Source organism: Paenibacillus sp. S-12 (assembly GCF_030363895.1).
Taxonomy (GTDB): domain Bacteria; phylum Bacillota; class Bacilli; order Paenibacillales; family Paenibacillaceae; genus Paenibacillus_B; species Paenibacillus_B alvei.
Genome location: NZ_JASIUF010000016.1, coordinates 230,685 through 281,717, shown reverse-complemented (window position 1 = coordinate 281,717; position 51,033 = coordinate 230,685). Strand labels below are relative to the sequence as shown.

At 46.3% G+C, this 51,033-nt stretch carries 48 protein-coding genes, 2 tRNA genes, 4 pseudogenes and 1 other annotated feature (1 of these 55 cut by a window edge); of the genes and pseudogenes, 40 read left to right on the top strand and 14 right to left on the bottom strand.

Annotated features, from left to right (window positions below; genetic code table 11):
• The 3 genes from NO352_RS16720 to NO352_RS16710 all read left to right on the top strand — a co-directional run.
• On the top strand, positions 1–2,977 hold a 2,977-nt coding region (locus NO352_RS16720; protein WP_289356180.1), incomplete at its 5' end, for an RHS repeat-associated core domain-containing protein.
• 22 nt (positions 2,978–2,999) lie between these two features.
• Positions 3,000–3,626: a hypothetical protein gene (locus NO352_RS16715; protein WP_289356179.1), complete on the top strand. Its 627-nt coding sequence runs from the start codon at positions 3,000–3,002 to the stop codon at positions 3,624–3,626.
• 592 nt (positions 3,627–4,218) lie between these two features.
• The gene (locus tag NO352_RS16710; RefSeq protein ID WP_289356178.1) at positions 4,219–4,971 is read left to right on the top strand and encodes a replication initiation factor family protein; all 753 of its coding nucleotides are present in this window, start codon (positions 4,219–4,221) and stop codon (positions 4,969–4,971) included.
• A 98-nt stretch (positions 4,972–5,069) separates the two neighbouring features.
• Here NO352_RS16710 and NO352_RS16705 read toward each other — a convergent pair whose 3' ends face one another.
• Positions 5,070–5,273 (bottom strand): helix-turn-helix domain-containing protein, encoded by a 204-nt coding sequence (locus tag NO352_RS16705; protein WP_289356177.1) that lies wholly within the window; start codon positions 5,271–5,273, stop codon positions 5,070–5,072.
• Between the two features lie 158 nt (positions 5,274–5,431).
• Here NO352_RS16705 and NO352_RS16700 point away from each other — a divergent pair, with 158 nt between their 5' ends.
• The 9 genes and pseudogenes from NO352_RS16700 (at position 5,432) to pepF (ending at position 13,574) form a co-directional block, all read left to right on the top strand.
• The gene (locus NO352_RS16700; RefSeq protein ID WP_289356176.1) at positions 5,432–6,208 is read left to right on the top strand and encodes a recombinase family protein; all 777 of its coding nucleotides are present in this window, start codon (positions 5,432–5,434) and stop codon (positions 6,206–6,208) included.
• A gap of 234 nt (positions 6,209–6,442) precedes the next feature.
• Positions 6,443–7,677: pseudogene (locus NO352_RS16695) on the top strand (IS110 family RNA-guided transposase).
• Positions 7,678–7,736: 59 nt separating this feature from the next.
• A pseudogene (locus NO352_RS25315) lies at positions 7,737–7,847 on the top strand (RHS repeat-associated core domain-containing protein); the annotation flags it as partial.
• Complete coding sequence (locus NO352_RS16690) at positions 7,821–8,537, top strand: hypothetical protein (RefSeq protein ID WP_289356175.1); 717 nt, start codon at positions 7,821–7,823, stop codon at positions 8,535–8,537. The pseudogene NO352_RS25315 and the gene NO352_RS16690, both read left to right, overlap by 27 nt.
• A 16-nt stretch (positions 8,538–8,553) precedes the next feature.
• Positions 8,554–8,739 (top strand): hypothetical protein, encoded by a 186-nt coding sequence (locus NO352_RS16685; protein WP_289356174.1) that lies wholly within the window; start codon positions 8,554–8,556, stop codon positions 8,737–8,739.
• A gap of 267 nt (positions 8,740–9,006) precedes the next feature.
• Positions 9,007–10,275: pseudogene (locus NO352_RS16680) on the top strand (polymorphic toxin-type HINT domain-containing protein); the annotation flags it as partial.
• A gap of 7 nt (positions 10,276–10,282) precedes the next feature.
• Positions 10,283–10,639, top strand: a complete 357-nt coding sequence (locus NO352_RS16675; RefSeq protein ID WP_163977801.1) for a hypothetical protein — start codon at positions 10,283–10,285, stop codon at positions 10,637–10,639.
• A gap of 618 nt (positions 10,640–11,257) precedes the next feature.
• Positions 11,258–11,459: pseudogene (locus tag NO352_RS16670) on the top strand (transposase); the annotation flags it as partial.
• Positions 11,460–11,759: 300 nt separating this feature from the next.
• Complete coding sequence (gene pepF / locus NO352_RS16665; RefSeq protein WP_289356173.1) at positions 11,760–13,574, top strand: oligoendopeptidase F; 1,815 nt, start codon at positions 11,760–11,762, stop codon at positions 13,572–13,574.
• A 188-nt stretch (positions 13,575–13,762) separates the two neighbouring features.
• Here pepF and NO352_RS16660 read toward each other — a convergent pair whose 3' ends face one another.
• The 3 genes from NO352_RS16660 to NO352_RS16650 all read right to left on the bottom strand — a co-directional run bounded on the left by NO352_RS16660 (position 13,763) and on the right by NO352_RS16650 (position 16,352).
• Positions 13,763–13,918, bottom strand: a complete 156-nt coding sequence (locus tag NO352_RS16660) for a hypothetical protein (RefSeq protein WP_262866680.1) — start codon at positions 13,916–13,918, stop codon at positions 13,763–13,765.
• Between the two features lie 119 nt (positions 13,919–14,037).
• A complete protein-coding gene (gene feoB, locus NO352_RS16655) occupies positions 14,038–16,092 on the bottom strand; it encodes a ferrous iron transport protein B (RefSeq protein WP_289356172.1) in 2,055 nt (684 codons plus the stop codon).
• The gene (locus NO352_RS16650) at positions 16,089–16,352 is read right to left on the bottom strand and encodes a FeoA family protein (RefSeq protein ID WP_005548579.1); all 264 of its coding nucleotides are present in this window, start codon (positions 16,350–16,352) and stop codon (positions 16,089–16,091) included. Before NO352_RS16650 ends, feoB begins: the two co-directional genes overlap by 4 nt.
• A 275-nt stretch (positions 16,353–16,627) precedes the next feature.
• Between NO352_RS16650 and NO352_RS16645 the strand changes: the two genes are divergently transcribed.
• Positions 16,628–17,593, top strand: a complete 966-nt coding sequence (locus tag NO352_RS16645) for an aldolase catalytic domain-containing protein (RefSeq protein ID WP_005548578.1) — start codon at positions 16,628–16,630, stop codon at positions 17,591–17,593.
• A gap of 91 nt (positions 17,594–17,684) precedes the next feature.
• Here the strand turns inward: NO352_RS16645 and NO352_RS16640 are convergent, their stop codons facing one another.
• On the bottom strand, positions 17,685–17,948 hold the full coding sequence (locus NO352_RS16640) for a hypothetical protein (protein WP_005548577.1): 264 nt from the start codon (positions 17,946–17,948) through the stop codon (positions 17,685–17,687).
• The gene (locus NO352_RS16635; RefSeq protein ID WP_005548576.1) at positions 17,948–18,274 is read right to left on the bottom strand and encodes a YbjQ family protein; all 327 of its coding nucleotides are present in this window, start codon (positions 18,272–18,274) and stop codon (positions 17,948–17,950) included. Before NO352_RS16635 ends, NO352_RS16640 begins: the two co-directional genes overlap by 1 nt.
• A 267-nt stretch (positions 18,275–18,541) precedes the next feature.
• Between NO352_RS16635 and NO352_RS16630 the strand changes: the two genes are divergently transcribed.
• The 6 genes from NO352_RS16630 to NO352_RS16605 all read left to right on the top strand — a co-directional run bounded on the left by NO352_RS16630 (position 18,542) and on the right by NO352_RS16605 (position 22,584).
• A complete protein-coding gene (locus NO352_RS16630) occupies positions 18,542–19,543 on the top strand; it encodes a LacI family DNA-binding transcriptional regulator (protein WP_268620758.1) in 1,002 nt (333 codons plus the stop codon).
• 104 nt (positions 19,544–19,647) lie between these two features.
• On the top strand, positions 19,648–20,487 hold the full coding sequence (locus tag NO352_RS16625; protein ID WP_040736119.1) for a sensor histidine kinase: 840 nt from the start codon (positions 19,648–19,650) through the stop codon (positions 20,485–20,487).
• Between the two features lie 28 nt (positions 20,488–20,515).
• Positions 20,516–21,190, top strand: coding sequence for a response regulator (locus NO352_RS16620; RefSeq protein WP_005548572.1), 675 nt, complete (start codon positions 20,516–20,518; stop codon positions 21,188–21,190).
• Between the two features lie 124 nt (positions 21,191–21,314).
• Positions 21,315–21,391, top strand: a tRNA-Pro gene (locus NO352_RS16615).
• A gap of 50 nt (positions 21,392–21,441) precedes the next feature.
• Positions 21,442–21,515 (top strand) — tRNA-Gly (locus NO352_RS16610).
• 436 nt (positions 21,516–21,951) lie between these two features.
• Complete coding sequence (locus tag NO352_RS16605; protein WP_262866636.1) at positions 21,952–22,584, top strand: sterol desaturase family protein; 633 nt, start codon at positions 21,952–21,954, stop codon at positions 22,582–22,584.
• 336 nt (positions 22,585–22,920) lie between these two features.
• Here NO352_RS16605 and NO352_RS16600 read toward each other — a convergent pair whose 3' ends face one another.
• From NO352_RS16600 to NO352_RS16585, 4 genes are all read right to left on the bottom strand, one after another.
• On the bottom strand, positions 22,921–23,160 hold the full coding sequence (locus NO352_RS16600; protein ID WP_005548570.1) for a DUF4318 domain-containing protein: 240 nt from the start codon (positions 23,158–23,160) through the stop codon (positions 22,921–22,923).
• A 152-nt stretch (positions 23,161–23,312) separates the two neighbouring features.
• Positions 23,313–24,263, bottom strand: coding sequence for a GDP-mannose 4,6-dehydratase (locus NO352_RS16595; RefSeq protein WP_005548569.1), 951 nt, complete (start codon positions 24,261–24,263; stop codon positions 23,313–23,315).
• 101 nt (positions 24,264–24,364) lie between these two features.
• Entirely contained in the window at positions 24,365–24,799 is a 435-nt protein-coding gene (locus NO352_RS16590) for an ImmA/IrrE family metallo-endopeptidase (RefSeq protein WP_005548568.1), read from the bottom strand.
• 39 nt (positions 24,800–24,838) lie between these two features.
• Positions 24,839–25,273, bottom strand: a complete 435-nt coding sequence (locus tag NO352_RS16585) for a helix-turn-helix domain-containing protein (protein ID WP_005548567.1) — start codon at positions 25,271–25,273, stop codon at positions 24,839–24,841.
• A 262-nt stretch (positions 25,274–25,535) separates the two neighbouring features.
• On the opposite strand from NO352_RS16585, the gene NO352_RS16580 reads away from it, so the two are divergent.
• The 6 genes from NO352_RS16580 to NO352_RS16555 all read left to right on the top strand — a co-directional run bounded on the left by NO352_RS16580 (position 25,536) and on the right by NO352_RS16555 (position 29,044).
• On the top strand, positions 25,536–25,958 hold the full coding sequence (locus NO352_RS16580; RefSeq protein WP_005548565.1) for an ArpU family phage packaging/lysis transcriptional regulator: 423 nt from the start codon (positions 25,536–25,538) through the stop codon (positions 25,956–25,958).
• Between the two features lie 213 nt (positions 25,959–26,171).
• The gene (locus NO352_RS16575) at positions 26,172–26,591 is read left to right on the top strand and encodes a phage tail terminator family protein (RefSeq protein WP_157266944.1); all 420 of its coding nucleotides are present in this window, start codon (positions 26,172–26,174) and stop codon (positions 26,589–26,591) included.
• The gene (locus tag NO352_RS16570; RefSeq protein WP_268620751.1) at positions 26,584–26,796 is read left to right on the top strand and encodes a hypothetical protein; all 213 of its coding nucleotides are present in this window, start codon (positions 26,584–26,586) and stop codon (positions 26,794–26,796) included. Before NO352_RS16575 ends, NO352_RS16570 begins: the two co-directional genes overlap by 8 nt.
• The gene (locus NO352_RS16565) at positions 26,796–28,112 is read left to right on the top strand and encodes a phage tail sheath family protein (RefSeq protein WP_289356171.1); all 1,317 of its coding nucleotides are present in this window, start codon (positions 26,796–26,798) and stop codon (positions 28,110–28,112) included. Before NO352_RS16570 ends, NO352_RS16565 begins: the two co-directional genes overlap by 1 nt.
• Before the next feature lies 1 nt (position 28,113).
• Positions 28,114–28,575: a phage tail tube protein gene (locus NO352_RS16560; RefSeq protein ID WP_005548556.1), complete on the top strand. Its 462-nt coding sequence runs from the start codon at positions 28,114–28,116 to the stop codon at positions 28,573–28,575.
• A gap of 46 nt (positions 28,576–28,621) precedes the next feature.
• Positions 28,622–29,044, top strand: coding sequence for a phage tail assembly chaperone (locus NO352_RS16555; protein WP_005548554.1), 423 nt, complete (start codon positions 28,622–28,624; stop codon positions 29,042–29,044).
• On the opposite strand, the gene NO352_RS16550 is transcribed toward NO352_RS16555, so the two are convergent.
• Complete coding sequence (locus NO352_RS16550) at positions 29,041–29,235, bottom strand: hypothetical protein (RefSeq protein WP_040736116.1); 195 nt, start codon at positions 29,233–29,235, stop codon at positions 29,041–29,043. The two genes, NO352_RS16555 and NO352_RS16550, sit on opposite strands and share 4 nt — an antisense overlap.
• Positions 29,236–29,353: 118 nt before the next feature.
• Between NO352_RS16550 and NO352_RS16545 the strand changes: the two genes are divergently transcribed.
• The 11 genes from NO352_RS16545 to NO352_RS16495 are packed head-to-tail and all read left to right on the top strand — an operon-like array spanning position 29,354 to position 39,942.
• Positions 29,354–31,687, top strand: coding sequence for a phage tail family protein (locus NO352_RS16545; protein WP_289356169.1), 2,334 nt, complete (start codon positions 29,354–29,356; stop codon positions 31,685–31,687).
• Positions 31,684–32,367, top strand: coding sequence for a LysM peptidoglycan-binding domain-containing protein (locus tag NO352_RS16540; protein WP_268620744.1), 684 nt, complete (start codon positions 31,684–31,686; stop codon positions 32,365–32,367). The genes NO352_RS16545 and NO352_RS16540 overlap by 4 nt, the downstream gene beginning before the upstream one ends.
• A 31-nt stretch (positions 32,368–32,398) precedes the next feature.
• A complete protein-coding gene (locus NO352_RS16535; RefSeq protein ID WP_289356168.1) occupies positions 32,399–33,373 on the top strand; it encodes an XkdQ/YqbQ family protein in 975 nt (324 codons plus the stop codon).
• Positions 33,374–33,375: 2 nt separating this feature from the next.
• A complete protein-coding gene (locus NO352_RS16530; protein WP_171415808.1) occupies positions 33,376–33,678 on the top strand; it encodes a DUF2577 domain-containing protein in 303 nt (100 codons plus the stop codon).
• Complete coding sequence (locus NO352_RS16525; protein ID WP_289356167.1) at positions 33,675–34,097, top strand: DUF2634 domain-containing protein; 423 nt, start codon at positions 33,675–33,677, stop codon at positions 34,095–34,097. The genes NO352_RS16530 and NO352_RS16525 overlap by 4 nt, the downstream gene beginning before the upstream one ends.
• On the top strand, positions 34,090–35,190 hold the full coding sequence (locus tag NO352_RS16520; RefSeq protein ID WP_163977782.1) for a baseplate J/gp47 family protein: 1,101 nt from the start codon (positions 34,090–34,092) through the stop codon (positions 35,188–35,190). The genes NO352_RS16525 and NO352_RS16520 overlap by 8 nt, the downstream gene beginning before the upstream one ends.
• Entirely contained in the window at positions 35,183–35,770 is a 588-nt protein-coding gene (locus NO352_RS16515; protein ID WP_005548544.1) for a putative phage tail protein, read from the top strand. The genes NO352_RS16520 and NO352_RS16515 overlap by 8 nt, the downstream gene beginning before the upstream one ends.
• On the top strand, positions 35,767–36,051 hold the full coding sequence (locus tag NO352_RS16510; RefSeq protein ID WP_289356166.1) for a ketopantoate hydroxymethyltransferase: 285 nt from the start codon (positions 35,767–35,769) through the stop codon (positions 36,049–36,051). Before NO352_RS16515 ends, NO352_RS16510 begins: the two co-directional genes overlap by 4 nt.
• Positions 36,051–39,407, top strand: a complete 3,357-nt coding sequence (locus tag NO352_RS16505) for a pyocin knob domain-containing protein (protein WP_289356165.1) — start codon at positions 36,051–36,053, stop codon at positions 39,405–39,407. Before NO352_RS16510 ends, NO352_RS16505 begins: the two co-directional genes overlap by 1 nt.
• A 12-nt stretch (positions 39,408–39,419) precedes the next feature.
• Positions 39,420–39,785, top strand: coding sequence for a hypothetical protein (locus NO352_RS16500; protein WP_289356164.1), 366 nt, complete (start codon positions 39,420–39,422; stop codon positions 39,783–39,785).
• Position 39,786: 1 nt separating this feature from the next.
• On the top strand, positions 39,787–39,942 hold the full coding sequence (locus tag NO352_RS16495; protein WP_005548537.1) for an XkdX family protein: 156 nt from the start codon (positions 39,787–39,789) through the stop codon (positions 39,940–39,942).
• Between the two features lie 85 nt (positions 39,943–40,027).
• On the opposite strand, the gene NO352_RS16490 is transcribed toward NO352_RS16495, so the two are convergent.
• Positions 40,028–41,353: an NCS2 family permease gene (locus NO352_RS16490; RefSeq protein WP_289356163.1), complete on the bottom strand. Its 1,326-nt coding sequence runs from the start codon at positions 41,351–41,353 to the stop codon at positions 40,028–40,030.
• A 316-nt stretch (positions 41,354–41,669) separates the two neighbouring features.
• Positions 41,670–41,951, top strand: a binding site (T-box leader).
• A gap of 50 nt (positions 41,952–42,001) precedes the next feature.
• Between NO352_RS16490 and pheS the strand changes: the two genes are divergently transcribed.
• The 4 genes from pheS to NO352_RS16465 all read left to right on the top strand — a co-directional run bounded on the left by pheS (position 42,002) and on the right by NO352_RS16465 (position 50,227).
• Positions 42,002–43,036, top strand: coding sequence for a phenylalanine--tRNA ligase subunit alpha (gene pheS / locus NO352_RS16480; RefSeq protein ID WP_005548532.1), 1,035 nt, complete (start codon positions 42,002–42,004; stop codon positions 43,034–43,036).
• Between the two features lie 286 nt (positions 43,037–43,322).
• Entirely contained in the window at positions 43,323–45,767 is a 2,445-nt protein-coding gene (pheT, locus tag NO352_RS16475) for a phenylalanine--tRNA ligase subunit beta (RefSeq protein ID WP_289356162.1), read from the top strand.
• A gap of 397 nt (positions 45,768–46,164) precedes the next feature.
• Positions 46,165–49,569, top strand: coding sequence for a cell division protein ZapA (gene zapA, locus NO352_RS16470; RefSeq protein ID WP_289356161.1), 3,405 nt, complete (start codon positions 46,165–46,167; stop codon positions 49,567–49,569).
• Positions 49,570–49,615: 46 nt separating this feature from the next.
• Entirely contained in the window at positions 49,616–50,227 is a 612-nt protein-coding gene (locus NO352_RS16465) for a CvpA family protein (RefSeq protein WP_005548526.1), read from the top strand.
• A 102-nt stretch (positions 50,228–50,329) separates the two neighbouring features.
• On the opposite strand, the gene NO352_RS16460 is transcribed toward NO352_RS16465, so the two are convergent.
• Together NO352_RS16460 and NO352_RS16455 are read right to left on the bottom strand one after the other, a co-directional pair.
• Positions 50,330–50,707, bottom strand: a complete 378-nt coding sequence (locus tag NO352_RS16460; protein ID WP_005548524.1) for a cupredoxin domain-containing protein — start codon at positions 50,705–50,707, stop codon at positions 50,330–50,332.
• Positions 50,708–50,851: 144 nt separating this feature from the next.
• On the bottom strand, positions 50,852–51,033 hold the 3' portion of the coding sequence (locus NO352_RS16455) for a phage holin family protein (protein ID WP_005548522.1). The gene runs 175 nt beyond the window's last position; 182 of the gene's 357 nt are visible here — the last part of the coding sequence; the start codon falls outside the window, past its right edge; it ends in the stop codon at positions 50,852–50,854.

The window sequence follows — 51,033 nt, the reverse complement described above, 5'->3', positions numbered from 1 at the left end:
GAAGGGGCTTATCCGCAGCGTTGTCCCTACAGGGCAAAGCATGAACTTGAATACGGAATATCAGTATGATCGAAGTACTGGCGGACTGCTGCAAGTTCAATCCAAGAGTGATCAAGGAACTATCGTGCAGCAGTTGAATTATGAATATGATTCGATGGGGAACCCGATAACCATACGGATCAAAGGCGACTCCCGGGATACTGTTGTCCAGCAAGAATATGGAAGAATGTTTTTGAACAAGCAATCGGTGAATGTTACAAATGTCGACGGAGCATCGGACAGCCTCGTATCCCGAATGGAGTATAACACATTGACAGGAGATCCGACGAAATACATCGATGGCAACGGAAATGAAACGACGTATACGCATGATAAGCTGGGACGGATGATTGCGGAAATCTATGCGGACGGCACACAGACCGCCGTAGCATACGATGATGCAGCAAACAAAATAACGATTACGTACCCGAACGGACAGCAAATCGAAAAATGGTTCGACCCATTGGGAAATTTAATCAAAGAAACAAATGGCCGTGGCGGGGTAGCCAATCATACCTATGATCGCTATGGTCATATGATTCGAAAAGGAACCTTTGACGGCAATTGGATGGAATATGAATATGATGCTTGGGGACGCGTAACGAAAGAAAACTTCATCTATGGTCAAAACAGAATCGTATACGACGATGCCGCCAACACGAAGACGACTTACGATGGCAGCAATAATGGAATACGCGAGACGTACGATGTAATGGATCGCTTGATTGCCAAAGAAGAAATCAAACCGTCTGGTCAAGCCGTGGTAGCCGCACGGTACGAATATGACTTGGCGGGGAATGTTCAGACTGCCTACGACGGTAATCACAATGCGACAAAATACGAGTATGATGTACTAGGCCGCCTGATCGCCGTTACAGATGCCGAAGGAAAGACGACGCGCTATCGGTATAACCTATCGGGAGATATGGTCGAGATCAAGTATGCGGACGGAAATACGGTTGAGAAACGGTATGACGAAATCGGCCGACTGCTGCAGCAGATCGATCCGAACAAGCAAAGTAAACGCTTCTACTATGATGCTAATAGTAATGTCGTAAAAAGCATAGACAGAAAAGGCCAAATCCAACAGTTCGAGTACAATAACCGCAATTTCCTGACTGCCGTCGTTGCTCCAGACGAGAGAATTTCGTATAGCTACGACTCAACGGGCAAGCGGACGGCAATGACGGATCAGACGGGCACGACAGCTTATGCCTACTATCCAACAGGTGAACTGGCATCGATTATCTATCCGGATCAGACCAGAATCAATTACGATTACGAAGTCAGGGGACTGCGCACGGAACAGACCGTTGCGGCCGGGGGCTATAAGATCACGCAGCGAATAAGCCATACTAACATCCTGCCGAACCCAACAAGTATGGCCGTCTTAGATGGCAGCAGCTCGCAGCTCACGCAATTTGAATACAAGTACGACGGCTCGTATAATCGCTTGACGGAGTTGAAATCGGCGCAAGGATTCTTGGAGAACTATGCGTATGATGGCTTGAATCTAGCAGGCATTCAGCAGAAGCAAGGAGATGCGCCGCTTGGAGGCTACAGCTACACCTATGATAACAATCGCAATATTGTAGCGAAGAACGACAACGGAGCAGCGTATCAATTCAGCTACGATCCATTGAACCGGATCAAGACCTCAAGCCAGTTCAATGAAGCATATGCATACGATCAGCGAGACAACCGCAGCACGCTGCAAAGCGATCAGGTACCGAACATCAAGGGAGCAAGCTATGCGTACGATAGCCGCAATCGTCTGACCCAAGTAACGACGGAAGAGGGCAAAGGCGTTAGCTACCGCTACAACGGCGATAACCTGATGGTAGAACGCACCGAAGGCGGCGTAACGACCCGTTACTACTATGACGACAGAGCGAAGATCGTAGCAGAAGGAAAAGTAGAAGGAAACGGCAGCATCACCATTACCGCATCCTATGTCCATGATTCGAACGGCAAGCTATTGGCTCGTCAGGTTCCAGGACAGGTTATGCAGTACTACGTATCCAACGGGCACGGCGACATTACCGAAATCCGGGATGCGCAAGGCAATGTACTGAACCGCTATACGTACGACATCTGGGGCAATCCATTGGTACAAGAGGAGCAGGTTCCGAACATTTTCCGCTACTCGGGCGAATATTGGGATGCGACAACGAATCTGCAATATTTGCGCGCAAGATGGTATGATCCAAGTATCGGGCGGTTTGTTAATGAGGATACGTATGAAGGGGACATCAAGAATCCGCTGAGTCAGAATGGATATACGTATGTGCATAATAATCCGTTGAGGTACACTGATCCAAGTGGTCATAAGGTTTGGCTAATTCATGGCACATTTGCAAATCCTGAAAAGACAGGTGAGGAGACTTGGACAAATGATTTTGTTGACTATGCCGAAGCCTTATTTAATGAAACAAGTGAGAAGCTTAATTGGTCGGGCGATAATTCCAAAGGTGCTCGTTTAGATGCGGCTGAAGCTTTTGCAAACAATGTATATAAATGGCATAAGGATAATCCTAATGAACCTATTAGATTAGTGGGGCATAGTCATGGGGGAAATGTAGCAATTTTGTTGGCAAATCTGTTGGCTGAGAAAGGAATGAAAGTGGAAACATTAATTTCTATTGCTACTCCAGTAAGGGAATATCAACTCGAATCAGAGGTAGGACAACATATTCAGATGTATAATAATAGAGACATGGTACAAATGGATTTGGGAGGGTACGACTTTGGATGGGATTGGTGGAAATTGTGGAATGTGGGTCCCGGTTCTACAACAACACGCAAATTTAAGAACGCTGAAAATGTACGTGCCAAAGATGCTGAGAAGAAGGGGACTAAGATTCAGGCTCATTCAGCAATGCACAGCAATGTAGACATTTGGAAAAAATATATTGAACCGGTCTTAAAGTTGAAATAATTTAATCCAAAGGGGGGCGACTATGCAAGCATGGTTACGGTTTCTATTGGTACTAGTAATTTTATTTAGTGCTACATCATTTTTTTGGTTTCTTTTAGGTGCAACAGCTTTTTTTCAGCGAGGAATGGATATTATAGGAACTACCTATTTTTTTGGGGCAGCTATACCAGTTCTATTGTTCGCTATTGTGTTTACTATAATACTCATTAAGGGATGGGCTCCCACGAGTGGAATAGACTATGTTGGAATTGGTATAGGACTAGTTTTAGCAACACTTATCTCTGCCGCTTTGATTCAAAGCGTTAACACCCACGGTTGGGCGAATGAAAAGATAGAAAGTGATTCAATAAAGGTTACGATAGATGGACAATATGAATATCGTATTGATTTAATTAATTTATTTCAAAGAAACAGCCATGCAAGGCTCTACTTAAAGGATTTAAGCTTGGGAAAGGAAACCATTATCCCTGTCGATATTCAGACAAGCAAAATTGTAGGACTTGGGGTAAAAAAGGTAAATCATTGGGTCATGCTTGAACCGACGAACACTGCATCTGAATATATTCTGTACACAACAGAAGAACTTGGTATACCAGAAGAAAAATTTGAAATCGACATTAGGGCAGGAAAGTCAATTAGACTCAAGTAGTAATAATTTTGTTAAACCACAATGCGACTAACCATCGTATTGTGGTTTTTTTCCTTTTGCGGATGCCCCACCCAGTGCCGAATGAATCGGGCGGCATGTCTAGAAAGAACCTAACCCTCATCAACCCCGTATGATATTTTTCTTATACGGTTGTGCGTACATATAATGTGATTAATAGTATCCCCCTTTATGATAAACCTCCTTCATTGTCATAACTCTAAAATCACCAGATACCACCGTGTTTTGATGCAAATACCTTACCTTCGCTTTCTCACGGTTTTTCCGAAGTAAATTGAGATTGCAAATTAAATCAAAACGAACAGTCCTTTCAAGCTGATAGAGAGGGCGAGAAAGGGAATATCGCAACTTTGAAGATACATAGTCCGACTACTAGGGTGTGGAGTAACAACAAAAAAATATCATTTTGCTTCACAAACAATCAATCTGGACATATGTAGCGATGTTTATTCTGTAAGAACAATTTGGTAACGTGCCAGTTAACATAGAACAGGTAAGGCAATGTGAAGGCTAGCCACCTTGCCCTCTAATATAGTCCGAAATTCGTTAAAAAATTTCGGGTTGGGGGCTGAGTATGGAAGACATACAAGTTTCAATTGATCGAATTGTAGTAGATTTTACGGATGTATTTTGGGATTTCTTTAACCAATTTAACTTAACTTTACATACTCATTTTAATACTAGGTTCTATTTGCAGGAGAAAGGGTTTAAATATCATTTACATGTGAAGGATGGAAGTCATTACTTACACATTTCTTATCAACTTGCTTTTGTTCCTAAGTCAAGAAAAAACGTATTAAGAATTGAATGTCATCCTGAAAGTTTAGTTCATTTCAAGTCATGGTTGTTGCCTTTGAGAAAAGTATGCCGTGATGTTTTGTTTGTTAGATGCGATGTAGGATTCGATATTCCGTTACCTATAACTGAATTGTTTACATTATCTCTCACAGGGCGGAATATGCACATTTGGAAGGGGACTCGATATTCCAATCAGAGGCATCAACGGCAAGTCGCAGGATATTGTAGAGTTTACGATAAGAAATTAGAGAAAGCAGAGAAGCAAGGGAAGAAAATATCGGGAGAATTAACAAGGTTTGAAATTGTTTACGCTCCTACGGAGAAGATACCGCTCCACATGTTGGTTCAGTATCCTCCCTCGTTTAACAAGTACTATTTGTGCTCTCATCTGGTTTCACTTGAGAAGCTTAAACCCAAATTACTCGAAAGAATTAATGGAATAATGAACGGTGACCTTGAGCAACGACAAGTCACTGGATATTATCGTAGGGAAATCGAAAAAGAAATGAGGACACGTCCTAGACTTTGATAGCGTCGCGGCGGAGCAATGGGAAAATGCGATTGCAATACCATGTGCAATACTAGTTGGTGTTGTGAGTAAAGTACCAGTAGCGTAATCCAATTGGATCAATCCTCCATGACAATTAATTCATGAAGTTGTATATCGAGTGTCTTACAGATAACTTCAAAAGTGCTTAGATGAACTCTGTCAACTTCATTTGAACATAAATGGCTAATCGTGTTAGGTCTTAGCCCTGTAAGTCTGGCTAGTTCACGCTGTGACATGTTCCTTTCTGCAAGGATATTTTTTAGCTTAACAACTACAGGCATGTTTAACCTTCTTTCTTCGGAAAATCTTCTTTTATTATACGAAGAAATAAACGATGATGAAAGTTATTGAATGTATCGCTTAGTAGATATATAATGTGATTGTATCTACTAAGCGTTACAATAATCTCAATTATCGTAACGGGCGAGGAGGAAACATCATGAATGTCATTGGTTACGTCAGGGTTTCAACAAGCGGACAAGCCAAGGATGGCTACAGTTTAACGTACCAACAAGATGAAATCCGCTCTTATTGTCAGGAGCAAGGATTGAACTTGCAGGACTTATTTACAGATGAAGGTATCAGTGGGGCGAAGGTGGATGAGGATGCTCTTGAAGTGGACAGAATTGGCTTTCAGAACATGTTATCTGCTTTAGCCTCCCAAACCTATGACGCTGTGGTTGTCCTAAATACAAGCCGTTTATGGCGGTCTGACATTGTAAAAGTGTTGGTTCATCGGGAGTTCAAGAAGTTTGGCGTAGATGTGAAGAGCATTGAGCAGCCGACTTATTCTATACATAAGAAAGATCCAAATGATTTTCTGATAAATGGATTAATGGAATTACTTGACCAATATCAACGACTTGAAATAGCTCTAAAGCTAAGCAGAGGACGTAATAAGAAAGCACAGCAAGGAGGATATGCAGGAGGACGGGCGGCATATGGATACAAAGCCCGTAAAGGACATAAAAGCATAGAAGTACATGACAAGCAGGCTCAAGTTGTTAGAAGGCTCTTCGACTTGCGAGAGCAGTATGACTCTTGGTCACTGTCTGAATTAGCATCACAATTGAATTTAGAAGGCTACACCACGCAACAAGGTAAATGTTTTACGAAAGTACAAGTGAAGCGGATATTAGACCGCAAGGAATTGTATCAAGGTTTGTACCGTTACGGAGATATTGAAGCTGTAGGGTTGCACCAAGCAATTATTTAACCGAAGCATAGAAGGAATCAGAATTCGCTAGCGTATCTTTGCGGCTTGTCCGCTCGAACTGAGGATGCGACCTGATTTACAGACATGCTATAAGCCATCCAAATTGGGTGGTTACGTATGGGTTGGAACTTTGTGCATACGATTCTCTATGTATTGCTTACTTGGTCATATGCAGTTCTAACCTATCTGTAACCATTCAATATAATTCAATTGATATAAGGAGCGAACAGAGTAATGATACAGCCAGATAAGCTTGTTTATGTGGGCGTAGACCTGCATAAACAGCATCACACAGCGGTTATCATCGATTGTTGGAATCAGAAGCTAGATGAAATCAAGTTTGATAACAAGCCTTCCGCATATTCGCAGCTTGAGAAGAAATTGAAAAAATATACGAAGAAGGGGCTATCCGTTGTATATGGTTTGGAAGATGTGGGCGGATACGGCAGAGCGTTAGCTGTTTACCTGAATGAGAAAGGGTGTTGGGTGAAAGAGGTCAATGCCAAACTAGCAAATGCTAGGCGTAAGAGCCATGTCACTGTTCAGAAGTCTGATTCATGGGATGCGGAATGTGTGGCTAAGGTATTAAGAGATGAACTTCCGAATTTACCAGATGCCAAGCCCGTAGACTTGTATTGGGCAATAAGTCAGCTAGTTACTCAGCGTAAATGGCAAGCTAAAAACCTGTCAGGAATAGTGAAACGTCTTCATCAGCAGCTTGGATACCATTACCCAAGTTATAAGAAGTTCTTTTCTGAGATAGATGGAAAGACAGCATTAGCTTTCTGGTACAAGTACCCCTCGTCAAGGCATTTATCAGGTGTCGGGGCGGAGGAATTGGCGAAGTACCTTCGAAAGTTAAGCAACAATGGACTATCGATCAAGAAAGCAGAGCAAATACTCCATCTTATTGCTGAGGATGGCGATACATATCGGGATTTTCAAGATAAACGGGATTTCATTGTGAAACGACTGGTACGGAATATACGTTTCTATAAGAAAGAGTTGACTCGGATCGAACAAGAATTGAAGACGTTATGAAGGAACTGGGTTTTCAATTGGAATCAATGACAGGGATAGATGTTGTAACAGCGGCAGAATTGGTGGCTGAGATAGGTGATATTCATCGTTTCTCTAATCCAGACAAACTTGCGCGATTCGCGGGGGTTGCACCGATTTCAGTTGGATCAGGGGACAAGCATCGGAACTATAAGAGCAAGCAAGGCAATCGTGAACTTCATGATATCATTAAAGCTCTTGCTATTCGACAGATAGCAGTCACACGTGGGAAACGTGAACCGCGTAATCCTTACTTCTACTTTTACTATGAGCAGAAAATGGCGGCAGGAAAGACTAAGCAGCAAGCCATTGTGTGCATTATGCGTAAACTGGTTAACGTCATCTATTGCTTAATGAAGACCAAAGCAGTTTACACGATTCCAGAAGTACCCATTAAACAAGCAAGTTGATATACTAATATTGGGCGGTGATTGGAAAACGGTCACTGTCCTTTTTATTGGATATAGTACGCTTTATTAACTAGGATACGTATGAAGGGGATATCAAGAATCCGCTGAGTTTGAATTTGTATATGTATGTGGAGAATAATCCGTTGAGATGGCTTGATCCAAGTGGACATATAAAAGATAGTTTTGGGGCGACATTACCGATGCCGAGAGATGCAGAGGAAGCAGCAAAGCTAATTTCACAAGCAAAAACAAACTGGGCATATGCTCAACAACAGATTTCTTCAATAAAATCAGGAAAAGGAACGGGAATGTTATGTAAGGGGTGTAACAGTGTAGATACATGGAAAAGTTATCAGAGCAGTATGCACTCATGGGCAGAACGAATAAGGAAAACTCAGTTTGTCGGTATTTCTGCATTTGTTAAAGCAGAAGCAGGAGCATCTCTTATTATTGGAGGAAAACTAGGTGCAGAAATCAAAGATGACAAAATGAAATTATATTATCTCGCAACTTATGGTCAAGGGGGAGCAAATATATCCTTAACAGGGGGGATTTCCCAAACTAATGATTTAATGGGGAAAATGAGCAGTTGGACAGCAAATGGTGGTGCTTCATATGGGGTCTTTTATCTTGGTGAGGCAAGCATTAAATCGGATTCGAAGTATATGGAATTTTCCATTGGAGGTGGAATTGGAGCGGCCGCTGAAATTTATCTCCTACCAATATCAGGAGAAAAAGAATATTCAATAACTTGGGACTTACCATTCAATCTCGGTAAAAAAGCTGCTATATTACCATCATATGTGGGTGCGCCTAATGCCCAAGAGTGGTTAGATATGATTGGAGGAAAAGGGTGGTAGAAGAAAGGGGTGCTCAATGAGTCCATTATTATTAATTGGGGTTGTAGCTGTGATTTATTCACTGCTTCAAATTGCTATTCCGGATATAATTTTGAGTATGAAACCATTCGGTGTTAAGACACGAGAAGCAGTTAGAGTTGGAGGATTTATAACATTACCAATAGGTATACTAATAATTATAGCTGACTTGGTAATGAATTAAGTTGAACAAGTAAGGTGCATGATGAAATAAAGACCTTGTTGGGATTTTTGGGACTGACCCCATAACGTGAGACAAATCAAAACACCTTCAAGAGGAACATCCTTACATCGTAAGATAAGGGAGACAATCTTGGAGGTGTTTTTTACGTTGACAACTAGAGTGAGATACCCAGTGGAAGTGAAATTGAAAGCAATCGAAATGAGATTAGCTGGTATTCCTGTGAAAGAAGTAATTAAGGAGCTAACATCAAAAATGTGACTCAATTAATTCTACATATCCAACGGACACGGCGACATTACGGAAGTCCGGGATGCGCAAGGAAATGTGCTGAACCGCTATACGTATGATATCTGGGGCAATCCATTGGTGCAAGAGGAGCAGGTTCCAAACATTTTCCGCTACTCGGGCGAATACTGGGATGAAGCAACGAATCTGCAATATTTGCGCGCAAGATGGTATGATCCAAGTGTAGGACGGTTTATCAATGAGGATACGTATGAAGGGGAAATCAAGAATCCGCTGAGCTTGAACTTGTATACGTATGTTTACAATAACCCATTAATTCATTTAGACCCTACGGGTAATTTTGTTTACCCAATTTCTCCGTCTTTAACATGTGCGGTCGATATGGGAAATTGTAAATCTAATTTGGAAGCACAAGTTAAGGCAGGTAAGGAGATAGCAGTTGAAGGAGCAAATTTCTTAATACTTGATGATGTAAACACCCTTTTAAATCCTGATGGCTCTCTGAATGAAAAAGCCCTGACGGTAGCTTCTTTTCTGCCTTGGGGAAAAGTAATAAAAGCAGGTAAAGTTGGATCTAAGGTTAGTAAAGCAGCGAAATCACTTGCAAAGTGTAATTGTTTTACAGCAGGGACAAAGGTATTAACAGACGAAGGGGAGAGAAATATCGAAGACATTGAGGTCGGAGATACGGTTCTTGCCAAGTCTGACGAAACAGGAGAAGTGGCGTATAAAGAGGTCGTGGGGTTGTTCCAAAAACAGGCTAATGAAATCTATAAGGTTTACATTGATGATGAAGTCATTGAGGCTACGGCAGAACATCCTTTCTGGCTGGATGGTAAGGGATGGACAGAAGTGAAAGACCTGAAAATTGGAGACTTGCTTGTTACGAGTGATGGCTCTAAACTGGCTATAGATAAGATTAGGAAAGAGCCACTGAAAGCAAGGGTTTATAATTTTGAGGTTAAGGACTATAATTCTTATTTTGTATCTAACCTTGGGATTTGGGTACATAATTGCTCTATCTTTGGATTTAAATTGGCTGACGTACCTAATATGAACAAATCACAGCTTTTGAGTAATCTTCCTGATGGATGGAAGTATACAGATAATAATGGGTTTGTTCATGTTAAGGATGCTAATGGATTAATCCGAATGAGAATTGATCCTCCCGATAAGGTTACGAAATTTGACCATGTTCATCTTTATGATGAAAAAGGAAATCCATTAGATATCAATGGTAAAATTGTTGATCGGAAGAGTCCTGATGCTCATATCCGATATAAAAAGTGAGGTTGAAATGGAATCTAAATTGCTTCTGAAAAAGATTGAAGAAATGCATTATTGGGATGCTAGGGTTATTAGTTTGTCTACTAATTTTTTTGGTGACGAGCTTGTCTTAGTATATGAGGATTCTGATGGTGATGTAGTTTATAGGTTTTCGAATTGCTATCAGATTAACTACAAACATGCATTAGATTATGACAAAGAGAAACCAATTAGTGAATTTACAAGAGCGGAACTTCCGTACTTTTTACAGAATGTTGAACTTGAAGATTATATTAACAAGGGAGTGAAGTATTTAAAGTGTACAATCACCATGCCTCCGCTAGAGCTTGACATCCTATGTAAAAGATTCGATTGTTTTAGAAAATAACAATTCTTGACCTTGGGGTATTCCTCAAGGTCTTCTTTTTACCCCCACCCAGTGCCGAATGAATCGGGCGGCATGTCCCAAAAGAACCTAACCCTCACCAGTCCCGTATAATATTTTCCTTAAATGGCGGTACGAACGAAAGAGGTTAACAATTATACCCTAAATAACGTTATGCCGTTACAATGTTCAGATTGATTATGGTCAGATACCACCATGATTGACCTGGTTTTTGTTATCTTTGTTTACTTGCGGTTTTGTAAAAATAATTGCGACAATGTATGTACATAAAACGATATATAGGGTGTTGGACGGTCAAAAAATATCCACCACAACAAAATGAAGTGTAATCTCGATTACTAATTGTGTAAGGGTCAAAGATTAATCTGGTAACGTTCCAGTTTACATAGAAGCAGGTAAGGAACGTTTTAGGCTAGCCAACTTGCCCTCAAATATAGTCCGAAATTTATTTCAACTGTCTACCGCAAGGGAGCATATCACAACTCCATGCGGTTTTCTTTTTTTATAATAGGCTGGCTTACGAAGCAAAGTGACCCACAACAGCAAGCGAAAACATACTATTACGATGGCAACAGCAATGTTGTGAAACGAACAGCCAAAGAGCGTTTAAACGAGGAAGTACGACGCCGTGAGCGTATCATTCGTATCTTTCCTAACTGTGGCATACCGGTTACTTGGAGCTTTGTTGATGGAGATTGATGAGAAGTGGAGCAACGGTTGCATATATTTGGATATGACGGATTATTTGGAATGGCGTAAAACGCATGCAAAGACTTCTTATAAGGTCGTGCGTTTAGGGTAGAGCAACTGATTTCGCTTGAGGGAATTTACACACAATTATGGACTTGACCTCGCCAGTGGCTAGTCTCAGAACATATTTATTCAATAAAACAACCCCATTTCAAGCCTATTAATTATCCAATTAGTTTAATACTTTGCTGCAATATTGGACATAAGCGGCTTTTGAAATAGGGTAAATCGAATGGTTTGATCAATATTAGACGCTTTGTATTTCGTTTGAAAAAGAATGCTTCAATATGCAGGTTCTTTGTCTATTCATATGTTATGATAACCGAGTACTCAGAAGAGAGGAGATGGAAGAATGGCAGCGCAAGCAGTGCGAATGAAACGATCAGAAGTCCCACTGGAAGCAACATGGAGATTGGAGGATTTGTTCGAATCGGAAGCGAAATGGCTTGAGGAATTGCAAGCGATTACATCTGATTTGGGCTCGGTTACTCGATTCACAGGCAAATTGCATGAAGATGCCGGAACTCTGCTGGCTTGTCTGGAAGCAATGGAGGTCATTTGGAAACGTGAGCAGTTATGCGGCAGTTATGCGCATTTACGATGGACGGAAGACAGCACGAATCCAGTGAATCAAGGGAATAACAGCCGTGCGCAGGATATGCTGGCTGAAGTGTCAGTTGCTCTATCCTTCTTCGAGTCTGAAGTTAGTGACATGGGGGACGAGGTATTGTCCGCTTTTTATGAAGAAGAGCCTAAGCTGCTGGAATTCAAGCCTTATTTGGATCAAATTGCAAGCAAGAAGCCGTATCGGCTGAGCAGTGAGACCGAATCGACGCTTGCAGCACTTGGCAGTGTCTTACGAGCACCGTACAAAATTTATAATCAAATCAAGCTTTCGGACATGTCGTTCGAATCTGTTACCGATCAGGAGGGTACGACATACCCGCTATCTTTTGCCTTATTTGAGAGTCGATATGTGGGCTCCCCAAATACATACTTGCGCAGAGAAGCATTCCGATCATTTTCCGAAACCCTGTATGCCCACCGCAACGGGATTGCGGCTGCGTATGCGACAGAAGTGAAGAAGCAGGTCGTGCTGGCAAAGCTTCGCGGATATGATCATGTAACAGATATGCTGCTGCATAATCAACAAGTGACGAAGCAAATGTACAACGCCATATTAGATACGATACAAACCGAGCTTGCTCCGCATATGCGAAGATGGGCAAATCTTAAGAAGCGTGTTCTTGAGCTGGATGAGCTTCGCTTTAGTGATTTGCATGCGCCGTTCGATCCTGAATATAATCCGGAAATTTCGTTCGAGGCCGCAGCGAGGCAGGTGGAAGAGGCGCTGCAGGTGATGGGGCCAGAATACGCAGCAATTATCGGGGAAGCCATTCAGAATCGTTGGATTGACTATGCGGACAATGTAGGCAAATCGACAGGGGCATTCTGTTCATCGATCTATGACGCCCATTCCTACATTTTGATGACATGGACCGGAAGCATGCGAGGGGCATTCACCTTGGCTCATGAGCTTGGCCATGCTGGACATTTTATGCTGGCTCATAAACATCAGCGAATAACGAACACGCGTCCATCGCTTTATTTTATTGAGGCACCATCCACGATGAACGAGATGCTGCTGGCTGACCACTTATTCCGTCAGTCGAACGATCCTCGAATGAGACGCTGGATTATTACACAACTGTTGAGTACGTACTATCATAATTTTGTAACGCATCTGCTGGAAGGCGAAATGCAGCGCCGGGTGTATGAGCTTGCTTCACAGGGAGAGCCTATTACGGCCGATCTTTTGTCGCAATTGAAGGGGCAGGTTCAGAGCGATTTCTGGGGAGACGCCGTTGTGATGGATCCAGGTTCAGAACTGACTTGGATGCGTCAGCCGCATTATTACATGTCCTTATATCCATATACATACTCTGCAGGACTAACGGCCTCGACAGCAGCCGCAAAGCGAATCCGCGAAGAAGGCCAGCCTGCCGTGGAGCGCTGGTTAACGGCGCTGAAGGCAGGAGGCTCCTTGCCGCCATTGGAGCTGATGAAGCTGGCGGGCGTGGATATGTCCGATACGAATACAATTCGGGAAGCTGTGTCTTATGTAGGCGAGCTTGTGGATGAGCTTGTTCGTTTGTATGAGCAATGAGCGGGTAGAAACAAGGCAGCTCGCCATGCTGTACGATGCTGATATGATCAAGACGCCTATAACGGGGAAGCATGGTTCTGGAATGTAAGATCGCTTGATGGGAAAGTGTAAAAGCAAAAGAACAGTAGAACGAGATTCGTTATCCCGCCTACTGTTCTTTTTATTGTGTCATGAAATGAATCGCCATTTTAGTGAAGCCGATAGCGGCTCACGAATGCAACGCGATATGCGATTTCGATTGTACAACTGCTTGTTACCTCTTGAGCTGATCTCCATGCTGAGAAGCAGGAGCCGCATGTGGATGAGCAGCGCACCCGGACGAGCATGAGCGGTTTAATGCGCATGCAGCACAAGCTCCTTGCTTTGTCTTGCGTACATGGCGAACAACCATCCACAGTGCATAAGCAAATATGATCATTACGATTCCGATTTCCGGCCACGACATGCGATTCACCTCTTCGTTTCAGGAATAACCGAGCAATTTGCCGATTCCCGTAATGATAAGCGCGACAACATAGGCAATGATCAAGGAATAGCCTATGGAGAACCACGTCCAGCGCCAGGATGCGGTTTCTTTTTTGATAATGCCTACCGTCGCGAGACAAGGGACATACAATAGCACAAATGCACAGAATGCATACGCAGACAACGGTGTAAATGCGCCGGCAATTTGGGATTCGAGCATGGCCGTATCCGGTGCGTGATAGATGATATTCATCGTGGATACGACAACTTCCTTTGCCAGAAAACCGGTAATTAAGGATGCACCCGCTTGCCATGTCGCAAATCCAAGCGGAGCGAACAATGGTGCCAGCACGCCGCCAATCATCGCTAGGAAGGAGTCATCCATTTCAACTCCAAAACCGCCTGGCCCAGCATATGTCATCAGCCAGATCAGCACGGAGCCTCCAAGAATGAAGGTACCGGCTTTGCGGACGAATCCCTTGCCTTTTTCCCATGTACTGCGGAACAAGGTTTGCCATTGCGGCATCCGATAAGGCGGAAGCTCGACGACGAATATGCTCTGTTCCTCCTTCATCATCCGCTTGGTGAACAGCTTGGCCAGCAGCAGGGAGAGCACAATGCCCATGACGTATAGAGACAGTACAACGAGTGCTTGGTGACTCTTGAAAAATACACCTGCAAACAAGGCGTACACGGACAATCGAGCTGAACACGACATTAGCGGTACGAGCAAAGTGGTGACGAGCCGTTCTCGCGGCTGCTCAATTGTGCGCGCGGCCATAATGCCGGGCACGTTGCACCCGAAGCCGATAACAAAGGGGATAAATGCCTTGCCGTTTAAGCCAACAGCCTCCATAAGTCGATCCATGACAATGGTGACGCGAGCCATATATCCCGAATCCTCAATAAAGGATATGAATAAAAACAAAATAAAAATTTGCGGTACGAATACGAGCACGCCGCCAACGCCCGCGATAATACCTTCTTCGATTAGCGCATGGGTGAAGGGCGATACGCCCATGGCATTCAACACGGATGCTGCGCCCTCTGTTAATGGGCCAGAGAAGAAGGCATCCAATGCGTCCGACGTCGGTGTTCCAATCCATTCGAATGTTGCCTTGAACATGAGGAACATAATGCCGAGAAAAATCGGAATCCCGAGCCAGCGATTTGTCACGATGGCATCGATGCGTTCCGTTAAAGTTTCGGCTCTCTCCTTCGTGCTATCAATCGCCTCTGCACACACACCTTGGATGAAGGCTGTACGAACCGTACGTATATGCTGTGCCATATGAAGCGCAATGCCTTGCTCCTGAAGCTGCTGTTCCGTTGCTTCACACAAGTGTTTTATCTGTTCATTTATGTCTTGACTCAGATGGCCCTGAACCCATTCACGAACCGTATTGTTTTGTTCCAAATATTGCAGCGCAATCCATCTTGCAGGCACTCCTTCTTGGCAGGGCAGCCACTCTGACATACGCTGAATAGCCAGCTCCGTGATCTCTCCGTAATCCAGTTGGAATGAGTGATCTCCATCGTTCGTTGCTGCCCGACTTCCGGATTGTTGGGAAGGAATTTTATCGATATGTTGCAGAATAGCATCAATGCCCTGTTTGCGTCTTGCATTGACGGGAAGCAAGGGAACATAAAGCGCCTTGGACAGCTTCTGCGTATTGATATGAATACCGCGACCTTGGGCGACATCATTCATGTTCAGAGCGATATGAACAGGCAGGCCATATTCCAGTAATTGTACGGTCAAATATAAATTGCGTTCTAGCTGTGACGCATCGACAACGTTCAGTATGGTGTCAGGTCTTTCGTGAAGCAGGTAGCTTACCGCTACGCTTTCGTCCCGGGACATCGGCTGCAAGGAGTAGATGCCTGGCAGGTCAATTAGGGTGCCCGAATTGCGATGGAGTTGGCCTACCTTCTTTTCTACGGTAACGCCTGTCCAGTTGCCTACATATTCATAGGAGCGGGTGAGGGCGTTGAATAAGGAGGTTTTTCCCGTATTCGGATTGCCTACAAGTGCGGTCGTACAAGTGTTCATGCGCCGTTCACCCCGATAAACCGAGCCTCGCTTTGGCGAATGCCGAACAATTGTCCATTTGCCTCAAGGGTGAGCGGGCCGCCGAACAAGCTGGTACGTTTCAGCTCTACGTGGGTTCCCTCTGTTATGCCCAAATCGCGCAGTCGGTGGCATACCGATGCATGAACCTTGGACAAATCGCAAATGCATGCACGTTGACCAGGCTTCAGTTGACATAGGGACATGCTCTCACAGAGCATCGTTGAATGAGTCGAGCGCATTTATAATCCTTCTTTCTTCATCTATATCGGTTCATCTTTAGGTGTAAAGTGCCAATTTCTTATTTATAATGATAATCGGTATCAATTGAATTTACATTGAATGTAGCACAAGCGAAGAAAAAGTACATGTGATTTTTTTCATAGAAAAAGCTTAAAAATAGAGATAATCTATCAATTTGTATCAAATCGCCACAAAAATGAAGCTTTTTTGCTTTGCTTTATGAGTTTTTTTCCATTAGAATGGAGAGAAAACATTTGGCAAAGGAGATAGCGGGATGAAAACGAATCACTGCAAAATTGTCGACTGCACAATCCGCGACGGTGGTCTAGTGAACAATTGGGACTTCAGCGTCGAGTTCGTGCAAAGCTTGTACGCTTCATTAAATGAAGCTGGCGTCGACTATATGGAAATCGGCTACAAAAATTCGCCTAAACTGCTCAAAGGCGCTGACGAAGCAGGCCCTTGGCGATTTTTGGACGACGATTTTTTACGTACTGTCATTCCGCAGAAGGGAACTACGAAGCTATCCGCGCTAGTGGATATCGGCCGTGTGGATGAGAACGACATTTTGCCTCGCAGCGAAAGTATGTTGGATTTAATCCGAGTTGCTTGTTATATCAAGGATGTGGACAAGGCACTGGATTTGGTACGTACGTTCCATGATCGCGGTTATGAAACAACGCTAAATATTATGGCGCTGTCAAATGTGATGGAAAATGATCTCATAGAAGCATTTGCAATGATTAAAGAAAGTGTCGTAGATGTGGTATATATCGTAGATTCATACGGCAGTCTTGATCATAATGATTTTCATTTCCTTGTTAATAAGTTTAAGGAGCATCTGCCGAATAAGCGGCTTGGTGTTCATACGCATAATAATATGCAGCTGGCTTTCTCGAACACACTTGTGGCGGCAGAGCTCGGTGTTGAAATGCTGGATGCTTCCGTATATGGAATGGGGCGCGGAGCAGGCAACTGTCCGACAGAAGCTCTATTGACTCATTTGAAAAACAGCAAATATCAGCTTCGGGCCGTGCTCGGGTTCCTTGAAGAGCATATGATTCCGATGCGTGAAAAATGGGAGTGGGGTTACTTGATTCCTTACTTGATTACCGGCACGCTGGATGAGCATCCTCGTTCAGCTATGGCGATTCTTGCTTCTGATAATCGGGATAAATTTCTGGACTTCTATGATCAGATGACGACGCCAGAGGTTTCCATTCCTAAAAAGAATTCGTAAAGGACGGCAACTGTCCTGTACGATAGAAAGACCGCTTCAGCCTGAACGCTGAGCGGTCTTTTTTGTGTACCCGGATATCGGTAGGAATCGATTACGATTGCATGCGAACGTATTTGCGCTCGCCTGTTTTGGAGTTGTAATACACTTGATATTTCAGTCCATCCTTCGGGTCAATAAAAATTTCCTTCGTAGGAATGAAATCACCGTTTACGCCAATGGCGTCCAAAGGGTTATCGTATTGCTTATAGCGCTTGTCGAAGTATTTCTTGCCGATCAAAATAAGAATGACAAGGCCGATAAGGGGCAGACCGTATACGAGTAAAGCGAGTTGGAAGAAGTGTACGACATCGTCCATTAGGATTGCACCGCTCTCAGCTTAACAACGGTTCCGTAAGCTACGATTTCACTCATATTCTGGCCAACGTCGCCGCTGTCGAAGCGCATCATGATGATACCGTCTCCACCCATCGCGTGAGCATTTTCAATCATACGATCCATCGCTTGTCGGCGAGCATCCTCGATCATTTGAGTATACTGCTTAACTTCCCCGCCAACGAGACCCTTCAAGGAAGCCATAATGTCGCCGCCGATGCCGCGAGCTCGAACAACTACGCCAAATGCTGTGCCCAGCACTTCGGATACTTCATAATTTGCAATACGTTCAGTCGTTACTACGATCATGAATGGTCAGCTCCTTTTGAACACCTATCTCGAGTTAAACTCTATCCCTTGTAGTATTATTCATACGGGGTATTTCTATTTTCGTTTCATATGAGAATCAGAGCTATAGACGGAAGGAATGTTCATTGCTAAAGATTTATTAAAAAGGCGAAAAATAGCAGAGATAAAATCATGTTTTAATGGAATAACGCTTTAAAGTTGGTTATGATGGTAACATAGAGATTATGCCTTTCCATATCTAATGATCGATCATGAGGGGAGAAGGATATGAGGGTCAGTATTTTTGATGTGGCTAAGAAATCAGGTTTATCCGTCGTAACGGTATCACGCGTTTTAAACAACGCAAAGACGGTTCGAGAGAAAAATCGGATTAAAGTGCTGCAGGCGATGAAAGAACTGGACTATCATCCTAATGCGGCAGCTCGCAGTCTCGCTAAGGGGAAAACGGGTGTCATTGGGATGATTGTTACTACGCTTCAAGATTCATTCCTGGATAGTATCGTACAAACGGTGTACTCACAGCTAAAAGATCATGGATATTACTTAGCCCTATCGGTTGCAGCAGAGCCGATGGAGCAAGGGGTCGGCACTGACCTGATCCAGGAGGATCGTGTGGATGGAATGTTAATTCTTTCAGCTGTACACGAGGAGCCTTATGTTGTAGAACTGAAAAAACGTAAAATTCCATTCGTACTTATTGACAATCAAACGATACAACCATCCGTGACAAACGTGAATGTGGATAATTATAAAGGCGGATATGAAGCGACGAAGCATTTGATTGATTTGGGGCATCGCTCGATCGCTCACATTCGGGGACCCCAGTTCTTTTTGAGCGCGCTTGAACGTGAAAGGGGTTTCAGGGGGGCAATGGAGGACGCGGGCCTCGAGCCATATGCCATAGAGGATGGCGCATTCAGCATTCAATCCGGTTATGATGCTGTCCAGCGCTGGCTGAAAAAAGGAAGTATGCCGACGGCGCTGTTCGCTGCCGATGATTTTACAGCGATTGGCGCCATTAATGCACTTTGGCAGGCAGGGTATAAAGTGCCAGATGATATGTCTGTAATCGGCTATGATGATCAAGTGATTGCTTCCCAATTGCGGCCGCAGCTGACAACGATGCGCCAGCCTGCTCATCAAATTGGAAGAGTGGCGGTTGATCAGCTGATCAAGCAAATTAATGGGTTGAATAAGCGCAGTGTGACTACGCGTTTGGATTCGGAAATCGTGATTCGAGAATCTACAAGCGCACCGAGGCAATTATAGCTGTAATATCAGTCCGATTAAGAAGAAAAGGCATGCGGTTATGAACTGGTGACCGTATGCTTTTTTCATTACAATAGGAATTAATGAAAAGTGATCGTTACAGAATGGGGCGAGACAAGTTGAAGGATCGTACGATCAAACATCTTATTCTATGGATTCCCACGATTACGATTGGCTTGTGGGAATATGTGCGCCACTCGTTCCTGCTTCCCTATGTGTCCATGGAGGTTGGAAACTGGCTCGCGCCTGCTATTGTCTTCATTGTATCCGCAACGCTGCTGACGCGATTGTTCAAGCTGCTGGATGAGACGCAGAGGAAGCTTCAGCGTGAGCAGCAGACGAAGGCGGCCTTAGAGGAGCGAGGCAGATTGGCAGAAGAGCTCCATGACGGGATATCCCAATCCTTGTTCATGTTGGCAGTCAAAATTGATCGACTGGAGACCGCCTCTATCGAGCAGCAGCCTGAACAGCTGGATAAGCTGCGGCAGACCGTTCGGCATGTGTATGAGGATGTGCGCCTTTCGATCGCGAACTTGCAAACGGTGCCTGAGGAGATCAATGAGTCTTGGTCGAATCAACTGGTTACCATGATTGAGGATATCCGCAAGGATACGGATTGGTCGCTGGAAGTGAAGTGGGAGCTGTCCGAAGATTTACTGTCATTGAAAGAAAAAATAGCGCTTCTGTCCTCGGTTCGCGAGGCGCTGCTTAATGTGCGCAAACATGCGGAGGCGGAGCATGTATGGGTTATTGCCAAGCCTGTCGCTGGAGGGTTTACCTGTGAAATTCGAGACGATGGCAAAGGATTTGTAAGGGAACCATTTGAACAGAAAGGAAAGTATGGGCTGAAGATGGTGCGAGACCGTACGATCAATATGGGCTGGGGCTTGTCTGTGGAACGAGATGGAAATTTGACGATTGTACGCATTTCGAGCTCATCATGACAGAAGATGCAAAAGGAGAGGGATATAGATGAATGCGGAACACGGTTCAGAAAAGCAGCATTGTTTTCGTGTATTGATAGCCGATGACAATGCACATGCGCGTGAGGGAATGAGGGATATTTTAGCGATTGATCCCGCGTTCGTCGTTGTGGGCGAGGCGGTGAACGGAGAAGATGCGCTCCGTATGACGGATCAAGTGATGCCTGACTTAATCCTGATGGACATTTCCATGCCCGTTATGGACGGATTGGAAGCTACCAAGCGGATCAAGGAGCAGTTTCCATACGTGAAAATTGTAATGGTTACCGTATCGGACGATATAACGCATTTGTTTGATGCATTGAAAAAGGGTGCGCAAGGCTATTTGCTCAAGAACCTACAGCCTTCAGCGTGGCATGAGTATTTGCGTGCTATCGCCATTGATGAGGCACCGATGTCGAAGGAGCTGGCGTTTCGTATATTGCAGGAGTTTTCAGCCAAAGGAGAAAGCAAGGCCCCCGCGTCAACACCACTGACAGGGCGTGAGCGGGAAATTTTGGAACGTGTGGCAAAGGGAGAATCGAACCGGGCGATTGCGGCCCAGCTCTCGCTGTCCGAGCACACGGTGAAAAATCACCTGAAAAATATTATGCAGAAGCTGCATTTGGAGAATCGTGTTCAGCTTACCCGATACGCATTAAAGCATGGTTTAGTGGATAACTAGTTTAGATGGATACCATCTTCATCGATCGAAAATAATTATAAATGTTCAAATGAAAACGTATTGCAGAATAGAAGGGGCTGTGCTATATTATTTCTTGTCACTTGATGTGGCGTGCAATACATGTCGGGACGTAGCTCAGCTTGGTAGAGCACCTGGTTTGGGACCAGGGGGTCGCATGTTCAAATCGTGTCGTCCCGACCATCTTATTACATTCATGTCAGGTATACTGCAATCGAGTGTTTTTTGCATATGCGGGTGTAGTTCAATGGTAGAACAGCGGCTTCCCAAGCCGCCGGCGTGGGTTCGATTCCCATCACCCGCTCCATAACAAATGAAATGCGCCGAAGGGCGCTTTTTTTGTTTTATGGAGCGCAGAAAGGATGGGAAGCGAACCCTCGGGGTTCGACCGTCCGTAAAGACAACGAGGAAATGCAAGAGTAGGAGGCGCGTCAACACCTAACTTAGCTCGGCATCATAAATCATCCGCAACGCGATTACATGCGTACTCTCTTTCACAGGCGCAATGGTACGTTCGCCCCCGTTACCATTATTCCGCGGCTTCAATCATTCGATAACTAAAGCCAGATGCAAGTATCTGCTTCATCATCATCAAATAACTGTCAAGAAGTATCTCAATTTCAATAATGAATCGGCAACAACTTCATATTTTCTGCATATTCATAGATCAGCGCAGCAAAAAGGCCGTTTCATGAAACACAAAAACGTTTTGGCCCTATATTAGCAATCAGGAGGGGGTTTGAATGAAGACCAAATATGTAAAAGAGTTTTTCTTTTTCCCCGATATATGCATAATGTGCGGAATCTTTCTGGTCAGTATTAGCTTTCTGATTCCGAGCCTAGCAACTATCGGCACATGGATTGCTTTCGCCATAGGCATGGCAACTTATGCCGCTGCCGAGTATTTCACGCACCGCTTTCTTTTTCACATAAGAACTCCGAAGAACCCATTCCTGTTAAAAATAATTAAACGTTTACATTATGATCATCACGTAAATCCGGATGACCTGCATTTATTGTTTTTGCCTTTGTGGTACTCCCTGCCGAACTTCGCTATTGCGGGAACAATTGCCTACTTTATAACATCAAGCCTCGTGATGGCAAATGCTTTTATCGCTGGAATGATCCTATTCCTATTGTTTTATGAGTGGAAGCATTATGCTGCCCATCGTCCGATTACCCCCATCTCCCCATGGGGCCGTTGGATGAAGAAAGTCCATTTATGGCATCACTATAAAAATGAAAATTACTGGTACGGCGTTACAAATCCGGTTTTTGATCTCGCATTGGGAACCTTTCAGGACCACAAAAATGTCAAGCTAAGCCAAACTGCTCGCAACCTTGAACAACGCGATTATAAAAAGCTTGATCTGTAATTGTCCTTTCCCGCACTGCTGTACACATAAACCAAACAAAAACAACCCGCTAAACGCCAAAGTTTGCGGGTTGCTTTGATGTTGTCACGCATCATAGCATTGTATCGCAGACAATGAAAGCCGAGTTCATCAGAGTAGTTTTGATTACATATTATCAGATGGTGAAGCTGGGCTTCATTATAGAGCAGGTGAGTGCGGCATGAAACAGCCGGTGATCAAAATCGTACTCGACCTCGGATACGAAAATGTTTAGCTGAAAGGATACCTTGTCGCGGATGACTTTCTAGTCGTCATCGAGGACGGCATTATGTGGCTCTACTATGTAGTACCAAGCTATCATACTTCTTTAAAATGAAGGACGAAACCGGGTCTTCCGGCATTTTCGACTTGGCATTGATAAACGACATCATCAATCGAAATCACGGCAGGGCGATCATATTCAATGAACTTATAGTTAACTTTCTCTTGTACACAATAACGTTCAATTTCATCTAAAAATTGCTGCTTGTTTTGCGGAAGTTGATCGAGTTCAACCGAAAAGCCTTTCTTCATCAACTTTTTCCAAACCTTCTTCATGATGCTTGTCCTCCTCTACGCATAGATGATTCTTATCATCTATTCTACCATACCCATTTCCATATGCATCAAATAAGAAAGAATATGCGACCGACTCCATCGGACGGAAGAAGCGGTCGCATCGGTTTACGCTACGATACTCGTATCGCAGTTTATACGCGTTCGCGCCAGTAGTTTAGCAGGTCTTCGAGAGTTTGATCAAGTGGAATTTCAGGTCTCCAGCCTGTATGCTCTGTAAACTTCGAATGGTCGCCGAGCAAAATTTCAACGTCGGAAGGACGCATGCGGCTTGGATCTGGAACAATGTCGATCGTAATGTTGGATTTAGCCAGCAGCATATCGAGCATCTCGCGAATTGTTACGCAGGATCCGGATGCAATGTTGTAGCAATCGCCAGCTTCTGCTCGTTCCAGCGCCAGCCAATAGGCGCGAACGATATCCCGTACATCGGTAAAATCGCGCTTCGCCTCCAAATTGCCAACATGGACAGTAGGCGGACGAACGCCTTTCTCGATTTCGGCAATTTGCTTTGCAAAGTTGGAAGTTACGAATTGTTCGCCGCGACGAGGGCCCGTATGGTTGAACGTTCTCGTCCGAATGACATGGAGGCCGTAGCTCTTATGATACTGATATCCAAGATAGTCTTGAGCGGCTTTACTAACTGCATATGGACTTAAAGGCCGGAGTGGATTTTCTTCACGAATCGGAGTTTCATGAGGCTCAACATGACCATATTCCTCACTGGAGCAAGCAATTTGAATTTTACAATCCAAATTGAGGCGTCTGACGGCTTCAAAAATATTCAATTGGCCGGCAACATTGTTGTAGATTGTATCTGCAGGAGAGTTCCACGATGTAGGTACAAAGCTCTGCGCGGCCAAATGAAAAATAAGATTCGGCTTCTCTTTGGTAATGAGTGTTTCAACGGAAAAAGCATCGCGAAGCTCGCATTCCACAAGATGAATGTCAGACAGAATGTGATTAATGTGCTCAAGGCGGCTGCGGTTGCGAATGGTGCCGATTACCTCTACATTTTTATCCAACAAAAACTCCGCCATATGACTGCCTACGAATCCGGAGATCCCGGTGACAAGTGCCTTCATGTAACTGATCTCACCTCTCAGGTTGATAACATACACCCATAGTTCAACATTACCCTATACTATGTGGAGTAGGCTTGAAAAGGTGACGGCATTCGTACGAATTATTCTTGTTCTGAATCCGTAGGCAGAAATCTGGCCAGCTCAGCAGGAATATCGTTGCGTGCACAGTACATTTCCCGCGTTTCGCCCAACAGGCATTCTTGACCGTGCAGCAGCAGATGCAGGGCAAATTGATTGGCTTGGCGCTCGAACTTGCCTACATGGAACAACGTATGCTGCTCGGTAAAAAAGTGGCCAATCCCTTTGTGCAGGCGATCATGAGCAAGCTCATGGGCACACACGAAGCGCTGCCATTCGAACGGCAATTCCGAATTGATGACAATATAACGGCGGCGAAGCTTGTGGAAATACAGGCCGCGCGTAGATTTCCCCAGATCAGCAGTCCTAACTTGAATATTTAAATGCTGAGCAAGCTGAAAGGGACAGTTTGTTTTATATTTTCGAATCAAGGATCGTACAATCTTCTCTACATCCATGAGATGCACCTCGCGGATAAGTTAGTCAATGTGTCGTATTCAGCTCCGTGGCGGCTTGCGCTTGTTGCGCTTCTTTGCATCCCAGAACAGTGCCTCCAATACATGGAGAACTCGCTCACGGTCTTCTTCGTCGATAGGGACGCCATCGAACATGATTTCCGAATCTTCCTCAAGCAGCTGGCGGAAATCCTTCTTATCCTTCCAAGTGGCCCACTCGGGAATGGAGTCAGATGATGTTAAGGCCAGCGGCATTGGATTATCGATACGGCCAAGCAAATAATCGCTTGACGTATACAAAAGATCGGCAAGCCTGCCGATGATGTCACTTGGCGGTGTCGTTCGTCCCGCCTCATAATTGGCGACGTTCGCGCGCTTCATGTCAAGCGCCTGGGCGACGTCGTCTTGCGACAAGCCTTGCTTGAGCCGCAGCTCTTTAATGCGAGTGCCTACTAATTCTTTGTTCGTTATGGACATCGTTATCACCCTTATTTTACATATGTTCATAAATTCAGGATTGACGTTCATTTAAAGAGCGTGGTATTCTTTCAGTATAACACATAGGAACAAACGTTCGCAATGTATGGTTATTTAAATGAACAAAGATCATTCTATAGTGTAATTTTCCGTAACACAAGGCCAAGTTTTGCAGTTTTTTTATTTTTCACGGAGTGTTGTTTTAAATAACTTATTCTATATTGCGTTATCCATAATATCCTTTCATTAAGGGGCGATGAAGATGTTAGCAACGATTAATCGAACAGCGACTCGTAAAATGGTGGAAAAGTATTTGTCTATAGCTTCTTTGTACAAGCGAACGGGTATCGTACGGAGAGAGATGAAGATGACCACTTCATATGAGCCTAGATTGCATGGGTCTACGAATCAAGTAGGAAAGCCAGTAGAAGAGATTGCACTGCATAATGTGGAGAAGGAAGCCTATATGAGAACCGTATACGATAATGTAATGAAGGCGATTGCCCACCTTGGCGATATTGAGAGAGAGCTTATTGTAAGCTGTTATCTCTCTCCAGAGACAGCGAAGCCGGATTACTTACTATGCTATGATCTGAACGTGAGTGAGCGTACATTTCGGAGAATTAAAGCACGCGCGATTATGGAGCTAGCATTCATGTTAGGTATAGAAGTGTTTGAGGATTAAGGTGCGCAGAGCTTGAGGCGAGTCGAAAAAAGTAACTTAGTAGTGACCTCCGGGTGGCCGGATGATGGCACTCGGTTGGACGGCTCAAGGTGCTAAGATGATAGTGTGAGGTTGTGGGCATGGGGCAGGACAGCCTTGCGGAATATAGGGAGAACCGTTTGCGGCGAAGCTGTATAACGGTTTTTTTTGTACCACAGGATAGGAGGTGAAGGCTTGCGAAGCTGCGAGATTCGGCAAGGGGTGATGAGACGGGTGCGCGAATATTTCCCTGATATCCCCGTGCTCGAAGCAGAAGAACGAACGGACGAGCAAGCGCCGTGCTTGGTCGTCAAGCTCGTGCGAGGGGAACGGACTCGCGTTGGCGAACGCCGCTTTCAGGCGAGAGCAGCATTTGAGGTCGATTATTATCCCGACGGAAAGGCTTCTGTTCATGATGTTGCCGATGGGCTCTACGACGCGCTGGAGCTGATTGAAGCAGGCGGCGGCTTATGCAGGGGGACAGGCTTGAAGCATGAAATCGTTGAACGCAAGCTGCGGTTTCAAGTGCAGTACGAGTACATGCTGGCGCGTTCCCGAGAGGAAGCAAGCAAGATGAATGCTATGAAGCAGGAGGGACGCATTCGAGATGTCTGATGCAAACAAGCAGGACAAGCGTAATGTGGAACATGCCGAGGCTGCGGGCGAATTCGCCTTTGCGAAGGAGCAATGGCTGGAGGCAAAATGCTGGAGTGCAGGCGAGCGAGACATGCTGCATGCGCTTCTAACCAGTAATGAGCAGTACACGAAGGCGCAGATCGATGCGCTGCTGTACCAATTTCAAATTCAGGAGGTAAAGTAATGGCTGGAGGAACATGGACGACGCAAAATAAAGTAAGACCAGGCGTATATGTACGCTTTCAAGGAGAGGCTGCTCCATCGGGAGCAGTTGGCGAGCGGGGGATTGTGGCACTGCCGTTAACGCTTAGCTGGGGGCCAGTGAAAGAAGTGCTGGAATTGCATGCAGGGGAACCTGTATTCGAGCAGCTAGGTTACGAGCTGACGGATGACGCACTTCTGCTGGTGCGCGAGGCTTTCAAACGTGCGAAGAAGGTGCTGTTGTATCGATTGAATGAAGGTGCCAAGGCGGCTGCAGCTCACAATCAATTGAAAGTGAAAGCACGCTTTGGCGGTGTTCGCGGCAACGATATTCAACTCGTCGTGCAGACGAATGTGAACGACAATACGAAGGTGGATGTCATTACAAAAGTTAGCGGACGCATTGTGGATAGCCAGACTGTACAGCAAGCTGAAAAGCTGATTGCAAACGCTTGGGTTGAGTTCGAAGGCACAGGTGCAATTGAACCAAATGCAGGTCTGCCGCTTACAGGCGGTGATGACGGCAATGTGGTGAATGCGGATCATGTATCTTTCCACGAAGCGATTGCCGTTCATGATTTCCATACGGTTGCGCTTCCTTCCACTGATGCCGCGCTATGCTCTGTCTATGCGGCATTTGTGAAGCGTATGCGTGAAGATGAAGGGAAGAAGATTCAGGCGGTTATGGCCCAATATCCAACCGCGAATAACGAAGGCATCATTAGCGTCAAAAATGGCGTAAAGCTGGCAGACGGCACAATATTGAATGCTGCTCAAGCAACAGTATGGGTAGCTGCGGCAACAGCAGCGGCAGCGATGAATGAGTCGTTGACGTATTCCGCTTACGAAGATGCGGTCGACGTTGATGTTCGCATGACAAATACCCAGGTGGAAGAAGCTCTGCGCAAGGGTGAATTCGTGTTTGTACACCATCTTGGCCATGCTGTGGTAGAGCAAGATATTAATACATTGACGGCATATACGCCGGAAAAGGGCCAGCCATTCTCCAAAAACCGCGTTATTCGCGTGCTGGACGGCATCGCCAACGATATGAAGCGAATTTTCGAAACGGCGTATGTCGGGAAAACAAACAATAATGAAGAAGGACGTCAATTGTTCCGTGCAGCGTGTATTGCATATTTGGATCAGCTTGAGCGCTTGAATGCAATTCAGCCGTTCGACGCACAGACGGATGTGCTTGTTGCTAAGGGTGAGGCTTCGGACAGTATCGTCATTCAATTGAATGTGCAGCCGGTCGATGCAGTAGAGAAAATTTACATGAAAGTGAAGGTGAAGTAAGATGGGTTTCTTACAAGCAAAGGATACGATTTCGGGTCGTGAAGGCACGGCTTTTGCGCAAATTAATGGAAAAAATGAAGAAATGTTCTATATTAAAACGTTGGAAGCAAAAATAGAAAAACAAAAAGCAGAAATTAAAACACTCGGCAGCCGCGCCACACAGCATAAAACCTCCGGCTGGTCGGGAACAGGCAGCATGACGATTTACTATATGACAGCTTTGTTCCGTAAAATGATGCTTGATTATATTAAGACTGGCAAGGATACAAACTTTACGATTAATGTGACAAACGCAGATCCTACTTCTTCGGTGGGCACGCAGACAATCATGTTGAAGAACGTGAACCTGAACAGTGTCGTTATGGCGAAGCTGGATACAGAGAGCGACGTTTTGGAGGAAGAATTGGAGTTTACATTTGATGATGTTGACATTTTAAGCAACTTTAATGCACCTACAGTGTAATTTTAAATAACATAACTACCATTCAAGATGAGGAGAGCGATTGAAGATGACTACATTAAGCTATTTCTTTGCCCAAAATGCGGAACCCAATACGGAGATGCCATTCGTTGTGTCCCCGCGTTTCAAAGATGAAAAGGGTGAGCCGGTTGCCTGGACGCTACGCAGTATGAGTGAAGTGGAAAATGAGCAGTGCCGCAAGTCGGCCACAAAGCAGGTAAAGGGCAAAGGCGGGGTTGTTACGCCGGAAATCGACTTCAATGAATATACCGCAAAGCTGATTGTGGCAAGCGTTGTGTATCCAGACTTGAAAAATGCAGAGCTTCAACAGTCCTATGGCGTCATGGGTGCGGAGGCGCTCCTGCGCAAGATGCTCCTGCCTGGCGAATATACGGGCCTGCTGCAGCAGGTGCAGACGCTAAACGGCTTCAATCAGGACATGAACGAGCTTGTTAATGAAGTAAAAAACTAATTCGCGAGGGCGATGGCGAAGCGAACTATGCCTATTACGCCCTCCATAAGCTCCGCATCCTGCCGCATGAGCTGCTTGCGCTCCCGGTTCGCGAACGCGCCGCCGTCTACGCGATGATCGACATCCGTGTGGATGAAGAGCGCAAGGCACAGCGCAGTATGCGCAAAAAGCGGTAGTAGGCTTTGGAACAACCGCGGACATTAGAGCAGCGATTTCACAGTCGGCATGGCAATGGCAGCTCCCTTGGGGCAGCTTGGGTGCAGATGGGGGATCGCTCTCTTCATCTTGCGGACAGGGGGAGGGAAGAAGATGGATGAGCAGTCATTACAGGCTTTAAAGATCGCGGCAAAGTCAGTTCAGACGTTTGCTAATGCTTTTGCCAAGGTAAGCACAACGATGAATCAAGTTATGAAGAAGTCGGTGGAAGCGATCACGAAGACTTGGCAGAAAACTGCAACTGCAATTAATCAATCTTGGCAAAAAACGATAAACGCCATCAATCAGTCTTTAAAAAAGGCGTCAAATACAATTGTCCAAGCATGGCAAAAAGCAGCCAATGGGATATCTCAAGCATGGCAAAAGACGGTAAATCAAATCTCACAATCATGGCAGCGAACCAGCAACGGCATTAATAAATCATGGCAGAAAACTGGTTCCAGCATGAATCAGATATGGCAGCGTGCGAACTCTGGAATAAACCGCGGCTGGAAGCAGGCGGGGAACAACATCAATAGAGCGTGGCAACAGGCTAACAATGGCATTCATAAAGGATGGAATCGGGCTACCTCCGGGTACAATCGAATTCAGCAGCAGAAAACTAGGCAAGGATCTTCTAATGGAGCATCTCCAACTGAATCATCTACTGAAGATTCTCGTGAGGATAATAAACCCACAAAAGAGAGTGCAAAGGCTGACAGAATTAAAAAGGGAGCGGCCGTTCACGCTGCTGTCCGTGAGAATATCGGGAAGTGGTTTGGTGGCATAGGTTCCAAAATGCTGGGCTTCGTTCAGAATATGGGCTTGGATGCGATTAAGGGGGCAGCTAAATCAGAAGATATCAGATCCCAATATAATGCTAAATACGGAAATCGCCAAGAAGGGACGCAAGTATACGAGGCTCTCCGAGCTCAAGCATTACTTAGTGGAGAGGATGTAACGAAATCTTTGGAATCTGGCCTTACATTAACCTCCGTCTCTAAAAACACCCAAGATTTAATTCACATGAATGAAATGGTACAGCGTTTATCATCATTTCAAGCGAACGGTGGAGATCCAACTAAAACTGCCGACTTAATGAAAGACGCATATTTCGGTAAGAGTGAAGGTTTATTAGCGCAACTGAAAATGCCGGTAAGTGCCGCAGAACAGGCAAAATTAGAATCCTTCTCTAAAACCGGTGATTTAAATGGCTTCATGAAGGCCTTTGACACGTTGATGGAAAAAGCTAACATGAGCAAAACTTCCCTTGAAATGTTGATGGACAGTCCTTCTCGTAAGTGGGAAGAGACTGTAACACGATTTAATGGAATGTTGGGAGCTGCTGGAGAGACTGCCATACAGATGTTTAGTCCGATGCTGGACATGTTGAATCAAGCATTCCAGACGGGGCAATTTGATAACTTCTTTACCGTATTAAGTGGAGGACTAGCTATTATTGCACAATTGGCCACTTGGGTAGTGGAGGGATTCTTATGGCTGGTGGATATATTTAATAATAATTTACCGCTAATCTTGCCTATACTAGGTGCTATTGTCGGCGCATTAATGATGTACTATACGATAATGACAATTATTGTAGTGGTGACACAAATATCTGCAGCAGTGCAGACTCTGTGGAATGCCATAATGGCACTGAATCCGGTTACAATTGTTATTTTGGCTTTAGTTGCATTGATAGGAGCTTTTCTAGCATTAATTGCTGTTATGGAGCCAGTACGCGAAGGTTTTGCGAATGCACTTCGATCCATGGGGCAAATGGTAGCCGGCTTTGTTACTGGAGCAATACAAGCTTTTACTTGGCTTGTAAATAAGGCTTTTGACATGATTAATTTTCTCTTAGAAGGCGTTAACAGGGTTGCTAATGCCATCGGTAGCATACTTGGAATTAAAGAAAAGGTGGATATAAAGCTGGAGCACATTAAAACTGATAAGTTTCAATCAGACGTTAGTGCTACGATTGAAGGAGGCTTTAATGCTGCTGCTGATGGTGCTGAAAATTTCTCTGTCGATAATTTCAAAAAGAAATTCGGAATTGATAACTTAACCAAACTAACAGAATCCAATAACTCATATAAACCTGAAAAAATGCCTAAAACTCCAAAAACGCCTGAAACATTGCCTAGCACTGCTGGGGGAGTTATGCCTGGGTTAAATACTGGCGGTACTATGAACATCCCGAAAGTAGGCGAGGTAGGTAAAGTCGGGGCCATCGACAATAAAGTTGAAATTACGGATGAAAGCATAGAGATGATGCGCGATTTGGCAGAAATGGATAGCATCCAGAACTTCGTATCCTTAACGCCGACTGTTCAGGTAAACACAGGTGATATCCATCAAGGCTTCGATATGGATACGTTAATCAATCGCATCGAGAAGAAGCTGGAGGAAGAATTCGTGTCAACAGCGGAAGGGGTGTACGGATGAGTGGATACCATATCTATTTGAGCTTCAACAACCAAGAGAAGGTCATCGAGTTGCCTGTAAACCCAGCTCAGCTGGAGATCAGCGAAGCGGGAAATTTGCAGTCCTTCGATATCGTCGGTATCGGGGAAGTCGTAAGCATCCATACGCCAAAGCTGGCCGATATTCAATTCAGCAGTTTATTTCCGCTCCATTACGGGCCATATGTGCATATCCCGCCAGAGAAATTGCTGCCGCCTAGTGATTATATCATTCAATTGCGTGAATGGATGGAGACCAAGCGTCCGATTCGCTTCGTGCTTACGACGCCAACTTACCATATGAATCTCGCTATGGCGATTGATAAGTTTACTTGGCGTGAAGTTGCCGGCAGTGTTGGCGATTTGGAGTACGACATTTCCTTGAAGCTGTATAAATTTTATGCGGCCAAAAAGGTAAAGCTGAACGGGAAGCTGACAAGTGCGACCAATGTGCCAAATCCGTCACAGCCGCGTCCAGATGAGCGTAAAGGAACAACCGAGTACATGACGCAGCCAGGGGATAAGCTGTGTTTGATTGCCCAAAAGTTTTTCAACGACACTAGAAAAGCAATCGACATTCAAAGACTGAACGGCATTTCAGCAGATGAGGCCCTGCATGAATTGGAACCGAATCGTGTTCTGCGACTTCCTAGAAAGCAGTGAGGCACAGCGACGTAGGAGGTGAATTTGTGAAATGAACAGGTTGGAAGTGTTGGTCGATAATCGCGATGGCAACGCGTGGGACATGTCACACCTGATCTCGAGCATGACATGGTCGACCGCTCGCATTGGCAAGCCTGCCAGCATATCGATTTCCTTTATGAAGGGAGCAATATTTCAAGATCGCAGCTTTACCATCCATAATGGTGATATCGTGCGCGTGCAAGAAGATGGAGTTCCTGTATTTTACGGCTATGTGTTCAGCATTGAAACGGATGAGAGCAGTACTGTGAAGCTGACTGCTTATGATCAGATGCGCTATTTGATGATGAATGACTGGTGCATGCTCAAAAATGTGACGGCTACTGAGGTAATCCGGCATATTGCCAAAAATTTCAACATCCAGGTTGGCGATTTGGCAGATACGAAGCATAAAATCCCGACTTTTATGGAGGACAACAAGAAGCTCTTGGATATGATGTTCCGTGCGCTTGATCTGACGTTAATCGCCACCAAAAACATTTACGTGCTGTATGATGATTTCGGGAAGCTCACGCTGCGGGAGGCGAAGAGCTGGAAGACAGAATACTTCATCGGCGAAGGGAGTCAGATGACGAGCATTTCCTATAAGGTAAGTATTGATGATGATACGTATAACTTTATTAAGCTGTATCGGGACAATCAGGAAAAAGGCGTGCGCGAGATTTATGTGACAAAACATAGTGATAATTTGGCGAAATGGGGTCATTTGCAGCTTTATAAAAAGGTAGACGACAAGCTGAATCGGGCTCAAATCAAGCAGCTTGGGGAAAATTTGCTGGAGCTCCATAACCGTGAGAAAAAAACCTTAAAAGTTAACGCTGTAGGGGATGTGCGCATTCGGGCCGGAATGTACATCCCTATTTTTGTGCCGGGACAGGAGAAAGAGCAGTTCAGGCTCATTGAGGAATGCTCCCAGGAGTGGAGCGGGTCAGGACATACGATGTCATTAACGTTGAAGGAGATTTAGAGATGAGGACGATGCTGGACATTATTAAAAAAGCGGGTGTAGGAGCGGTGGAGGCATCGAGCCCGGTTGCCCTGCTGTATGGTGTGGTGCTCAGCGTATCGCCTTTGCAGGTGCAGGTGGAGCAGCGCTTCACTCTGCCGGAATCCGCTCTTGTCATAACGGAACAGCTTACCGAGTACAAGGTGCGCATCGGCGGAGAAGAGGTTACGATCCGTGAAGGGCTGTATGCTGGGGATCGGCTGCTGCTCGCCCGTATGCAGGGAGGACAAAGCTACGTTGCACTCGATAGGGTGGTGGGTACATGATCCCGAAGTCAAGGTTCGAGCCGGAGATTGAAGATGCTCCCACGATGATGGAGTATACGGAGCAGCCTACGCGCACCTATCGGCTGGATATAGAGGCTGGGCGCATTTTAGGAATGACAGATGGCTTGGAAGCGATACGGCAGGCCGTGCTTAAAATTCTGTTGACGGAACGTTTCGAGTATTTGATTTACAGCCCGGATTATGGATCTGAGCTTCGCGCACAGCTTGGTTATAGCTTGGGATTCGTGAAGTCGGAGCTGGAGCGCACGATATCGGAAGCTTTGCTGCAGGATGACCGCATTTTGCGCGTAGGCGAGTTTGCCTTCGAGCAAACGGGAGACGCTCTGCATGTTCATTTTACGGTTGAGACGGTTTTAGGACAGTTGGAAATGAAGAAGGAGGTGAAGATGGATGGCTGAATGGGAACAAGGTGCTTGGAACGTGCCTCGATTGGAGGACATGATGGAGCGAATGCTGGAACGCGTTCCGAATGACGTGGACAAGCGGGAAGGCAGTATCATTTACGATGCGCTTGCCCCGATTGCTTTGGAGTTGGTACAGGCTTATACGGACTTGCATTTTCAAAATGAACTGTCGTATGCAGATACATCAAGCGGCGAATATTTGGAGCGGCGCACGGCTGAATATGGAGTGAAGCGCAAGCCGGCCACAGCAGCCAAACGCAAGGGATTGTTTTATGATGCGGCAGGCAAGCCATTCGATGTGCCTTTGAGATCCCGCTTTTCAACGATTGAGCTTAATTATGTAGTCATCGAACGATTATCGGCAGGTGCGTTCGTGCTCGAATGTGAAAGCAAGGGCGCAAAAGGAAATGAATACTACGGCTCCTTAATGCCGGTTGATTACGTGGATGGTCTTGCCCGAGCTGAATTAGCGGAGGTAATTGCGCCAGGCGCGGATGCGGAATCGGATGAATCGCTGAGACGTCGGTTCTTCGAGGCCGTGAATGAACAGCCATTCGGGGGCAATGCAGCCGACTATAAGAAGAAGGTAACCTCTCTTTCAGGTGTAGGCGGCGTGAAAATATTTCCGGTATGGAAAGGCGGGGGCACGGTAAAGTGCACCATCATATCGAGCAGCTTCGAATCTCCGTCTGCTGAGCTGGTGAAGGATGTGCAGACGATCATCGATCCAGAGGTGAATCAAGGCAAGGGAATGGGCTTTGCGCCGATTGGCCATACCGTCACCATTAAGGGGGCAGTATCCGTAAGCATTCATGTGTCGACCACACTTACGCTTGAAGCGGGAATATCCGTGTCACAGGTGAAGGCGGACGTTGAAAAAGTGATCGCCGATTACTTGCGGACGCTGCGTATGAGTTGGAAAGAGGAAGACCGAACCGTCGTGCGTGTGAGTCAACTGGAAGCCCGTATTTTGAATGTAAAGGGTATCGCAGATATTGCGGATACGAAGCTGAACGACAAGGGAGCCAATGTGGAGCTGGACACGGAAGAGCTGCCGGTCATGGGGACGGTGACCTTGAATGGCTGAACCGTTGCTTAAGCGTTTGCCTGACTTTTACCATGACGTTAAGGAAATGGTTCTGCTTATGGAGACGCAGGATGGGGAAAAGGAGAAGCTGCTGGCCGCCATGCAAAGGCTGTTCGACGATCAGTTCGTCATGACTGCAAGCGAGGATGCAATTGCAAGGCGGGAGCGGATGCTGAATATTCTCCCGGATCGCGATGCGGAATCGATCGATTTCCGGCGCAGACGGATTATCAACCGCTACACGACGAAGCCGCCGTTTACGATCCGGTATTTGCAGGAGAAGCTGGACTTTTTGCTCGGCAAGGACAAGGCTCGGGCTGTTGTGGATGCGGATGCCTTCCTGCTGCGCATCGTTGCCAACATTACGGATGCCGCCGTATTCAAGGAGGTTGGGCACACGGTATACGCAGTGAAGCCTGCCAACTTGGTCTATCAACAGGAGACGGCGCTGCTGTCCAATGTAGGAGTGAATGAGAATATATACCGCTCGGATTTGAAGCGGACGACAAGGCTTTCGACGACGTGGAAGCTGGGACGTTCGCCATTTGCCGAGCGCGGGCCGGAGGTGCAGATCAAATGATCGAATCAACGCTGCTGAAAGAACTGGCGACCCATGTCAACACGCGAATTGCCAAGGTCGTGCTGAATAAAACGCATGAGATTACAGAGTTTACGGTGAAGCAAGTATCAAAGAGCGTCGTCAATCTGGAATATATGATTCCGCTTGGATCTGTGGACAGCGTATCGCTGATCGAGCTTCGGGCTGCTGACGGCACGGTGCTGACGTCGAATGACGTCTACATCCCGCTTACGTCCGATACGATCATCAAGCAGCCGATTACAGTGAAGGAGGTGGCCTAATGCCATACGAGGCGAAGACAAACTGGAAGTACGACGACACCGTCACGGAAAAGGATCTGAACCGCATTGAGCAAGGCCTGAAGGACGCCCATGTGGCGGAGTATAAGGAACTGACGTTGGAGCCAGGTGTCCAGATCGTGGATGTCCCAGAGGATACTCCCTTCCGCATGGGGGAGATTCGCGGGCGGACGTTGGTTAATTTGTTAGGACGTGCGGGAAGTTGCACTGATCAAACACTTTGGAATTTATGGCAATCATCAACAGCCACACATAGCAGCTTTATTGGATTACAAGTAAAAGTGCATCCAGATAAAGTATACGGTAACGCTCATAATTTCATCGATAATGTAAAATATGACCAGGCCTATGTTGTTGTCGGAAACTTAGAAAATGGTACGACAGGCGGTAGGGTTCGTTTGGAAACGCAAGAGTTCGATGGTGAGAAAGTAATAAATAGCTATTACTCCAATGAAATTACGAATGTTTCTATCCGTCAACCAATGCATTTGGCATTTGCAATTTCTGATTCACGTACGAAACGATTTTCCGTCAACCTTACGGTAGTAGCTGATGCTACAGAGGTAACAGGATACTTTGATTCAATTCGAGTTTATGAAATCCCAAAGGCGGACGTAGAAAAAATTAATGGCATGACTTCAGAAGAAGTCTCAGCATATTATTCGTATGTTGACTCGATGACGAACATCATCAACCCGTATGCTATCGGGATATCAGGCAACCTACTGCCTCCGTTTACGGAGTGGGTTTTAGGCGCGGAACGTACAGCTAATGTAATGTACACTCAGCCTTATGATATCGTGATCACTTCTCCTAGTAAGGGACAGCAAGCTTATTATTTTGATCTTGTTGCTGTTCCGAATAAGACGTATACATTGAGTTCGAGCAAAGGACGAATGTATTGCGGTGTAGACGATGCTAACGGTACTAAAAGATATATTGCAGACGTAGACGGCGGGAAGGTTACCTTTACAACGTCAAGTACAGCAAAGGCTATTCGTGTACAATGTTTGAATCTTGTAAGTTATATAGATATCAATAACCCATCCACATTCGTTTATGGGGAAGGTGATTTCGAATTTAAGAACCCAATGCTCACGCTAACATCTGAACTGCAGTCATTCTCGCCAATGAATCGCAGCGTGTGGGCAGCCGAATGCAAGCTAGCCGCTAATCCGGTAGACGGCAGCAATGCAGACATGCTTAACATGAATGAAGATGGATTGCCGTATGTACTGGAAAAGTGGGGCAAGCTGCCGTTAATAGAAGGGCAACAATGGGTACTAGTCGCAACATATACGGGTTTTAAACAGGTAGGTGAATCAAATAATATATACCCAATTACGGGAAATCAAGGACTTGTAGTTAAGCATGACGGTAAGCTACTTCCAAACTTTACGGGAATTCCAGCCAGTTCAGATATGGGAACAATATCCCAAAATTCTGGGCAATTGCATATTACAGTCTCTAATAAAGACAGCGGATGGGGCGATAACTACAAACCGGAACCTGACGAAATCAAGTCATATTTCTTGGGCTGGAAAATGTACGACACCGAAACTTCAAAAACAACAGAACCATATAATCGTACAGATGGAAAGTATAAAGGGTGGGTACGGCGTAATGACGCTGGGCAGTTTGTGGATGGAACCGGAACGTTGCCAACGACAGAAGCGCCGCGCAACAGCCGTTGGACGCCGTATCGCCTCCAATATCTCAAAGCGAAGCCAACGGTTAAGCCCGTTAAGAATTACGAAACTGGCCTGACACTCTCGAAAGGCTGGAACATGGTAGAGGTCAGTAGCGACATTATGATTCGGGAGAAGGCGAAGCCTACGTACTATTCGCCCAATGAAAATTACTATATCAACAATACAGCAGTAAGTGGAAGCCTACTAAAGAATAAGGTGTCTCACATGCTGAGGGTTTACCGCAATGGACAGGTTGATAATACCGCAAAGATCGAAAATGATGCTAACGCATATGGCAAGCAGCACGTTAGATTTTTACCGTCAGACTTTGACCCCTCCGCAGTCTACCACGTCACATACATGATGCTAGACCCGACTCTGTCGGCTCCTATCAGCGGCAGCATAGCGACGAATCTACGGGGCACGGTAACGGATATGGTATCGTGGGCAAGTGATGCAGAACGTAGGCTTTCGGTGGTTGAGAATGGGGAGCAAGATAATCTATCGCCGGAGAGCATAGGAGCTGCGAAAAAATCGGACTTGGATGGACTTACGAAAAATAGTGTGTGTATAAAAAATGGCACAAGCAAAGACCTTAACGCTTACCGTGAGCCGGGGCTTTTCTTCATCGGCAGCCTGAACGAATACACTAACAGTCCGTCACCTGATTTGGGGTTCAGTTGGGGGATCCTGCGTGTAGAGACGTTAGGGACAACCGCCTATGTGGTTCAGTCGTACACATGCGTTTTAAATAATGTCACCTTTACACGTTCCAAAGCGGAGAATGCATCCGGTAGAGATTGGACGCCTTGGATAGTTTCTATAAAGGCAGATTATGACGGAATTTTACGTTTATCTAACTGGTTAGATATCCGTGGTGACGCTGGCCTACTACACCTGTATGGAACAACACATGGCTATATCACATTCAACCAAGGCGGCGTACGTAGAGGATACGTGGGAATAGGCGATCCAAACGCACCGGGTAATTTAACCCTTTCAGCTGACAACGGAAACCTGTGGCTTAATGCAGGTGATGGTGGCGTGTTTGTGCAAGGTCGAAACATCCTATACGAGATAGACCAGCTAAAAACGTCTGGCGTTAATAACAAGCAGGCGCTTGTCGACGCGCTTAACGCCAAGGGGATAGCCGCGTCAATTAACGAAGATTGGGGGGGGTTAATTGCTAAAGTAGGGCAAGCTGCTATTTTTAAATCGGCGTATGTCAGTAATGAACATAAAGTTACAACTAGTACAACGGATCGATTTAATTTTTTCGATATGCCAGCAGGAACTACAAAAGTGAATTTCACTTCTGATCCGGAAGGGACAACGTCAATATATGAATCTAGTAATTATTATAACGGTACGGATATGGCGTTTGTGGTTCGAGACGCGTTTGGAAATGAGTGCTATGTTGGCAGTAGTTACAGAGGACAAACCATGTACCTATATAGCTTTATGATAGATACGGCAGCCAATAACGCTAGATACACGTATTTTGATGGCGATAATAACAAGCAGGTTTCAGTTATAAATAAAGCGGCAAATTTAAATCCTGCTGGTGGACTGTCTTTTGGAACTTATATTTACGGTACAGGTTATGCTGTAACGGCAAAGGTTGCTGGCCTGTTAACGTATGCATAAAGGAGGAGTACCATGTACGTAGTATACAAAGAAACATCGCAAGGAACGTTAGTCACAACAGTATATATGAATCCGACACCTGAACAAATGGAAAAGTCAGGGATCGAAATCAACGGCAAATTCCCAACGCCGGACGCCATTCCTGGAATGGTTCCAGTGCTAAAGGTAGACGTCGAAATGGAGCGGCTTTACTATGACTATGGACGGCCGGATACACTAGAATCCAGAGTTGCTGAATTGCAGACCGAAAACGAGAATCTGAAAAAAGAGAACGCCGCATTGTTGTTACAGGTAGCTGGTCTGGATGCGTCAGGTCAGCAGCTTACGCAAGATCATGCAACACTACTATTACAGCTAGCTGAAAAAGGAGTGATCTAATATGGACTGGTTCACAACGATTAAACGGTACTATGATATGGGGATCTACAAAAACGATCCGAAAGATTCGTTATATGTCGGGAAGTTCTGCGAGTTTGGCAAGATTACGCCAGAACAATTTAAAGAAATTACCGGTGAGACATACTCTGCAATATAGCCCCTATTAAAACTTACCCTCTCGATTCCTTTCACAACGAAAAGGGCCGACTTTCGCCGGCCCTATCCCTTTTCTAATTGTAATCCTACAACGTCTGCAGCACAAAGTGCAGCACGAACAACAGTGATATCCCATAGAACAATGGCTTCACTTCGCGTCCCTTGCCCACGGCAAGATGGAACAACGCGTAGCTGATGAACCCGACTGCAATCCCGTCGACGATGCTGTGCATGAGCGGGATGAACGCGATAATGAAGAACGCGGGAAGACCCTTGTGCATTGCATCGAATTCGATCTTTTTCACGCTTGGCATCATCAGGCCGCCGATAAAGATCAGTATCGGAGCTACGGCTTGATCAGGTACCAATGTCAGTACCGGTAATGCAACCAATGTACCTGCAAACAGGATCCCCGTAACGATAGACGTGAGCCCCGTCCGACCACCAGCAGAAATGCCAGCAGCAGTCTCAACCGTCGAGACATTCGGGCTTGTGCCGAACAATCCGCAAGTAATGACGGAAATCGCATTGGCCTGCAAGGATCGCTTAAATCGTTCCGGATTCCCGCTCATTTGCAGGTGCGCATTTACAAGCCCCACATTTTCGAACACAATGACGAGCGTCAGCGAGAAGGTTGCTACAGCAAGTGTAACAGCCGACATGCCTTGAAACGTGAACTGGCCGAATACATCCCCATATGCAGCCCACGAAAAAGACCCGCCTGTTGCTGCGCTAGCGTTAGGCACTGCACCAACTGCATAAGCGAGAGCTGTTCCTGCAATAATGGCGATGAGCAAGTTGCCCGGAACGTTGCGCATGAACAGAATGCATGTAAGAGCCAATGTCGCGAGGGTAACAAGCACTCCAGGATCAGCAAAGGACTGCAATGCAATCATCGTAGACTGATTGGGGACGATAACGCCGCCCTTTTGCAGACCGATTAAAACGAGCATAAGCCCGATCCCTACAGAAATAGCCTCCTGCAATGATTCTGGGATTGCTGCCCGCAGCTGCCCCGCAAGTGACGTGAAGCTAATTGCCGTAAAGCAAACACCGGATAATACCACGACACCCAGCGCTTGCTGCCACGTCATGCCCATGCCATGCACGAGCGTGTAGGTGAACATCGCGTTAATGCCCATGCCGGGCACTAGAATAATGGGGGATTTGCCCCATATGCCCATTAACAAGCAGCCGACAGACGAAGCGAGCACGGTTGCGATAATTCCCGCTTCCTGCGGTATGCCTGCATCTGCCAATATTGATGAATTTACAATGACAATATAGACGATAGCGAAGAAGGACACGACACCGGCCAGCAGTTCCTGCCGCCAGTTGATTCGCGCAGCTTCAGAAGCGTCATTCAAGGATGCTTCTGTCTTCGATTGTATATGTTCCTTTTGGCGGACCAATCGTAAACCTGCTTTCCATCGTAGCCCCTCACCCAACCCTTAGCATGAAATAGAGGAAATTCAAAAAGTCTACTTGTGATCACGAAGAACGACAGAAAGTAGTTTGTGCTGAAAACCGGCCTTTTTGAATATGCACTCATAAAAAACTATGCCCGAATACAAATTCGCGCATAAGTTGCTCTTATTGTATCACATGACCACTTCAAATAATCAAGTGATGTTTGACTTTCCTGCAATTTGTACAATGATCCACCTTGCATCAACCCGTGAAATTACATATAATAAATAACTAATTGATTGTTCAAAACTATGGTCAACACATGCGAAGATGGAGATAAGTACACAGTACCGCTTGCCAGGGAGGCAGCGCCGCAGATTGAGAGCGCTGCTGAAGAATGGACTGTCGAAATTCACTCCGGAGCAGGCGCCTTGAACTGGCACGTCACGTACGGTGAAGCTGCTGCAGTAGAGGTTCCCGGACTCGCGGCACGTTATTGCTGCTACAAGTGAGATTTTGGATTGGATCATAACCTCCGTATTCGGAGTGCATGCCAATCGGATCTAATTAGGGTGGTACCACGGTCTTCTCGTCCCTTGTGACGAGAAGGCCTTTTTTTATTTCGAGTGGAAATGAAGGGGGCTTACACAATGAAGGAGCGTTTACAGGCACTGCGCGCCGAAGCGCTGGAAAAGCTGCAGCAAGTAAAGGATGCAGGTCATTTAAATGATTTGCGTGTTAAATTCCTCGGTAAAAAAGGTGAGCTGACAGAAGTACTGCGCGGCATGGGCAGCTTGTCGGCAGAAGAGCGTCCGCTCATCGGTCAAGTGGCGAACGAAGTGCGCGGAGCCATTGAGACATTCATCGAGGAGAAGCAAGCGGCTTTTCTCCGTGAAGAGACAGAGCGTCGTCTTCAGGAAGAAACAATTGACGTGACACTGCCGGGCCGCCCAATGACGGTTGGTGCGGTTCACCCGCTGAACAAGGTTATTCAACAAATTGAAGACATTTTCATCGGTATGGGATACACGGTAGCAGAAGGTCCGGAAGTGGAGCAGGACTACTATAACTTTGAAGCGCTGAACCTGCCGAAGGATCACCCTGCACGCGATATGCAGGATTCGTTCTACATCACCGAAGACATCCTGATGCGTACGCAAACATCGCCGGTACAAGTGCGTACTATGGAAGCAATGAAGGGGAAAGGGCCAGTTAAAATTATCTGCCCAGGCCGCGTATATCGCCGCGATGACGATGACGCAACGCATTCCTTCATGTTCCATCAGATTGAAGGACTCGTGATCGATAAGAACATCCGCATGAGTGACTTGAAGGGAACGCTGCTTCAATTCGCGCAAGAAATGTTCGGTTCCAAAACACAAATTCGCTTGCGTCCAAGCTTCTTCCCGTTCACGGAGCCAAGCGTTGAGGTCGACTTGACTTGTATGAAATGCGGCGGCAGCGGCTGCCGAATCTGCAAACAAACAGGCTGGATCGAGATTCTGGGAGCAGGCATGGTTCATCCGCGCGTGCTTGAAATGGGCGGCTATGATCCGAAGGAGTATTCCGGCTTCGCATTCGGTATGGGTGTAGAGCGTATTGCCATGTTGAAATACGGCGTGGACGATATTCGCCATTTCTATACGAACGATATGAAATTCGTGCAGCAGTTCGCGCGGATGTAGTCAAAATAAAAGTTCAAAAAGTTCGGTTTTCAGCACCAAGAAGGTTGCGGGAACTTGAAGCGGATGCTTTCGTAGCGAGTTTGCTTTGCAAAACTTGTAAGGAAGCGCGGAGTGCAGGCAAACTACATGAGCACTTGAAATGTTTCCAAAGGAAACCTACATCGAAAGCATTCGCTCTTCGAGAGTGAGTGCGAGATTCGATGTCGAGTTACTTCCTGTGTTGCTTCGTGATCAAAAGCGGACTTTTTGAACCACCTCTTAACAGAAGAAAGGAAGAGAGCGAGAAATGAACGTATCCTACCAATGGCTATCGCAATATATCGACTTGACCGGCGTTTCTGCTGAAGAAATCGCGGAACGCATGACGCGTGCCGGTATCGAGATCGACTCGGTGGAGAACCGTAATCAAGGACTCGACCACATCGTCGTGGGCTATGTCGTATCCAAGGAGAAGCATCCAGATGCGGATAAGCTGAACGTGTGCCAAGTAGACGTAGGCGCAGAAGAAAAACTGCAAATCGTGTGCGGCGCGAAAAACGTAGATGCAGGACAAAAGGTTCCAGTTGCTACGATTGGCGCAGTTATGCCAGGCGGCATGAAAATCAAGCGCGCTAAGCTGCGCGGCGTTGAATCCCAAGGCATGATCTGCTCAGCGAAGGAGCTTGGCATGAATGACAAGCTGCTTCCGAAGGAAATGCAGGAAGGCATTCTCGTACTGCCAGCAGATACAGATCTCGGAACACCAATCGCTGACGTGCTCGGTTTGAACGATCATGTGCTGGAGCTTGACCTTACACCAAACCGCTCAGACTGCCTAAGCATGCTCGGTGTTGCACATGAAGTAAGCGCGTTGCTGGAGCGTCCTGCGCGTTTGCCAGAGCAGGATGTGAAGGAAAGCGCTGAAGCTGCCTCAAGCAAAGTGAAGATTAGTATTAGCGCTGCGGAAGGCTGCACGCACTACGCAGCACGCTATATTGCAGGCGTAACGATTAAGCCATCTCCATTGTGGCTGCAAAATCGCTTGCTTGCAGCAGGCGTTCGTCCAATCAACAATATCGTTGATGTAACGAACTTCGTCATGCTGGAATATGGACAGCCGCTGCATGCGTTTGACGCAGATAAGCTGAATGGTGGAGGAACGATCGACGTTCGCTTTGCGAATGAAGGTGAGGGACTGGTTACGCTTGACGGCCAAGAACGCAAGCTGGAACCGCATATGCTGCTCATTACAGACGGCGTGAAGCCAGTTGCGCTTGCAGGAGTTATGGGCGGTGAGAACTCCGAAGTATCTTCGGATACAGTGAACATTTTGCTTGAGTCCGCTCACTTCACGGGCAGCGTGGTACGCAAAACGTCCCGTCAATTGGGATTGCGCTCCGAAGCTTCTCTGCGCTTCGAGAAAGAAGTGAATCCAGAGGCGGTCATACCTGCATTGAACCGTGCGGCTGAACTGATCCGTACACTTGCTGACGGTGAAGTGTATGCGGGGATCGTAGAGCAGAAAACAGCATCTTTGGAACGCAAAGTAATCGAGCTGACATTGGATAGAACAAACCGTTTGCTTGGTACATCGTTAACATCCGAAGAGGTTCGCAAAATTATGGAGCGTCTTGGCTTCGAATTCGTTGAAAAATCCGAAGGCAGCTTCGCCATCACAGTGCCAACTCGCCGTGGCGATATTACGCGCGATGTAGACTTGATCGAGGAAGTTGCGCGTATTTACGGCTATGACAATATTCCGGTAACGGCTATAGAAGGTTCGACAACGCCAGGCCATCTGACGAAGGGACAAAGCATCCGCCGCGCGATCCGCCGTGTGTTGACAGACAATGGCTTGAATGAGGTCGTGACGTATTCCTTTACAAACCCTGCGGATACAGCATTGTTCCCATCCTTCTTGGAAGATGCAGTGCCTGTTCGCTTGGCAATGCCGATGAGCGAAGAGCGCAGTGTGCTGCGCACGAACCTGACGCCAGGGCTTATTGATGTAGCGGTGTACAACCGCAACCGCAAGCACGAGGATATAAGCATCTTCGAACTGGGCACACTGCATCTGACGAAGGAAGAGCAGTTGACTGCTCAACCGAAGGAAGTGCTGGTTGCTTCTTTACTGATGACAGGCAAGCGCAATGCTGCACAGTGGAATGTGAAGGCAGAACCGGTTGATTTCTATGATATGAAAGGTGTGCTTGACAGCCTCGTATCGTACTTTGGTTTGGAAGGACGTGTGCGTTATGCGGCAGATCGCCCGCAAGGTTTGCATCCAGGACGTTCCGCGTCGCTATATTTGACGGGAGAACACGGGGAACAGCATATCGGCTTCATTGGTCAATTGCACCCAGAGGTACAACATGCCAAGGATGTAGCAGACACGTATGTTGCCGAGATTTTGATGCAGCCGTTGATCGATGCGGCAGACTTCGATATTGAATACCGCAGCCTTCCGCGTTATCCGGCTGTAGATCGAGATATTGCGATCGTGTTGGATCGTGGAGCCGAGGTAGGACAAGTCGTTGCGCTTGCTAAGGAGACTGCAGGCGAGCTGCTTGAATCTGTAAATGTGTTCGACGTCTACACAGGTGAGCATGTTGCGGAAGACAAGAAGAGCGTTGCGATTTCACTCGTGTATCGTCATCCAGAGCATACCTTCACAGACGAAGAGATTACAGAGCTTCACGGCAAGGTCGTGGCAGCAATCGAATCGAACTTCAAGGCAGAGTTGAGAAAGTAAGGCAGCATCTATAAATAGAAGATCAAGAAGTTGGGACGGATATTCCGCTCCCAACTTTTTTTATGGGCAAACAAAGAGTGATAATTCTATATCATTCCTAGAATAGAGAAATAAAGAAATATACATAGAGAGTTCCTAAAAGGCCTGTATTTGCAATTCCGCTGCTGCTGCCCCTATAATAGGGAAACCCTGAAATAGCAGGGTATATGAGATGTTTTTTTGCTCTAAAAATCTATGAAATGAAACTTGACTTTCCTCTATACGTAGGAGGAAAAGAGCGGTGATATATCGAATTATCTAGTAGAGTTTGCATATGAGGTGCAAACAGGGAATAAATTGTTGCTGCATGCGGGCTGCAAGCTCCAGCATGGCACGTGAAGGTAAGGAGGACCAATGAATGACTAGTCCGGATAATAAGCATCGAGTAGCGGTTGAAATATATGGAACACAATATAAATTGGTAGGCACAACTAGCAAGGATTACATGCGCAATGTAGCGGCGATGGTGGATGAGCATATGCGAAGCATCGCGAATGCCAACTCGCGTCTTGATACAACGCGCATTGCAGTATTGTCTGCGGTACATATTGCTGAGCAAGTACAGAAAGTGAAGGATGAGCAAGTACAGCTTAGCTCGTCTTTGAAGGAAGTTGAAGCAGCGAATCATAATTTGTCGAAGCAACTGACACAGGTTCAGACGGAATCGGAGCAAGCGCTGGAGAAGCTGCGTCAGGAGTCTGCACAGAAGCTGGAGAAGCTGCAAACCGAGCTGAACAATGAGAAAGCGAAGGCTGAAAAGCAGACGGCAGAGCTTCGTGCAGAAACGGCAAAGCTGAAGGAAACAAATCAGCAATTGGCCGAGAAGCATAAGGCTTCGGAAGAGCGTGTGCATAAGCTGACCGAGCAGGTGAAGGAGACGGAGCGTCGGATTCAATCGTTGACGGCGCGTGAAAATGAACAGAAGAAGAAGCTGCAGCAAGTTGAAGAACGGCTGAAGGCTGTTCTGGAAGAAAAGCAGAAGGCGGAGCAGCTCCATGCGCGTACACTCAAGGAAAAGCTGGAGGAGACAGAGCGTCTATGGAGTACGAAGCTGAATGAGCAAAATCAAACTTGGGAATCACAGCTTCAAGACTCGGAGCAGAGCTGGCAGCAGAGAATGACAGAGTCCGAGCAGAGCTGGCAGGAGAAGTTGTCACAAACTGAGCAAGATTGGCAAGCCAAGTATACGGAGACCGAGCAGCAATGGCAGAACAAGCTTACCGACACAGAGCAAGGATGGCAGAAGCAGTTCGATGAAGCCAAACAGAGCTGGAGTCGTAAGCTTTCGAATAAGGAACAAAGCTGGCAGGAAGAGCGAAATTTGCGGGAGCAGGAATGGACAGATAAGCTGAACGTCAAGGAACAGCAATGGCGCGAGCAGCTTGAATCTGAAAAGCGTAATGCCGAGCAGATCTCAGCGGATTGGGAAGAACAGCTTGCGGAGCAGACCGCCGCATGGGAAGGACAATTGGCAGCCCAGACAACAGATTGGGAGTCGCGCTTAGCGAAGAGAGAAGCGGAACTGGTTCAAGATCGAGATAAGCAGCTCACAATGCTTAAGCAGCAGCATGAAACGAATGTGAAGCAGTTGCAGCAAAAGCATGAACAGTACGCTCAGCAGTTGAAGTTTGCCCAAGATAACCAGCGCAAGCAAGCAGAAGAGCGCCATGCTGCCAAAGTAAAAGAATTGTCCGAGCAACATGCTAAAGAAATCGAGCAGGTGAAGGCTGAGCAGCATTCCAATTTGGCGAAGGCGCAAGCGGAACAGAAGCAGGCCTTGGATGAGGCGCAGGCACTGCATCAGAAGGCGCTGAATGAAGTAAAGGCACAGTGCGAGAAGGATATTGCACAGCTGCAGGCTGATCAGAAGCAAGCAATGGACGAAATGCAGTCACTTCATCAAGAGGCTTTGAAGGAAGCGAAAGCAAAATACGAGGAAGAAATCATTCAACTGCTTGCTAATCAACAGGAAGCGATGGGAGAAGCGCAGGCGCTGAATCAGCAGGCGTTGGACGAAGCTAAGGCAAAATACGAAAAGGAAACTGCTCAATTGCACGCCGAGTTGGCGGAAGCCAAGTCAAGGCATGAACTGGAGCTGGATCAATTGATCACTGAGCATCTGGAGCAGTTGGAACAAGCTGAAACGGATAAAAGAACGTCAATGATGGAGCTTGAGGATAAGTGGAAGCAAGAGCTTGCTCGGGCAGAATCTGAACGCAGCAAGGCTGTTCAGCAGGTTGAGGCTGTATATCAAGAGAAGCTGCAGCATTCTGAGCAAGAGCGTGTACGTGCATTGAAGGAAGCAACTGAACAACATGAAGAGCAGCAGCTTGATTTGCTTGCGCAGCTTGAGCAGCAGGAGCAAGAACTGATCGCTCGGTATGAGCGGCAGAATGAAGAACTGCGTACTCAATATGAACAGCAGAAGCAGGTGCAGTGGGCTCAACATGAGGAGAAGCTGCTAGAAGCGCGTGCTCAGTATGAGAAGCAACTGGCAGAAGAGCGTGCCCAGCATGAGAAGCAGCAGCAGGAAGAGCGTGCTCAATACGAGGATCAGTTGCAGGAGGAGCTTGCTCACTATGAGGAGCAGTTGGCAGAAGAGCGTGCTCAACATGAAGAGCAACTGAAAGAAGTGCGCGTTCAATCGGAGAAGCGCCAGGAAGAACAGCAAGCTCAGTACGAGCAGAAAATCCAGGAACTGCGTGCTCAATATGAAGGCGATATAGATGCCTGGACTGTACTACAGGATGAAGCTTTAGCGGCACACGCCAAGGAGTTGGAGGAATTAGAGCAATCCTTGCGAGCGGAAGCTGAACTGGCGATGCAAAAGAAGGACGCCCGCATCCATCAGCTTGAAGGCCACTTAGGACGCGCGGAAGAGCTGGATCGTGCGCGTCAAGTGGAAATGGAACGCCTCATTCGCGTTAGAGATAATGTACAGGCTGAAGCGGCTGATTTGCAGCAACAGATTGACGCGATGAAGCAAAGTATGGAAGAAGAGCTTGAAGCACTTCGGAATCAGTATGACCGGCAGCTGAATGAACGTCTCGAACAAGAACGAGCAGCATGGATGCGTGAAGCGGATCAGGCGCGAGCTGCGTTGCAGGAGCAATTCGAAGCAGAACGGAGCGCATGGCAGGCGAACATTGAAAAAGAACAAGATGCTCTATACGATCAACTTGCCGAGTTCGAAGATAAGTGCCGCAAGATGGAATTGGAGAAGGAAGAACTGCAAGCTTCCTACGCAAGCATTCAGCAGGCGCAGCATGAAGCCGCTGCTTCCGTGGCAGAAGCGAAGCAGCAGGTGGAGGAAGTGCAATCCCGCTATGTGCAGTTAGAAGAAGAACAACAGCTCTATATTGCAGAGCTTGAACAATATGAAGAAGCTAAGGCACGGGCGCAGCAGCGTGAACAGGAATGGGCACAGCAAGAGCAGCAATGGTCGGACACAACTGCAGCATGGAGTGAAGACCGTGAGCATCTGCAACGGCTGGTCGAACAGTTGCGATCTGAGGTCGAGGAAGCGAAGAAGCATGCTGAAGAGCAGGCTCGTTCTCATTCTGAGATGGAAGTTATTCAGGAGCAATTCGAGATTCTCTCCCATCAATTCCGATTATCGCAGCTGGAGCGGGAAAAAGAGCGCAGACAAGTGGATGAGACACAGGAAGCTTACACGAAGCTTAGCGATGAATACACGAAGCTCAAGGATGAATATGCCAAGCTTCAGAGTGAATTTAATGAGTGGCTGGAGATGATTGAGTAGCATCAATGAGGGACAAACGAATCAAACATAAGGAACTGCCAAATAAATGATGCATGAAATAGGATTGTTTTTTGACAAGGTATGGAGGGAAGTTGCAGCGGTATTTGCTTCATGGAACGTCCTGGATTACATCATAGTGGGAGCGGCTGTTGCATGTATGGTATTGGGAGCTGTGCGAGGATTCAAATCTATCGCGCTCTCCCTCTTCGGCTATATTGCAGCATTTATCGTTGCAGCCCGATTTTATGTGGATTTTGTACCATGGGTGAGGAAGAGAGTGTTCACCTCAACTAGCAGCGGGACAGGAGCGAATACAGGCGGGGACGCGTCTTTGACGGCTTCATTGATGGATACTGTACACGCTGTCGTCGCCTTTTTGCTGTTGTTTACGTTTGTATTGGTCGGTCTATGGCTTATACGTTTTGCTCTGAAGAAGTTCACAGATGTAAAACCGGTACGAACCGTGGATCGGGTAACAGGAGCTGTGCTCGGCTTGGTGCAGTTTATCTTTTTGTGGTGTATGATATATATTCTGCTGCGAGCTTGGCCTGCTGGAGCATTCCGTAGCTGGGTTGATTCTTCATTATGGGTTGACAGAACCGGAAAGTGGATGCCAGATGTTATGGTTGAGGCTGTAAAGTGGGCTCAGTGGCTATAGTATCTCTTGCTGAATCGTGCGTGTACGTAACTTCAATCACATACATGAACGAATGAACAGACCGCCGTCCCCCAGGTACTAGACAGGGATCACGGCGGCCGCTCATTTTTCGACAATAAATTTGGCTGTCATCTCATTGTGTCCCGGGCCGCACAAAATCGTGCATGACAAGTCGTATGTACCGGGTTGTTCCGGAGTTATGACTTGCTGGGGATGAGTTGGATCAAGGGACAAATGCAACTCCTTGATGGCAACCCCGTGATTGCCAACAGCATCTAATACGATACGGATTGGTTCACCTGACTTAACGCGATATTCAGACTTATCGAACTTGAAATTAGTTGCTTTAATCACGAGCTCTTTGTCTGTTTTTACGTTGTCTTCTTGAGCCTGATTGGATTGTCCGCCGCATCCAGAGACCATAAACGCTGTGAGCGATAGGCATGTGATGAGCGACCTTAGGCTGCTTCTTGCCAGCATTTGTATAATTCCTCCTCTCCTCGTCCATATAGTGTAACGGAAAGTATCAACTTTTTCCATTGCATGTATGGAGCGAAGAGAAGGGGGTTATACATGGACTCGCTCATTCAGAACGAAGGAAGCAGCCCTCGAGACATTAGGCCGTTATTTGGACTCGCGGCCAGCTTCGAATGGTGTCGCAACTGGAATGAACAGGTCGATCAATCCAATGACAAGCGCTGCAATAATAGCGCCAAGTACCGAGACGGATACACCGCCAACAAAGAATTGAGCGATGTAAATGACGACGGCGCTGGCGATGAAGCCAACGATCCCGCGTCCGAACG

Excerpts from the sequence above, each read along its gene's own strand:
- NO352_RS16715 (WP_289356179.1), top strand. The coding sequence starts at position 3,000 with ATGCAAGCATGGTTACGGTTTCTATTGGTACTAGTAATTTTATTTAGT.
- NO352_RS16710 (WP_289356178.1), top strand. The coding sequence starts at position 4,219 with ATGGAAGACATACAAGTTTCAATTGATCGAATTGTAGTAGATTTTACG.
- NO352_RS16705 (WP_289356177.1), bottom strand. The coding sequence starts at position 5,273 with ATGCCTGTAGTTGTTAAGCTAAAAAATATCCTTGCAGAAAGGAACATG.
- NO352_RS16700 (WP_289356176.1), top strand. The coding sequence starts at position 5,432 with ATGAATGTCATTGGTTACGTCAGGGTTTCAACAAGCGGACAAGCCAAG.
- NO352_RS16685 (WP_289356174.1), top strand. The coding sequence starts at position 8,554 with ATGAGTCCATTATTATTAATTGGGGTTGTAGCTGTGATTTATTCACTG.
- NO352_RS16675 (WP_163977801.1), top strand. The coding sequence starts at position 10,283 with ATGGAATCTAAATTGCTTCTGAAAAAGATTGAAGAAATGCATTATTGG.
- pepF (WP_289356173.1), top strand. The coding sequence starts at position 11,760 with ATGGCAGCGCAAGCAGTGCGAATGAAACGATCAGAAGTCCCACTGGAA.
- NO352_RS16660 (WP_262866680.1), bottom strand. The coding sequence starts at position 13,918 with ATGCGCATTAAACCGCTCATGCTCGTCCGGGTGCGCTGCTCATCCACA.
- feoB (WP_289356172.1), bottom strand. The coding sequence starts at position 16,092 with ATGAACACTTGTACGACCGCACTTGTAGGCAATCCGAATACGGGAAAA.
- NO352_RS16650 (WP_005548579.1), bottom strand. The coding sequence starts at position 16,352 with ATGCGCTCGACTCATTCAACGATGCTCTGTGAGAGCATGTCCCTATGT.
- NO352_RS16645 (WP_005548578.1), top strand. The coding sequence starts at position 16,628 with ATGAAAACGAATCACTGCAAAATTGTCGACTGCACAATCCGCGACGGT.
- NO352_RS16640 (WP_005548577.1), bottom strand. The coding sequence starts at position 17,948 with ATGGACGATGTCGTACACTTCTTCCAACTCGCTTTACTCGTATACGGT.
- NO352_RS16635 (WP_005548576.1), bottom strand. The coding sequence starts at position 18,274 with ATGATCGTAGTAACGACTGAACGTATTGCAAATTATGAAGTATCCGAA.
- NO352_RS16630 (WP_268620758.1), top strand. The coding sequence starts at position 18,542 with ATGAGGGTCAGTATTTTTGATGTGGCTAAGAAATCAGGTTTATCCGTC.
- NO352_RS16625 (WP_040736119.1), top strand. The coding sequence starts at position 19,648 with ATGGGGCGAGACAAGTTGAAGGATCGTACGATCAAACATCTTATTCTA.
- NO352_RS16620 (WP_005548572.1), top strand. The coding sequence starts at position 20,516 with ATGAATGCGGAACACGGTTCAGAAAAGCAGCATTGTTTTCGTGTATTG.
- NO352_RS16605 (WP_262866636.1), top strand. The coding sequence starts at position 21,952 with ATGAAGACCAAATATGTAAAAGAGTTTTTCTTTTTCCCCGATATATGC.
- NO352_RS16600 (WP_005548570.1), bottom strand. The coding sequence starts at position 23,160 with ATGAAGAAGGTTTGGAAAAAGTTGATGAAGAAAGGCTTTTCGGTTGAA.
- NO352_RS16595 (WP_005548569.1), bottom strand. The coding sequence starts at position 24,263 with ATGAAGGCACTTGTCACCGGGATCTCCGGATTCGTAGGCAGTCATATG.
- NO352_RS16590 (WP_005548568.1), bottom strand. The coding sequence starts at position 24,799 with ATGGATGTAGAGAAGATTGTACGATCCTTGATTCGAAAATATAAAACA.
- NO352_RS16585 (WP_005548567.1), bottom strand. The coding sequence starts at position 25,273 with ATGTCCATAACGAACAAAGAATTAGTAGGCACTCGCATTAAAGAGCTG.
- NO352_RS16580 (WP_005548565.1), top strand. The coding sequence starts at position 25,536 with ATGTTAGCAACGATTAATCGAACAGCGACTCGTAAAATGGTGGAAAAG.
- NO352_RS16570 (WP_268620751.1), top strand. The coding sequence starts at position 26,584 with ATGTCTGATGCAAACAAGCAGGACAAGCGTAATGTGGAACATGCCGAG.
- NO352_RS16565 (WP_289356171.1), top strand. The coding sequence starts at position 26,796 with ATGGCTGGAGGAACATGGACGACGCAAAATAAAGTAAGACCAGGCGTA.
- NO352_RS16560 (WP_005548556.1), top strand. The coding sequence starts at position 28,114 with ATGGGTTTCTTACAAGCAAAGGATACGATTTCGGGTCGTGAAGGCACG.
- NO352_RS16555 (WP_005548554.1), top strand. The coding sequence starts at position 28,622 with ATGACTACATTAAGCTATTTCTTTGCCCAAAATGCGGAACCCAATACG.
- NO352_RS16545 (WP_289356169.1), top strand. The coding sequence starts at position 29,354 with ATGGATGAGCAGTCATTACAGGCTTTAAAGATCGCGGCAAAGTCAGTT.
- NO352_RS16540 (WP_268620744.1), top strand. The coding sequence starts at position 31,684 with ATGAGTGGATACCATATCTATTTGAGCTTCAACAACCAAGAGAAGGTC.
- NO352_RS16535 (WP_289356168.1), top strand. The coding sequence starts at position 32,399 with ATGAACAGGTTGGAAGTGTTGGTCGATAATCGCGATGGCAACGCGTGG.
- NO352_RS16530 (WP_171415808.1), top strand. The coding sequence starts at position 33,376 with ATGAGGACGATGCTGGACATTATTAAAAAAGCGGGTGTAGGAGCGGTG.
- NO352_RS16525 (WP_289356167.1), top strand. The coding sequence starts at position 33,675 with ATGATCCCGAAGTCAAGGTTCGAGCCGGAGATTGAAGATGCTCCCACG.
- NO352_RS16520 (WP_163977782.1), top strand. The coding sequence starts at position 34,090 with ATGGCTGAATGGGAACAAGGTGCTTGGAACGTGCCTCGATTGGAGGAC.
- NO352_RS16515 (WP_005548544.1), top strand. The coding sequence starts at position 35,183 with ATGGCTGAACCGTTGCTTAAGCGTTTGCCTGACTTTTACCATGACGTT.
- NO352_RS16510 (WP_289356166.1), top strand. The coding sequence starts at position 35,767 with ATGATCGAATCAACGCTGCTGAAAGAACTGGCGACCCATGTCAACACG.
- NO352_RS16505 (WP_289356165.1), top strand. The coding sequence starts at position 36,051 with ATGCCATACGAGGCGAAGACAAACTGGAAGTACGACGACACCGTCACG.
- NO352_RS16500 (WP_289356164.1), top strand. The coding sequence starts at position 39,420 with ATGTACGTAGTATACAAAGAAACATCGCAAGGAACGTTAGTCACAACA.
- NO352_RS16495 (WP_005548537.1), top strand. The coding sequence starts at position 39,787 with ATGGACTGGTTCACAACGATTAAACGGTACTATGATATGGGGATCTAC.
- pheS (WP_005548532.1), top strand. The coding sequence starts at position 42,002 with ATGAAGGAGCGTTTACAGGCACTGCGCGCCGAAGCGCTGGAAAAGCTG.
- pheT (WP_289356162.1), top strand. The coding sequence starts at position 43,323 with ATGAACGTATCCTACCAATGGCTATCGCAATATATCGACTTGACCGGC.
- zapA (WP_289356161.1), top strand. The coding sequence starts at position 46,165 with ATGACTAGTCCGGATAATAAGCATCGAGTAGCGGTTGAAATATATGGA.
- NO352_RS16465 (WP_005548526.1), top strand. The coding sequence starts at position 49,616 with ATGATGCATGAAATAGGATTGTTTTTTGACAAGGTATGGAGGGAAGTT.
- NO352_RS16460 (WP_005548524.1), bottom strand. The coding sequence starts at position 50,707 with ATGCTGGCAAGAAGCAGCCTAAGGTCGCTCATCACATGCCTATCGCTC.